The organism is Natrarchaeobius chitinivorans (genome assembly GCF_003841505.1).
Taxonomy (GTDB): Archaea; Halobacteriota; Halobacteria; order Halobacteriales; family Natrialbaceae; genus Natrarchaeobius; species Natrarchaeobius chitinivorans.
Window position 1 is genome coordinate 1 of record NZ_REGA01000048.1, and the last position, 44,423, is coordinate 44,423.

General features: G+C 56.2%; 52 protein-coding genes. 35 read left to right on the forward strand and 17 right to left on the reverse strand.

Annotated features, from left to right (window positions below):
• Both EA473_RS21770 and EA473_RS21775 read right to left on the reverse strand, forming a co-directional pair.
• On the reverse strand, positions 1-459 hold a 459-nt coding region (locus EA473_RS21770), incomplete at its 3' end, for a hypothetical protein (protein ID WP_133306932.1).
• The gene (locus EA473_RS21775) at positions 456-983 is read right to left on the reverse strand and encodes a hypothetical protein (RefSeq protein WP_124197694.1); all 528 of its coding nucleotides are present in this window, start codon (positions 981-983) and stop codon (positions 456-458) included. The genes EA473_RS21775 and EA473_RS21770, both read right to left, overlap by 4 nt.
• Before the next feature lie 76 nt (positions 984-1,059).
• Between EA473_RS21775 and EA473_RS21780 the strand changes: the two genes are divergently transcribed.
• The 6 genes from EA473_RS21780 to EA473_RS21805 are packed head-to-tail and all read left to right on the forward strand — an operon-like array spanning position 1,060 to position 3,723.
• Positions 1,060-1,518, forward strand: coding sequence for a hypothetical protein (locus tag EA473_RS21780; protein ID WP_124197695.1), 459 nt, complete (start codon positions 1,060-1,062; stop codon positions 1,516-1,518).
• 50 nt (positions 1,519-1,568) lie between these two features.
• The gene (locus EA473_RS21785) at positions 1,569-2,015 is read left to right on the forward strand and encodes a hypothetical protein (RefSeq protein WP_124197696.1); all 447 of its coding nucleotides are present in this window, start codon (positions 1,569-1,571) and stop codon (positions 2,013-2,015) included.
• 20 nt (positions 2,016-2,035) lie between these two features.
• Positions 2,036-2,284, forward strand: a complete 249-nt coding sequence (locus tag EA473_RS21790) for a hypothetical protein (protein ID WP_124197697.1) — start codon at positions 2,036-2,038, stop codon at positions 2,282-2,284.
• A complete protein-coding gene (locus tag EA473_RS21795) occupies positions 2,281-2,604 on the forward strand; it encodes a hypothetical protein (RefSeq protein ID WP_124197698.1) in 324 nt (107 codons plus the stop codon). Before EA473_RS21790 ends, EA473_RS21795 begins: the two co-directional genes overlap by 4 nt.
• Positions 2,588-3,112 carry a hypothetical protein gene (locus EA473_RS21800; RefSeq protein ID WP_124197699.1) on the forward strand — a complete coding sequence of 175 codons (525 nt, stop codon included), beginning with the start codon at positions 2,588-2,590 and terminating at the stop codon, positions 3,110-3,112. The genes EA473_RS21795 and EA473_RS21800 overlap by 17 nt, the downstream gene beginning before the upstream one ends.
• A 2-nt stretch (positions 3,113-3,114) precedes the next feature.
• Positions 3,115-3,723, forward strand: coding sequence for a hypothetical protein (locus EA473_RS21805; RefSeq protein WP_124197700.1), 609 nt, complete (start codon positions 3,115-3,117; stop codon positions 3,721-3,723).
• Between the two features lie 677 nt (positions 3,724-4,400).
• On the opposite strand, the gene EA473_RS21810 is transcribed toward EA473_RS21805, so the two are convergent.
• Positions 4,401-5,213, reverse strand: coding sequence for a hypothetical protein (locus tag EA473_RS21810; protein WP_124197701.1), 813 nt, complete (start codon positions 5,211-5,213; stop codon positions 4,401-4,403).
• A 329-nt stretch (positions 5,214-5,542) separates the two neighbouring features.
• On the opposite strand from EA473_RS21810, the gene EA473_RS21815 reads away from it, so the two are divergent.
• From EA473_RS21815 to EA473_RS21840, 6 genes are all read left to right on the forward strand, one after another.
• Complete coding sequence (locus EA473_RS21815; protein WP_124197702.1) at positions 5,543-5,815, forward strand: hypothetical protein; 273 nt, start codon at positions 5,543-5,545, stop codon at positions 5,813-5,815.
• Positions 5,812-6,057, forward strand: a complete 246-nt coding sequence (locus EA473_RS21820) for a hypothetical protein (protein WP_124197703.1) — start codon at positions 5,812-5,814, stop codon at positions 6,055-6,057. Before EA473_RS21815 ends, EA473_RS21820 begins: the two co-directional genes overlap by 4 nt.
• An 83-nt stretch (positions 6,058-6,140) precedes the next feature.
• Complete coding sequence (locus EA473_RS21825; RefSeq protein WP_165875360.1) at positions 6,141-9,155, forward strand: outer membrane protein assembly factor BamB family protein; 3,015 nt, start codon at positions 6,141-6,143, stop codon at positions 9,153-9,155.
• Entirely contained in the window at positions 9,152-9,523 is a 372-nt protein-coding gene (locus EA473_RS21830; protein ID WP_165875361.1) for a hypothetical protein, read from the forward strand. The genes EA473_RS21825 and EA473_RS21830 overlap by 4 nt, the downstream gene beginning before the upstream one ends.
• Positions 9,520-9,873, forward strand: a complete 354-nt coding sequence (locus EA473_RS21835; protein WP_124197706.1) for a hypothetical protein — start codon at positions 9,520-9,522, stop codon at positions 9,871-9,873. Before EA473_RS21830 ends, EA473_RS21835 begins: the two co-directional genes overlap by 4 nt.
• Entirely contained in the window at positions 9,870-10,238 is a 369-nt protein-coding gene (locus tag EA473_RS21840) for a hypothetical protein (RefSeq protein WP_124197707.1), read from the forward strand. Before EA473_RS21835 ends, EA473_RS21840 begins: the two co-directional genes overlap by 4 nt.
• Here EA473_RS21840 and EA473_RS23435 read toward each other — a convergent pair whose 3' ends face one another.
• The gene (locus EA473_RS23435; protein ID WP_449289224.1) at positions 10,239-10,385 is read right to left on the reverse strand and encodes a DUF7563 family protein; all 147 of its coding nucleotides are present in this window, start codon (positions 10,383-10,385) and stop codon (positions 10,239-10,241) included. It lies immediately after the preceding gene.
• A gap of 109 nt (positions 10,386-10,494) precedes the next feature.
• Here EA473_RS23435 and EA473_RS21845 point away from each other — a divergent pair, with 109 nt between their 5' ends.
• Together EA473_RS21845 and EA473_RS21850 are read left to right on the forward strand one after the other, a co-directional pair.
• Positions 10,495-10,677, forward strand: a complete 183-nt coding sequence (locus EA473_RS21845; protein ID WP_124197708.1) for an AbrB/MazE/SpoVT family DNA-binding domain-containing protein — start codon at positions 10,495-10,497, stop codon at positions 10,675-10,677.
• Between the two features lie 173 nt (positions 10,678-10,850).
• The gene (locus EA473_RS21850) at positions 10,851-11,252 is read left to right on the forward strand and encodes a hypothetical protein (protein ID WP_124197709.1); all 402 of its coding nucleotides are present in this window, start codon (positions 10,851-10,853) and stop codon (positions 11,250-11,252) included.
• Between the two features lie 14 nt (positions 11,253-11,266).
• Here EA473_RS21850 and tnpC read toward each other — a convergent pair whose 3' ends face one another.
• The 4 genes from tnpC to EA473_RS21870 all read right to left on the reverse strand — a co-directional run bounded on the left by tnpC (position 11,267) and on the right by EA473_RS21870 (position 19,057).
• Positions 11,267-12,724, reverse strand: coding sequence for an IS66 family transposase (gene tnpC / locus EA473_RS21855; protein WP_124197710.1), 1,458 nt, complete (start codon positions 12,722-12,724; stop codon positions 11,267-11,269).
• Positions 12,725-13,198: 474 nt separating this feature from the next.
• Complete coding sequence (locus EA473_RS21860) at positions 13,199-15,085, reverse strand: transposase (RefSeq protein ID WP_124197711.1); 1,887 nt, start codon at positions 15,083-15,085, stop codon at positions 13,199-13,201.
• Positions 15,086-15,273: 188 nt separating this feature from the next.
• Positions 15,274-15,615 carry a DUF7344 domain-containing protein gene (locus EA473_RS21865; RefSeq protein ID WP_243645340.1) on the reverse strand — a complete coding sequence of 114 codons (342 nt, stop codon included), beginning with the start codon at positions 15,613-15,615 and terminating at the stop codon, positions 15,274-15,276.
• A 493-nt stretch (positions 15,616-16,108) separates the two neighbouring features.
• Entirely contained in the window at positions 16,109-19,057 is a 2,949-nt protein-coding gene (locus EA473_RS21870; protein WP_124197712.1) for a bacterio-opsin activator domain-containing protein, read from the reverse strand.
• A gap of 506 nt (positions 19,058-19,563) precedes the next feature.
• On the opposite strand from EA473_RS21870, the gene EA473_RS23335 reads away from it, so the two are divergent.
• The 6 genes from EA473_RS23335 (at position 19,564) to EA473_RS21900 (ending at position 24,233) form a co-directional block, all read left to right on the forward strand.
• Positions 19,564-19,725 (forward strand): HalOD1 output domain-containing protein, encoded by a 162-nt coding sequence (locus EA473_RS23335; protein WP_394341321.1) that lies wholly within the window; start codon positions 19,564-19,566, stop codon positions 19,723-19,725.
• Positions 19,726-19,875: 150 nt separating this feature from the next.
• The gene (locus tag EA473_RS21875) at positions 19,876-20,463 is read left to right on the forward strand and encodes a tyrosine-type recombinase/integrase (RefSeq protein ID WP_124197713.1); all 588 of its coding nucleotides are present in this window, start codon (positions 19,876-19,878) and stop codon (positions 20,461-20,463) included.
• Positions 20,464-20,515: 52 nt separating this feature from the next.
• Positions 20,516-21,523 (forward strand): Cdc6/Cdc18 family protein, encoded by a 1,008-nt coding sequence (locus EA473_RS21880; RefSeq protein ID WP_124197714.1) that lies wholly within the window; start codon positions 20,516-20,518, stop codon positions 21,521-21,523.
• A gap of 430 nt (positions 21,524-21,953) precedes the next feature.
• Positions 21,954-22,469: an Lrp/AsnC family transcriptional regulator gene (locus EA473_RS21890; protein ID WP_124197716.1), complete on the forward strand. Its 516-nt coding sequence runs from the start codon at positions 21,954-21,956 to the stop codon at positions 22,467-22,469.
• Between the two features lie 258 nt (positions 22,470-22,727).
• Positions 22,728-23,408 (forward strand): IS6 family transposase, encoded by a 681-nt coding sequence (locus EA473_RS21895; protein WP_124197717.1) that lies wholly within the window; start codon positions 22,728-22,730, stop codon positions 23,406-23,408.
• Positions 23,409-23,951: 543 nt separating this feature from the next.
• Positions 23,952-24,233 carry a hypothetical protein gene (locus EA473_RS21900; protein ID WP_243645341.1) on the forward strand — a complete coding sequence of 94 codons (282 nt, stop codon included), beginning with the start codon at positions 23,952-23,954 and terminating at the stop codon, positions 24,231-24,233.
• Positions 24,234-24,235: 2 nt separating this feature from the next.
• On the opposite strand, the gene EA473_RS21905 is transcribed toward EA473_RS21900, so the two are convergent.
• From EA473_RS21905 to EA473_RS21925, 5 genes are all read right to left on the reverse strand, one after another.
• A complete protein-coding gene (locus tag EA473_RS21905; protein ID WP_124197718.1) occupies positions 24,236-24,481 on the reverse strand; it encodes a type II toxin-antitoxin system HicA family toxin in 246 nt (81 codons plus the stop codon).
• Between the two features lie 5 nt (positions 24,482-24,486).
• Entirely contained in the window at positions 24,487-24,750 is a 264-nt protein-coding gene (locus tag EA473_RS21910; protein WP_124197719.1) for a type II toxin-antitoxin system HicB family antitoxin, read from the reverse strand.
• Positions 24,751-24,828: 78 nt separating this feature from the next.
• A complete protein-coding gene (locus EA473_RS21915) occupies positions 24,829-25,227 on the reverse strand; it encodes a PIN domain-containing protein (RefSeq protein WP_124197720.1) in 399 nt (132 codons plus the stop codon).
• An 8-nt stretch (positions 25,228-25,235) separates the two neighbouring features.
• The gene (locus tag EA473_RS21920; RefSeq protein WP_124197721.1) at positions 25,236-25,508 is read right to left on the reverse strand and encodes an AbrB/MazE/SpoVT family DNA-binding domain-containing protein; all 273 of its coding nucleotides are present in this window, start codon (positions 25,506-25,508) and stop codon (positions 25,236-25,238) included.
• A 55-nt stretch (positions 25,509-25,563) separates the two neighbouring features.
• Positions 25,564-25,857, reverse strand: coding sequence for a hypothetical protein (locus tag EA473_RS21925; protein ID WP_124197722.1), 294 nt, complete (start codon positions 25,855-25,857; stop codon positions 25,564-25,566).
• A gap of 227 nt (positions 25,858-26,084) precedes the next feature.
• On the opposite strand from EA473_RS21925, the gene EA473_RS21930 reads away from it, so the two are divergent.
• The 12 genes from EA473_RS21930 (at position 26,085) to EA473_RS21980 (ending at position 35,980) form a co-directional block, all read left to right on the forward strand.
• The gene (locus EA473_RS21930) at positions 26,085-26,501 is read left to right on the forward strand and encodes a hypothetical protein (protein WP_124197723.1); all 417 of its coding nucleotides are present in this window, start codon (positions 26,085-26,087) and stop codon (positions 26,499-26,501) included.
• Positions 26,502-26,843: 342 nt separating this feature from the next.
• Positions 26,844-27,107, forward strand: a complete 264-nt coding sequence (locus EA473_RS21935; RefSeq protein ID WP_124197724.1) for a MarR family winged helix-turn-helix transcriptional regulator — start codon at positions 26,844-26,846, stop codon at positions 27,105-27,107.
• Positions 27,104-27,670 (forward strand): J domain-containing protein, encoded by a 567-nt coding sequence (locus EA473_RS21940; RefSeq protein WP_124197725.1) that lies wholly within the window; start codon positions 27,104-27,106, stop codon positions 27,668-27,670. Before EA473_RS21935 ends, EA473_RS21940 begins: the two co-directional genes overlap by 4 nt.
• The gene (locus EA473_RS21945; protein ID WP_124197726.1) at positions 27,663-27,983 is read left to right on the forward strand and encodes a hypothetical protein; all 321 of its coding nucleotides are present in this window, start codon (positions 27,663-27,665) and stop codon (positions 27,981-27,983) included. The genes EA473_RS21940 and EA473_RS21945 overlap by 8 nt, the downstream gene beginning before the upstream one ends.
• Positions 27,980-28,990 carry a tyrosine-type recombinase/integrase gene (locus EA473_RS21950; RefSeq protein WP_124197727.1) on the forward strand — a complete coding sequence of 337 codons (1,011 nt, stop codon included), beginning with the start codon at positions 27,980-27,982 and terminating at the stop codon, positions 28,988-28,990. Before EA473_RS21945 ends, EA473_RS21950 begins: the two co-directional genes overlap by 4 nt.
• Positions 28,991-29,376: 386 nt before the next feature.
• Positions 29,377-30,063 carry a DUF7563 family protein gene (locus EA473_RS23440; protein WP_449289225.1) on the forward strand — a complete coding sequence of 229 codons (687 nt, stop codon included), beginning with the start codon at positions 29,377-29,379 and terminating at the stop codon, positions 30,061-30,063.
• A gap of 112 nt (positions 30,064-30,175) precedes the next feature.
• Positions 30,176-30,700, forward strand: coding sequence for a hypothetical protein (locus EA473_RS21960; RefSeq protein ID WP_124197728.1), 525 nt, complete (start codon positions 30,176-30,178; stop codon positions 30,698-30,700).
• Positions 30,701-31,127: 427 nt separating this feature from the next.
• Positions 31,128-31,640, forward strand: coding sequence for a DUF488 family protein, N3 subclade (locus EA473_RS21965; RefSeq protein WP_124197729.1), 513 nt, complete (start codon positions 31,128-31,130; stop codon positions 31,638-31,640).
• Complete coding sequence (locus EA473_RS23140) at positions 31,640-31,771, forward strand: hypothetical protein (protein ID WP_279387682.1); 132 nt, start codon at positions 31,640-31,642, stop codon at positions 31,769-31,771. The genes EA473_RS21965 and EA473_RS23140 overlap by 1 nt, the downstream gene beginning before the upstream one ends.
• A complete protein-coding gene (locus EA473_RS21970) occupies positions 31,755-33,755 on the forward strand; it encodes a DUF7845 domain-containing protein (RefSeq protein WP_124197730.1) in 2,001 nt (666 codons plus the stop codon). The genes EA473_RS23140 and EA473_RS21970 overlap by 17 nt, the downstream gene beginning before the upstream one ends.
• Before the next feature lie 453 nt (positions 33,756-34,208).
• Positions 34,209-35,231 (forward strand): hypothetical protein, encoded by a 1,023-nt coding sequence (locus EA473_RS21975; protein WP_124197731.1) that lies wholly within the window; start codon positions 34,209-34,211, stop codon positions 35,229-35,231.
• On the forward strand, positions 35,231-35,980 hold the full coding sequence (locus EA473_RS21980; RefSeq protein WP_124197732.1) for a hypothetical protein: 750 nt from the start codon (positions 35,231-35,233) through the stop codon (positions 35,978-35,980). Before EA473_RS21975 ends, EA473_RS21980 begins: the two co-directional genes overlap by 1 nt.
• Before the next feature lie 331 nt (positions 35,981-36,311).
• Here EA473_RS21980 and EA473_RS21985 read toward each other — a convergent pair whose 3' ends face one another.
• Positions 36,312-36,656, reverse strand: a complete 345-nt coding sequence (locus tag EA473_RS21985; RefSeq protein ID WP_124197733.1) for a hypothetical protein — start codon at positions 36,654-36,656, stop codon at positions 36,312-36,314.
• A gap of 186 nt (positions 36,657-36,842) precedes the next feature.
• On the opposite strand from EA473_RS21985, the gene EA473_RS21990 reads away from it, so the two are divergent.
• The 3 genes from EA473_RS21990 to EA473_RS22000 all read left to right on the forward strand — a co-directional run bounded on the left by EA473_RS21990 (position 36,843) and on the right by EA473_RS22000 (position 39,924).
• Positions 36,843-37,871 carry a hypothetical protein gene (locus EA473_RS21990; RefSeq protein ID WP_124197734.1) on the forward strand — a complete coding sequence of 343 codons (1,029 nt, stop codon included), beginning with the start codon at positions 36,843-36,845 and terminating at the stop codon, positions 37,869-37,871.
• Positions 37,872-38,104: 233 nt separating this feature from the next.
• Complete coding sequence (locus EA473_RS21995) at positions 38,105-38,941, forward strand: hypothetical protein (RefSeq protein ID WP_124197735.1); 837 nt, start codon at positions 38,105-38,107, stop codon at positions 38,939-38,941.
• A gap of 2 nt (positions 38,942-38,943) precedes the next feature.
• The gene (locus tag EA473_RS22000) at positions 38,944-39,924 is read left to right on the forward strand and encodes a M14 family zinc carboxypeptidase (RefSeq protein WP_124197736.1); all 981 of its coding nucleotides are present in this window, start codon (positions 38,944-38,946) and stop codon (positions 39,922-39,924) included.
• 367 nt (positions 39,925-40,291) lie between these two features.
• On the opposite strand, the gene EA473_RS22005 is transcribed toward EA473_RS22000, so the two are convergent.
• The 3 genes from EA473_RS22005 to EA473_RS22520 form a co-directional block, all read right to left on the reverse strand.
• Positions 40,292-41,899 carry a thiamine pyrophosphate-dependent enzyme gene (locus EA473_RS22005; protein ID WP_124197737.1) on the reverse strand — a complete coding sequence of 536 codons (1,608 nt, stop codon included), beginning with the start codon at positions 41,897-41,899 and terminating at the stop codon, positions 40,292-40,294.
• 509 nt (positions 41,900-42,408) lie between these two features.
• Positions 42,409-43,674, reverse strand: coding sequence for a hypothetical protein (locus tag EA473_RS22625; protein ID WP_207890238.1), 1,266 nt, complete (start codon positions 43,672-43,674; stop codon positions 42,409-42,411).
• Between the two features lie 308 nt (positions 43,675-43,982).
• Positions 43,983-44,423 (reverse strand): hypothetical protein (locus tag EA473_RS22520; protein WP_165875362.1); only part of this gene is annotated, 441 nt, incomplete at its 5' end.

A 44,423-nucleotide genomic window follows, 5' to 3' on the forward strand; every position in this document is an offset into this window, starting at 1 on the left:
ACGGTACCGACACATCTGGAAGAGTTGCGTCAATTCGACGTTGGCCGTCGAGTTGCTTCGGCGATTATCTGCGATGACACCGACTTCATCCAGAATCGGCGCACTCTGGAACGGTGCCGTCCGAAGCAGATGGATGGCTGTCTTCGCGTCCATCGCGGCATGGTTCTCGGCGTCGAACGCTGGATAGTGAGCTTTGGCGACCGATATTGCCCCGCTCGTTTTCCCGAGTCCGACCCCCGCGTTTCGACCGGTCCAGATGATCCGAATGTCCCGTTCGTTCTGCCATCGGCTCTCGATGAAGTCGTGAATATCGAACGTCGATCGGTACGGCTCGAAGTCCTCGACGGGCAACTCGCGAACCTCGAGCGTGTCTTGTTGCTCGATCGATGGCGAGGACGGTGTTACCGGTCCCTCTTTTGCAGGATCGACTGTCGGATCAAACGTTGAGTCGATGCTCATTCGTCACCCACCGTTGTATCCGTATCTGGATCGTTCGTTTCGACTTGGCTCTGATCGATCCGCTGACGCTCCGGTGCTGCGCCCTGCCCTGGGGAGAACGGCGAATCACGGAACAACTGATCGAGAACCATGACCGCTCTGGCTGCAATCTCTGGCGGCATGATTCGCGAAACCTCCTCAGTTTGGATCGATTCGCCTTCAACTGCGTCTTCCGAGCGAACCTCCTGTTTCTCGACCGAGTATACCCACGGATCGAGGTTTTTGAGACCCGTGATCCAGTCGCCGTCATTACCCTTGTATAGCGGAACCTCATCCCAGTAGTAGGCCGACGTAATCGCCCACGGCCGGAGTGTAACGTAGTAGTGGGTTGTGGCGACATGAAGCGACGTTTTCGATTGGTCGACCGTGTCGTCGTCGTAGGATCCTGCCAGTACCTGATTGACTGTCCTCAACGCTTGCCGGGCTTCTCGAGATGCTTGATGAACGTCCTGTACAACCATTGCACCGCCATCGGCGCTCTGCATAGGGATTTGCTGTCAAATTCGCTGTCTTATAATCTTGGGAAAGAACTAAGCCGAGCCGATTGACCACACCGCCAGCATGGCTACAGCAAGCCAGAGAGCCACCGAGATCGACGTCAGGGTGGCAACGACGGAGGCGCAAAGTTTCAAGGAGCGGCTCGCGGATGTCGCGACGATCGGAGCGATCTTCGGTCCTGCGGAGGCGGCGATCGCGGCGAACGAACACGCTGAGGAGTTCTCCGATCAGCACTTTGACAACGTGCTGATTAACGGTATCATGACTGTCCTGATCGGCGGTATTCTCCTCACGCTGGCGGGAGTGATCATCACCGACTTCGTGGAAATTATGCCGGAAGGGACGACGGAAGAGCCGGCGCTGATCCCGCGGTCAGACATCACCGGCCCGCTCGCGACGGCGCTGGGACTCGCATCGATTTCACTCGTCGTGCCGATCGTCGCCGGTGTCGTCGCACTTCTCATGGGATCGTTCGGAGGTTTCATGGGCGGAAACGGCGGATTAGGTAGACGCGGGCGATAGCGTAGCCCCTCCGGTAATTTTAAGCCAGCCTATTTGATCACACGGCGAGCATGGCTGTATCAAGCCAAACGCCCGCCGAGATTCCCATCGAGGTGGCGCAACCCGAGGAAGCACAGAGTTTCAAAGAGCGGATCGCAGACGTCGGGACAGTCTGGCGAATCTCTGGACCGGCAGAGGCAGCGATCGCGGCAAACGAGCACGGAGAGGAGTTTGCCGATCAGCACTTCAACAACGTGCTGATCAACGGTATTATGACCGTCCTGATCGGCGGGATCCTGCTCACGCTGGCAGGGGTGATCATCACCGACTTCGTCGAGATCATGCCTGAGGAGGGCTTCATGGATCAGTCAGACCTTACGGGGCCGCTCGCGACTGCGCTCGGTCTGGCGGCGATTTCGCTCGTCGTTCCGATCGTCGCCGGTGTCGTTGCACTACTCATGGGGTCGTTCGGCGGCTTCATGGGCAACGGCGGCGGTGTCGGCGGACGGAGACGCTAACACGGTAGATCCCGCTTTTTATGAAGACCACTGGAACGCTCGCCTCGTTGATACTCGTCGCCATCCTTGGAGTGGCGACCACTGTCGCGGCGTCGGGGTTTTACGCGGGTGACGGAGAAGCAACTGACGTTGAGCAAGCAATTTTCGGGACGCTCGGGACCGTTTCGGCTCCGCTGTTCGGCGCGCTGATTCTGTTGCTATTCGCCGTTTTCGTCGTCGCGATCGCACTCAGCGCTCGAGACAGTACGTACGGAGGTGGCGGCCGGTGATTTGGCCGGTCTTCCTCTCGCTGTTCTGGGCAGGAATCGGGACGGCGTACGTCTCGGTCGTTCGTCGCGAGGCCGAGTTGCTGTTTGGCGGGTTGTCGTTTCTATGCTGGCTCGGCGTCGCGTTCTCCGCGACGTCCATCCAGATCGTGGCTGGCGACTCACTCGAGACGGTTGGCGAGCCCGGTGTGACGGCCATCGGGCTGTTCGGTGTCGTTGGGATGCTCGTCTGGATCCTGCTTGTCATCGCCGATCGCGTCCCGACGGACGGCGACCCAACTGACCGCGATCACGAACCTGACACCCATGACTACGAATACTGACCGATCCGGAACTGCATCGAACGCGAAAACGAACGGCCGAAGCCCGACGAACGGCGTTGCTCGACGTCCTCGAGCAAAGCCCGAATCGCTGGGATCCAAAGACAGCGAGTACGTCGATACGATCGTCTCGGCCGACAAGATTCACGAGCGCTGGGAATCCTGGCTCGAGACGGACTTTTCGAAGGACTATCCGCTGGCGAAGTATCCCGCCGGTCACGCTGAAGACGAGGAATTGCTGGTGCTGAACCGGATGGATCTGTTTCGGAAGTCCCACCCGCCAGACGATTCGGCGATCCAGGGGCCGGTTCGCGAAGAGCTGTTCGGCGATCAAAAAAAGCCGGTCGGCGCTGACGACCTGTACCTCTTGCAATCGTACCTGCGGCGGATCGTCTCGCGGATGACTCGCGGTGAGGGTGGCTGGCAACAGGACAAGTTCGACGGCGTGTTGTCCGTCTCGAAAAGCGAGAGTTCGGGCAGGAGATCGCTCAAAGAGAAGATTTTCGGCTAACCATGAGTTGGAGAGAGAAACTCGCACGATGGCACATGAACCGCGCGATGTCGACGATCGGGACCGCCGTCCTGGTCGAAGACGACGACAACCATTACACCCTCTACGGCGGTCAGTACGATCCCGAGGTGAACGCGATCACCTGCGAGTGGGGTGGTGACAAGCACAAATTCAAGCTCGATGGTGAGGGTGGCGTCGGCTCGTTCTGTGGCGGTGGATTGGCGCTTGCGTACCGCCGTCTCGGTGGCGTTGCGAGTGTTGCGAACGCTCGAGCGTCCAAAGAGGTACACCGCGTCACCGACGGCGGCACTGTCAAAGACGCCGATCCAGATACCGACATCGAGGTTCCCGTTGAGTCGGTCGGCGTCAAGCTCGGGAACGTGATGAAAGCCAGCCCGCACAAGTACGACCCCGAAGACCTGGTGAAAGCCGAGCAACGGGGGTATCTCTTCGCGAAAGACGAGAGTTCGATGCCCAGCTACATGCTGGTCATCGGCACCCTGTTGCTCGGTCTACTGATCGGCGCGTTGATCGTCTACTTCAGCATGGGTAGCGACGGTGGGTCGCCGATCTCGCTGATGGCTGGGCCGATCCTCACCGGGTGGTTCTGATGGCTCGAGACCGGCTCAGTGACGCGCTTCGGTCGGGATACGAGGCAGCGCTTGGTGCCGGCGGTCGCGCTCGAGATCGCGTCGACGACGTCGCCGATCGAGCCCGCTCCGAGGTCGATGAAGTGACCGAGCGCGGGCAAGATCGACTCGACGAGGCGACGGATCGTGCGAAAGATAGCGCCGATCGCATTTCCGACGTCCCGGCGACTGTTTCTGAACGGGTGAGTGAGGCTGAACTTCAGAGTGACGAAATGTCGGTTCCGGTGGCCGATGGACAGGTTCGATCCAGGTTACAATCGGCGGCCGAAAGATGGGACGAGGCCGGTGAACGTATCGCCCCACACGTCGGCGAGGAAATGTCTGAGCGACCAGAAACACTGGCTCCAGCGGCTGCCCCACACGTCGCCGCCTCGAGACCAACCGAGGAACTCGCTGATCGAACACTGGGAGAAGATCATCCGGCTGCCCAAATGCTCCCCTCGAGGGTAGCCAGTTCGGCGCTGTCGTCGGCGGAAGACGAAGTAGCCGAGAGAACGCTGTCAGAGAGCGTTGATACGGATCGAAGTGTACGAGCAGACGCCGGCGAGCGAGTGACCCGGGGATTTACCCGCGGCGTGAATCCGGCTGCCATCGCCGACGCCGCAGTCGGGACCGGAGAAGCCGCAGTGTGGGTTGGTTCAGGGGCCACCGGTGGCCCTGGAGAGTTCGTCCGCCGAGGTGAAGTCTTCGGTGAGCATGGAACTGCCCTCGCGCGCCAGGGTGCTCGAGCGGCCAGAGAACGGCCTATCGAAACTCTTGCGACAGGAGCAGGTGGTCTTCTCTTCGGGGGAGGTGTTGGAGCCGCCACACGCGCTGGACGCGGTGCCCTCTCTCAACGACCGAGTCCAGATACTCCGCAGCAACCGGCTACGGCACGGACCGACCTTCCCGACGAACGGCCAGATCCGTGGGCAGGTATCGATCCAAGTGCGCCAGCATCGACGCGTTTCGGACTTGACGATCGCGGGCAAATGGACCTGACTTTCGGTCGGCAACGTGATCGTGGCCGGCAAGAACGCCGGCCTGACCGTGAGTACGATCCCCTCGAGCGGGGTGACCGCGAAGTGCTGGAGGGATCGCCCCGGGATTTGGTTCAGGACGAACTGACGCAGATGCAGTTGGCGCAGCGGCGTGAGATCGAAGCCGACGCCCTCGAGCCGGACGTTCGCCCCGGTCACCGGTTCGACGAGCCAACGCCGGCCCCCCGCACTCGAGATCGCCGCCAGCCGGATCACGTCGAACAGCATCGACGGGACAGTAGCCAGATGCACGATCCGCTGTATGCTGGTACCGGTGCGCTTGCTGGACTCCTTGGTTCCCCACCGATCGATCACGATGCTGTCGGCCCAGGGACGGACGACGTCGTCGGTCCTGACACCGATGCTGGCACACGACCCGACCAGCCTCTTCGAACCTATACAACCCCCCAGGTTGCCGAGGGTACGCGACATGACCAGCAGAGACGTACACCACCAGTTATTCAGACACCAGTCGTCCCGAGTCAGGATCCAGCACCGCCACCAGACTGGGGACGGTCGCCGCCGCCAGGATCGCCACGGCAAACGGGGGGACGTGGTCCTCCCCGTCCACCGAGGGTCGAGTTCGAAAGCGACGAGTATGAAATGCCGTCCGTAGATACTACTGATCCCGGTTTCGGCGAGTGGCTGAATCCGATGTGGAGTCCTGCTCAGGTCGCAGGTCGCAGCGAGCCAGATTCACCCCAAGACGAATCTCAGGACGATCCTGAAGCCCGCCTATCCGAGTTGCTTGGAGGTCCACGATGAGCGAGACGGTCGAGTACGCGATCGCTTGGGCGGTAATCATGATCATTGCCGGCCTTCTGTTGATTGGCTTTGTCTGGGTCATCCTCGACGTCTTCGTCCAGCATGTGATGGCGGAAGCCGGTGATACACCCGCATACTCGGCAGATCGCGTCGAGTATACGACACACTGGTTACGGCGGTTCTGGCTGTTCATCCCAACGATGGCGCTGGGCTCGCTGATTGCCTGGGGGCTCGTCCGTGCGGTATCCCATCGGGGTGGTCCCGCGTGAGCCATCCGGCGTTGGCCTGGATTCTCGTGATGGTCGTTTTCGTGATCCTCTTCGCCGTTACTTGGATGGCCGGCCAGCTCGTCGGCGAGTTGTTCCCCGCCCTCGAGGCGATGGGGAACGACTTCGTGCCGGTCTCGCTGGTCACTGACGCAATCCTGATCTGGATGCCCCTTGGGCTCGGGTTCGGGTTCGTGCTCTGGGCGATCGCGTACACGTTTCTGCGTGAGGCGGTGGTTCGATGAGCGGTCTCGACATACCCGACCTATCCATTTCTTCCAATCAAATCCGGTCGATAGGGTTTGCGGTGTTGCTCATAGCCAGTGTCATGGCTGGACCGCTCGTCCTGACTGGCGTCGCCGCAACTAACGGGGTAGCCGCCGCTGAAGAGACCAACGAAGAAGAGATTGAGATGATCTTCGCTACCGGTGGAGAAGGATCTATTGCGGCAATCGACCGTGAAACAGGCGAGACGCTCTGGTCCGATTCGATCAGTGGTGAACCAGTTGAAGCTGGAGCCGTCTCACAAGATGGAGAGACGGTCTATGCGGGAGATCGTGCCGGCCAAATCGTAGCTTTTGACGCTGCCACCGGCGAGGAACAGTGGACGTTTGAATGGGATGGTGCAGAGTATCCGTGGATTCGCACTCTGTACCCGGCAGATGATGAATTATTCGTCGGAACTGCTGGCCTGTCAGGCCAGGGAACGATGATACTGTCGGTCGACAAAGACGAGCAGACGCTGAACTGGGTCAGCGAACCATACGATGGCGCACCTCATGAGTTTGCGATGTCTCAAGGGGAATTGTATACGATTATCGGTGGAACGCGGGGATCTCCTGCGGGACAACTCGCCCACGTTGATCAGACCTCAGGCGAACCACACTGGATCAAAGATCTCGACTCTGGCAGTGGGTTGGGCCTCCACGTCGATGGCGAAGGCATCTACACGTCTTCGAGGCACAGCAATAACGTCAGCGCGTTCGATCGGGAATCGAGAGAACTACAGTGGGCGTTCACAGACCTGGGCAGTTCCCCGAGCGCGTTGGAGCACCGGCCAGGGAGCAACGAACTGTTTGTCGGCGACGGCGACGATACGTACGTTCTGGACAAGAATAGCGGCACCCTACAAAAGACCTACTCTATCGGACCCAACGCGATGGCGTTCGATCCGACTGGAGAGGTGTTATACGCCGAGGAGCGCGGTGCAGGGAATACGATCGTCGGAGCGGATCCCGACACCGGAGAGGTGTTCTGGACCAACAGTGCGTTAGATCGAAACGTCCGTACGATCTCGACGCTACCTGCTGACGGGCCAGTTGAGGTCGAAGGCCAGGTCGTTGACGCCCCTGTCGATGAAACCGGCCCCGGTCCTATCGACCCCGAAAATCGAACGGCCGTTCCGAACGCAACCGTCGAGATCTGGAGTGAGGACGGGACAGAACTCATCGACTCGATGGAGACCAACGAACAGGGCCAGTGGGCGACCGACGAAATCACAACCGGTGACGACGCCTCGATTTACGACACGCGCGTCTACGTCGGTGGAGAACGCCGCTGGGACGAAACGTCTGCGTTACCGGCGGAAGGCGATCACGTCTGGATGACTGTTCCGATGTCGGATCCGGAGTTATCCAGTCCTACACCCTCTGACGACTTCAACATTCCAGGCGTCACGGCTGGCACCGAACTCGAGGTGACGGTAACGGATCCGGACTTCCCGAGTTCGCACGTGTACGTCGAATTCTACGACGGTGACGACCAGTTCATTGGCGACGACCTGGTGTTCGTCAACGAAAGCGGTAGCTCCGCGACGGTCTCGATGCCGTGGTTCGACGCGAACGAACAGGGCGTCTACGAGTGGTATGCGGTGGCCTCTGATCCGTACCTCTCGACGAACGATGCGGAAACCGATCTCAACACGTTCGAGATTCGGGACGACCCACCGATCATCTACGACTCTACCGCGTCGCCTGACGGCGAAACTGTCTCGGGAGACGTCGAGCTATCGATCGACGTCGACAATCCGAATTTCCCCGATGACGACGTCACCGTCGAGTTCTACGAGTACGACACGGGCGATCCCGACGTCGACGAACTGATCGGCACGGACACGCTCGAGAGCAACGGTACTGCAAAGACAGAGTGGCCTGTTACCGACGAGTCCCTCGAGTGGTACGTGGTCGCCGAGAGCGAGCTGGGTCACGTCGTCTTCTCGCGTATCTTCTCGTTCGGCGTCGCCGGCGACCTCGAGATTCGGGACGCGACGAGTGGGGAGTTGATCGACGATCGGACGGTCAAAGTCGATGTTACGGCCCCTGGGCAGAGTTACACGACGTACCTGACTGACGGCGTTTTCGACATCGGCGACCTCGAGGCCCATGACGAGACCGTTCGGTTCGACATCACCGCAATGGACTACTATCCACGGACTGTCGAACTCCGATCGACTGTCGGCGGCGTAGCTGTGTATCTCGAGCGCGGTCCCGACTGGGAACCAGATCCACCAGACGACGAAGACGATCCCGAAGACACGCCTGATTACGAGGACGACGAGAACAAAGTTCTCGTTCGGTTCGAACTCACAGACAATACGGGTGATTTCCCACCCGAAGACACGACACTACGAATAAACGACCGTGTCGACAACGAGACGCGCCTGGTCCATAGTGAGACGTTCGGTCCGATCAATCGTGTCGACGTGATCTTGAACCGGGACGAACGCTACCAGCTCGAGGCCGCAAGCGATGACGGTGGTGTGCGGGGACTCGGTGGATTCACTGCGAGCGAATCGGAGGTCGTCCCGCTCGAAATCGGTGAGTTGTCGTGGCCAATTCCGGTGGAAGAGGGTTACGAGTTCGACGCGCGGTTCGACGAAGACACCGGTGACCTGGATATCCGATGGATCGACGACGACGAACTGACCAGACCGCTTCAGATCACAGTCAGAGACTACGAGAGTGGCCAGACAGTATTCAGCGATACACACCCATCATTCCTTGGAGAGTACCGAAATCAGGTCGCACTCGAGACTGACCGCACGTACGAGGTTGAGGCGATTGCGACTCGAGACGGCGAGACAATCCACCTAACTCGAATCATTGGGCCGACGGATATGGACATCGAGCCGCTGCTTGGGCCGATGGCGATGGCAGGTATCTCTGCGTTGGCGATCGTCGTCGTCGCGGGAATCGTCGGCGGGCGGCTCTCGTCGATCGGCTCGGTGATCGTTTCGTCGTTTGGTGCGTTGCTAGTCGTCGTCGGGTGGTTACCGATCCCGTGGCCGGCGATACTCGTGGCGTTCGTCGTCTCGGTGCTGTTCTACGTAGGTGACACCACATGATGAGCACCCGCGCGCTGGCCGTGTTCATCGTCTGTCTGGCGGCCAGCACGGCGTTCGTCTCGGCCATCGGTTTCTCGGACGTCATCGGCGAGACTGAGGTCGGCGTCGAGGAGCGCGTCGGTGAGACCGAGGAGGAGTTGAGAGACGTCGCTCCTGAGGACGAAGATCGCTCTAACGACGGGTTGCTGTCGCTCACCTATGGCGCGGTGAGCATCCTTCGTGATGTGGCTGGGATGGTTTTCTTCCTCCCTCAAGTGTTGCACAACCTCGGGCTACCGATGGCCGCAGCGACGTTCATTTCTGCCCCTGTCTACGTCGTCGTTGGACTATCGCTCGTCGAGTTTGCTCGAGGTGATCGGCTTCGATGACTGACGAGTACGACGACGTCCCTGGTTCGGATCCAGACACCCTCCCTGACGGAGCCGACGGACTCGAGGGACTGGTACAGGGAGAGATTCTCGAGATGATGCTCTCGCCGTATCTGGATACGCTCGGGCCGGTGTTCGCCGTGGTGTTGGTCGCCGGCGTCTTCGCGATGTTGTGGATCTGGTCCGGCGATATCTCGCTCCCGATCGTCGTCGGGATTATCCTCTCTGGGTTGATGATCACGATCCTACCGTGGCAGCTCGTCGGGCTGCTCGAGGATCTGCTGATCATCGGCATCGCGATCGCACTGTTCTCGGCGTGGTGGATGCGATCGGCAGGTGGGATGCGGTGACGGCTGTACACCGGCCAGTTCGAATCAGCGTTGGCTGTCTCCGGATCGTTTCTGTGTTTCTGTTGTTCCCGTGGATCCTCTTACACGAGCTGGCCCATGTTGTCGCGGCGCTCCCCTGGAGTACCCAGCAGTCGATCACGGTGTTCCCGCCTCGAGCCTCAATCTCGTTCGAGCACTCGAGTCAGGGGGCAATGTTGGTGGTCGGTCTCGCCCCGACAATCGCCGGATACGTGCTCGCACTGAACGTCTTATCTACGGTCGGGTGGCCGCCCTGGTTCGGCGTGATCGATGTCTACCTACTGTTGGGGTGGATCGTTCTTTCGACGCCGAGCCCCCAGGATATCACGGCGTTCCGGCAGGTATAGCTACAATTGGGGTGGGGCCGTGTGATCGATGTGAGAGTCCGGCGATCGACTCGAGCACGACGGACACTCGTAGACGTTGCCTTGGTCTCCAAAAACCCGGACGTACTGTCGTGAGACGTGTGATCCACAGGATCGGCAGGTTCCCATACTGAAAACCCACCAAGCGGTCGCATTACCTTCAGGATTCTATGACTGTTCTCTATGATAGCTACATAGATCCGTAGATTTATCACATAGAGACGAAACGGCCCGTTCGATGCCGATCTACGAACGTTATATCGGAACGACAACTGCACAGGGACGGGAAGCGGATGAAACCGTGACGACGACGATCCCGAAACCGGTCGCCGAAGAACTTGGGATCGAAGCGGGGACGCCCGTACTCTGGGATTGCGAGGAGGGGAGTGAGACAGCCCAAATCAAAAATCCAGTGGAATAGTATTTTTGGTGTCCGATTTCCGCCAAAGTCGAGCAACGTTCACTACAGGTGGAGTACATACCATTCGGCAAAAGCCATACGCATATTGATTGGTTTCGTTATTCGATCTGTTACCCGTTTTGTCACACCTACCACGATATAAGTGTCTACGAGTGGAAATTTATTTGTTAACAATGGGGGAGAAACATCAGAAGAACGGTCAACAAGTTAGCGAGAGATGGAACATGGTTTTCAAAGCCCTCTCGTCCGAGCCACGTCGCCAAATCATCGTTTCTCTTTTGGATACTGGACCAGATCAATCAGTTCCATTGCCCGAGAGTGCAATGATGCCTAACGTTATACCCGACTCGGAAGTTCTTCGTCAAGAGTTACACCACCACCATCTGCCGATGTTAGTAGATTTGGGATTCATCACATGGGAAACAGAGCCATTGGTCGCCTCTCGTGGTTCAGAGTTTGATGAAGTAGCGGTGATTTTCGAAGCACTCCACGCGGAAGCAACCAGCATTCCCGATTCATTAATAATTGGCTGCCGCCGACTTGAGGAGGAACAGCAGAAGAACATCAACTTATAGTTACTTGTATGAGTTTACCCCGAAGTCTCGACAGCCGGTACAGCGTGAGCCCGTGAGATCATCTCATTGTTGCTGACGACTCGGCGAAGTTCTTCGTAGGGATTGCGTCCCTGCTGGCGCCATGTCGCCAGCAGGGACAAGATCGTCTCGTGAACGAACATACCTCGATCGTTCCGGAGTGTCCCGATGATTTTCCGGAGAACGACTGGTTCACGAAGTGCATTCTCAGCTGCGTTGTTCGTCGGGGAGACCGCTGGCTCACCGACGAAGGTGAGCCAGTGGTCAATCCCTCCTTCGATCTTCCCGAGTAGTGTTGCCACTGCCTCGTCGGTTACTGACCGCTCAACGAGCGATCTAAGCCCGTTCTGGCATGATCGGTGCATCTGTGCTCTCTCACGAGGACTCGGGTCGGTCTCCAGCCACGACTGGAGACCGACAAACATCTGTTTGAGATACCGGTGAACCGGCTCTGCCTCCTCGTGGTCATTAGCAGCGTCTTCGGCTTCCCGGAGAAGATGTGCCCAGCACCGCTGTAAATTACTGCTGAACGCTGGATACGCCGTCCACCCATCGCAGATGACCGTTCCCGCGAAGTCCTCGCCGAGGACTTCCGCGGGAACATCACTCCCACGACTCTCTCTAACGGCGTATAGCGTGTGTTCGCTCGTTCGAAACGTCCAGATCCACGCTTGCTCACCCTCACGTTTGATACCGGTTTCGTCGACGTGAACGATCTCTGCTTGCTGAATCTGTCTTCGAATCTGTTCGTATTCGCAGCGACCGGCGCGCGCAGCGCGCTCGGTCGCGTGCCACGCGGACGCACCCGAGAGTTCTAATCCATGCAGTTGCTCGAAGCGATCAGCTATTTTCCGGTAGGGAAGGCGGTGATCGTACCGAGAAAGTGCTGCTTGAGAGATGACGTTCACCCCGAACTGCCCCTCATCGGGGCAGTCGGGGTGTGTAGCAACGGTTTCTGTTCCACAAGAGTCGCACTGGTAGCAGTGGCGGTTGTACTGGGTGACTTCAGGAGGCTGCGGATCAGGAACCTCCTCGACGAGTCGGGGGCTGACGCCCACCGACTCGTCGAAGTGGTCGCCACACTCGGGACAACAGTCACGGGTGACTTCGATCTCTTTGTCGGGGTCAGCTGTTACACGCCACTCTGGATCATGACCGTCCTTCCGTCCGGGAGTGCCGCCGTCGGTTCGAACATTCTCGTCTTCGTGGTCCTGCGATGTCGGGGACTCGTCAGTCCCCGACCGTCGCTTACTGGGCGGTGTATGCGGATTTTCGTATTTGCGAAGACGTGTTTCGAGTTCTTCTATCCGCTCGTCCTTCTGGTCAAGTTGCTCTTGCAACTGATCGATCTTCTTGTCCTTCCGCTTGTTTTCTTGCTCAAGTTCTTCGACCCGCTGCTCAAGCTGAAGCAACCGAGAAAAGAGCTCTTCTTTGGTGAAATCGTCTGCGTTCACAGACTCCACCAACCAGGTATGACAGCAGAGGCAACGGGATGGACTCCGCTGCGGAGCCCATCCCTGAGAGTCGTATCCGATGTCTGCTGCCTGTTCATATCGCGTCCGTTGAACGCTTCCTACGAGACAGTACCGAAATCAGCTCGGGCTAAACACATACAGTTACTTCAAAAGAAAATCTGCAGAGATCGTTACCGCTTAGTACTGGTGGAAGATGGTTCACCAACCGTGTTTCTCAGATTATCACAGCCAATAATATTGGGAAGAAACCCAAAAAGCTCTGACCTAATTTAGGAACATATGACTTTTCAAAATCAACAGAAGGTAGTCGCGGATGGCGGGTCCGCGATTGTTGTAGAAAGACAACCAAGTGAATCCGCGGTACAGGCTGTAGTTCGAGGAGTCGCTGCTGCACAAGGAACTCCCGAATGTGACCTTGACCCGTTATACAATACAGTCCTCGGTAATTGGGCCTCAATTCTCAAATTCAGGATGACCGTCCAAGAGGAACGGATAGCCGTCACCGAACACCTCTCGAACGATGTTACTTCGAACTGATAGATCACGAACTTCTCCGATGTCGATTTCCTCCATGTCGAGCAGCATAGCGACCATGAACTGATTGGCTGTAAACCGGTATCGGCCCTGGTCGTCTTTTACTGGGCGGTCGTTCTCAACGGCGTACTTCACGTTCGACGCCATCCACATCGCGTTGTAGATGAACGCCATGTTGGCGATAAACTCCCGCTGACTCCGTAGTTCGCTCGCAGACTTTGCGGTAAAATCGTGCTTCATCAGCCGATAGGAGGTCTCCACAGCCCATCTTTGCCGATATCGCCGCCCGATTTCCAACCCGTCGAATTTCTCAGGATCGAGGTTCGTGTAGTAGACTTCCCAATTGCCCTTGTCCTCGGTTCCGGTTTCTGCTCGGGAGATTCGCTTCTTGGAGGGCATCGTTATGAGCCACGACTTAGCCTCACTTTCCGGCACAACCTCACCGAGTCGGACGTCGTACCCGGTCGCGTTGTAGTCCATGTCATAGAGGACGCCAGCCTCTTTCAGGTCATCGACGATGGATGGCATCCGGCCGCGCAGCCGGCTGATGAAGCTCAGGCCGTGGTCTTCCAGACACTCATGCATTCCGCGCCCGTAGAACCCGCCGTCCATACAGACGATGTTGGGCTCGACGTAGTGCTTCGCGTACGTGAGCATCTCGTCTATCTGGTGTTCGATGCTCCTGCGGCGCTGGATACTCTTCGCGGCCAGTGTGACAGGAATCTCTACGTTGGCGAGACTCACAGACGCAATCTGGAACGCAAAGGTGCTCCCCGCCTTTTGATCAACTCCTTCGACGCCGATAGGCTGGTCCTCGTGCGGGATGTCGTCGCGGTCGAGCCGCTTCCCATTTTTCTCCTTTTCCGTCGAGTGTCGCCCGTACCACATCAGGTTAGTCAGGTCCATAGCGAGGTCGGACCTATTCGGGAGATACCCGTACTCGTCGAGGACCATGATCAGTCGCTCCAGAGCGGCGAGGTACATCTTCCGCAATTCGAAAATGTCGTACTCGCGGATTTGGTTCCAGAGCGCTTTGAACCCTGGTGAGTCCCGGTAGTAGAAGTACGGGAGGAACCGGAGCGAGGCCTCGGCATCGTTCGGATGGATGTTGCACAGTCCGGCGATTTCCATCAGCTTAAACAACTGCCACTTCGGGTACGTGATCCTGGACTCGTCCCGGTCCAACTGGATGAACTGGTACGCGAGTTTTCGCATCTCCCGAGAGATGAGTACCAGATCCGGTTCGCCCCGACCGTCTGCGGTCGCCTCGGAGAGTGTGATGATCTCCTCGTTGTCATCCAGCTGCTCAACGATCTCCCGGAGGGGATGGCTGACGTCAGCGCCGATCTGCGCTTCCACCTTCTCGCTGATTCTCTCGATTGTGTTCTCGGTGATGGTATCATTGAGCCCAAGGTGTTCCGCAGCGCCGTCTTTGAGTTCGTCCTCGATGACGTAGTCTTTCGAGGAACTGAGCGCGCGGTACAAGAACAGTCGGGCGGCATCTTCTTCGTCGAGCTTGTACCACTTCCTTTCGAGGTTCCAGAACGGCACGTTCCCCGTGTAGAGGTCGAGTTTTCCGACCGCCTCCTCGGGAGAGAGGCCTTGATCGAAGTAACGAAGGAGTTGTGTCTCTAGGTCGAGGTTGCCCTCTATCTGTGTGATGAGAGACGGTCCAGAACTGGATTCGGAAGTATCGAAGTCATCGATAGAGAGGTCGTCAAGGTCGTTGTCGTTCTCGTTTGAGCCGTCCGGTGGCTCCAGAAAGCGGCGAGGTGTTCGCCCGTCGATGTCGGGTTCCCGCGACACGTTTCCAGACAATACAGAAGATTGGTACTTAAATTACCCGTAGGATAGCACTCAGGACCGTCGGCGCTTGGCCATCTCTACGACATAAGACCACGACGAGAGTCCACCCGGGGGACTTATTCCCTAGATCACCACGAAGAGTGCAGCGGGTCGGAAGCTTAGCTTTCAACCGTCGTTACTCACGACAGTCACAGCCAGTCGTCGGGTAGCTCATCGGCGTGGTTCTGCATTAACTCCAGCAGTGGTCGAATCTCGTCGAATTTGGGACCCTTCCGTATCGAGTTTGTGTCCCGATCCCACTCGATGAATCCTGATTCTTCGAGCTTTGGAAGGTGCGTATGCGTCATGTGAATCCGAAGCGTTTCCAGGTCCTCATCTGCGAGTTTAATGTCCGAAGGAATTTTTGGGTCATCGGCATCCTGCGGATTGTGTTCTAGCAGCGCGACGAGCACGCGGCGACGATACTGGTTTTCTAAGACGTTTAAAATGGTGTCCATCGACAGGGGTGAAGGTCTCATTTGGGCCGTCATTGTCTGGAGGCCTCCTTGTTGCGTCCCTCAGCTCTAACGGTACCGGCGGTCGCAAGCGGTGAGCGATCCGATGCGACCCGTGCTGTAAGTGCATCGACCGAGATCGGTTCGTCCTGCTTCAGGAGCTGGAATAATATTCGTCGGTTGTTCCGGTGACTCAGAACGTTGAGTACTCCCGATAGTCCAGCTGGCACGTCCGTGTGGGGAGAAAGCTCTCCTGATTCGTGTTCGCCAGTACTGCGCTCCTCTTGGTTGCAGACCATGCCCTCACTCAGGGGGATACCAAGGAAAGAATAGTCCCGAAAAACTGCGCCAGCACCCAACACCGAGTCGCACTATTGCGAACGCCAACATGTCGTAATCATGTGCTCTGCTTCCTAAGTGCTCCTTCAACTCCTCTATAACCAATTTAAAAGGAATTCGTCGAGATAATACGTGAATAGGAAAGAAGGTACAAGACGTAATAATGAGATGAATAGCGACTGGTATTCAACTACGCTTCTGGGTCGTGATCGAATACCATCGCCAGGAGTTTGCGTTCGCCACCTCTGAGATGATAGTTGAACGTCGATTGCGAGAGGTCCAGCGCGTCGGAAAGTTCTTTGCCCGTTTGAACGCGAGGTGACTCGAAGTACCCACTTCGGTAGGCCAGTTGGAGAATCTCTTGTTGACGGGGGGTGAGGCGCTGCTTGAATGTGGTTTGGAGCCGCAGTTCCTTGTCGGGTGGCCTGGTTTGAGACTGGCGAGCGAGCAGGTCGAGATCGGGAACGTCACGCTTCACACCTTCAACGAACTCGCGGACGTCGGCTGCCTCCGGCAACTCTACGACGGCAGTAGCGGTCCCCGCATCAATGTTTAGTGAGCGGATCGTCGCACCCTGTTCGAGGAGATTGCTGGCTAGCGTCGAGGTAGCCAACCGTGCTTTGAACTTGGAACCGGTATCCTGTTGAGCCAACTGAGACAATTCCTTGATAACGAGCGATTGCTCGCCGGCAGCCATCACCTCGTTGGGAGACACGTCCTTCGCAGTGAAGAACACAGTCATGTCCCCGTCGTCTCTCGGAACCGCTCCCTCAAACTCGATCACACAGTCGGTCTCCAGGGAGAGCCGAACGAGTGGCATTTCTGCCGTCGTTTGGAGTGTGAGTTCGACGACGCTGTCGGTTCGCTGAGTTACTCTGGTTTCGACCGCATGAATCGCATGGGCGATCGTCTCCCCGAGTTCCGAGAGGACGTCCACGTTCCGTTCGTCGGGTTGTGGCGTCCTGCCGTACACAACTAAGACACCGTAGATAGACTCGTCATACACGAGTGGAATACAAATACACGACCGCGCGCCAGATTCCAGCGCGGCTTCGCGCCACGACGATGCCCGTGGATCTGTTGCGGTGTCAGCGACGACTTGAACCTCATCTGTCCGGACTGCGGCGATGACTTGGCTCTCACACCATACAGACTCCTCGCTTGTAATGAGTTGTTCCAGAGATGTTCCATCAATCCCCGCCCACTCCCGAGCGGCAACCGTGTCGCCGGCGGCGTCGAACTCGCCGATCCAGGCGAACTCGAACAGGGCGGACTCGGCCAGGTGCTCGCAAACGGCCTCATCGATAGATTCGACCGTCTCCGCTCGGATGAGTGCCTGATCAATCTTCCTGATCAATATGTTGAGCCGATCAACCCTGGCTAACTCCGCGTTCTGCTGTTTCAACTTCGCTTCGCCATCGGCACGGTTCCAGGCGGTCTCGACCGTGGTGGCAACCGTCTCTACGAGGTCAACTAACCTATCGTCGAACGTGTCGGACTGCGTCGAGCCGACACAAATGACGCCTTGTCTCCCCAATGGGGCTAACACACGACTCCGCAGTGGTGCCGCCCCCGTCTCGCGCCCACTACCCTCGACGTCGTTTTCGATGTCCACATCATCACTGATAAACGTCTGCCAGACCCGCTCGGGAAGGTTAGTGGGTAGCTGAACTGTATCAGGGTCGATTTCGGGGCTCGTTCGACTGGCGTACTCGTCAAGTTCGCCGATCGTCTCGTCGTAGAGCCAAAGTCCGGCGTATTCGACATCGAGGACCGACTGGGCGATGTCGGCGGTCCGGAGTCGCATCTCCTCGGGAGCAGCGTCGATCAGTTCCTGGGTTGCGACGTTGAGCCGTTCGAGTGCCGCCTCGGTCTCACGAATGCGTTCTTCGGCGCGCTTGCGCTCGGTGACGTCGCGCGAGAGCGCGAGGACGTACCCCCGTTCTAGCTGATCCAGTTCGATGTACGACACGTTGACTTCAACCGGGAACGTGGAGCCGTCTTTCCGCCGGTGCGTCCCGTCAAAGGTCGTGTGCCCATCGTCTTTTAGGTTCGTCACGAATGCCTGGTAGTCCTCCATCGTGGGAAGTTCGGTGTCGATGTCGGCTACCGTGAGATCCAGTAGTTCCTCACGAGAGTAGCCGAGCTGTCGGGTGGCGGTATCGTTGACGTCGAGGATTTCTCCGGTCCTGGGGTCTTCGACGAAGACGGCATCGGTGGAATAATCAAATAACGTGCGGAACAGTGCGTGATCACGTTCACGCTTCCGGTCCTCGGTTATGTCGCGGAAGTAGATTGATAGACCTGACGCGGACGGATAGACGTGAACCTCGAACCAACCGTCGAACGGCGGGTAGTACTCCTCAAATGAGGTGGGTTCTTGAGTGGCGAACACTTCACGGTATTGCTCCTCGAACGTCGTTCCGAGTGCTGGCTCGAACACATCCCAGAAGTTCCTGCCGACCAGTCCCTCGCCGTCGAGGTCAATCAGCTCCTTCCCGCGGTCGTTGATGTATGCGATGGTCCAGTCCGCGTTAATCCCGATGAAGCCGTCCGTGATGCGGTCGAACGTCTCTTTGAGGTCCTTCTCCCTTTCGTGGAGCTGTTTCTCCGAATTCACTTCCTTGATCGCAGCTGCAAGCACGTTAGCGATGCTCTGGACGAAGTTCACGTCGTGGTCGGTGAACTCGCGGCGCTCGGTTGTATGTGCTCCGAGTACGCCCCATGGCTCTTCGACAGAGCCAATGATAACGCTGATGCCGCTGACGACATCGTGGCTCGTGAGCAGCTCAGGTCCGGAAAATCGTTCATCGGTTCGAAGGTCGTCTACGATGATCGGTTCTTCAGATATCAGCGTATAGCCCGCTTGAGAGTCCAAATCCGCTGGCACCGTTGCTTCGCCGACGAGCCCATTTCGCCAGCCGATACCCTGTTGAAGGAACATTTTGTCTCCATCGGGAAGCAATTTCAACACTTTGACGTAGTCAGTATCAAGTGTCTCGGCGATGGCAACCGCAGCGTCGTGCATCAACTGTTCAAGATCATCGGTTTCGAACGCTTGCTGGCCGAGTTCAGCGGCAACTTCCTGCTGCCGGACTCTGGTTTGCAATTCGGAATTCTGTCCGACAGTTGAATCCATGCTGAAGTCTGTAAGGCAGGAAGAAGCGTAAAGGCCCCGATGCTCACACGTATTATAATAAAGTAGGACTAACAGAATATTCCTAACGAACGTCACTGTGACTGCCAATGGGTGAATTCACTGGCCAGTCGAACCACTACTAAAGCAGTGAAACGAACGATATTATCGTGCTGAACTTATCCTCTGTCTTATTATTCAATAGTCACAATTAGATATTGTATTTATTTGATACTATTTCGGTTGAAAGACTCGTGCTCTGTTCCCTCAAACATCTATCAACCTCTGGGAATTTTTGGAGGAAATCTATGAATCGTTCAAGAAAATTAATTCAGAGAGTGAACTGTGGCGGAAACTGTTATCTCAGGGAGCAGGTTGAAGATAGTCGTGAATCAGACACATTCGCTGGAAACGAAGACTGAATTACTTGCGGAGAGCGAACAAAATAAAGGGCTAGCTCACGAATCTGAATTTGAGAATTTACATCCAATTACCGAGGACTGAATAGTATTGAACCAGAGGCACTAAACAAACTGATTCGACATTCACAGCGTGCCATAACAGATGTGTCTGTTGTATTCACCTATGAGGGGTTTACCGTTCAGGTAGAAGACGGAGGTTCAATAAAAATCATGGATTCTCCACCCGATGAAAGTTGGTGGCTGATGTAGAACCAGATATTAGACCGATAAGTGCGCACGTGTAGTGTGCGTCCGAGAACTCCCCCAAAGTCGGACGAAATTAGACCGGAAACCCGGTGCGTACCACCGTAACAACTACTATTCCCCCTCGAAACTGGCCGGGTTGCGAGGAAACCGGACATGAATCTTCAACAGCACGAGAACCGAGACGACATGAAGGTCTGGCTCAGCCAGTCCGAGGTCGAGCAGTTACTTGAGGCCGCGGAGAACGCTCAACAGCGGATTGCGTTCGCGCTCGGGGTGCGCTGCGGGCTCCGATCACACGAAGTCCTCGACGTCGCTCCTGAGGACGTCGTCGATACCGATTCCGGCACGGTACTACGCGTGTGGCACGGGAAAGGCGACAAGTTCCGCGAGACGCCCGTCCCGCGCGATCTCGCGACGACAATCCGGACGGTCGACGACGTGCGTCCCGAGTCCTCGAGCACGTCGCTCGTCGAGATCTCGAGCACGCGCTCGCTTCGGCGGTGGTTGCGATCTACCGCTGACGAGCTGGCCGACGAGACTGAGGATGTTGGCTGGGAGCACCTGGCGTTTCACGATTTGAGACGAACGTGGGCGACTGCTCTCGCGTCGGCCGACGTCGACCCGTTGCTCGTCTGTGAGTACGGGGGTTGGAACGACCTCGAGACGTTCCTCGACCACTATCGCGGCACATTCAGCCCGGAAGCGCGCAAACGGGAGCGGCAGAAAGTCTCCTGGTTGTAATATTCGTCCCCAAAAGGTTATATTTATGAATACTATTCCTCATTGATCTGTTGTGATAGACAACGCTCGAGCGCTCGAGACAACTCATGTTCCGCAGGACCTCGAGCATCGCGAGGGACAGATTGACCAACTCGTTACTGACTTGAGCCCGATCGCTCACGGTCTATCCGGCGAACACACCATGATTTTCGGGCCGAGTGGAACTGGGAAGACGACGCTGGCAAAGTTCGTCGTCCGGAAGCTACAAGAAGAAGCCTTCGGCGTCAGGCGAGCGTACCATAATTGTATGTCTGGTTCGGCAGAAACAGCGGTTTTGCACGGACTGGTTGATGATTCTGGACTTGGGAGGCATCTTCCACAGGAAGGTGTCGCTGCAAATCGATACATCGAATGCCTGCGCGAGTCAGACGACCACATTGTTGCGGTCGTCGACGAGGTCGACGTGATCGACGACGAAACGACTCTGATTGGTCTCTCGGATCTGCCGAACGTCACGCTCATTCTGATTACGATCAACGAAAACGACTTTTTCAGCGATCCACGGTTCGATGGTCGCGTCAGGTCGCGGTTTAACCACTGCGAGAAGGTTTGTCTCCACAAATACGAGCAGAACGAACTCGAAGACATCCTTTGGGCGCGGATCGAAGCGGGACTCAAGCCTGGCGTGATCGACAGTTACGTCGTCGAATATATCGCGAATATGGCTGCAGGCGATGCTCGAGAGGGGATTATACTGCTTCGACGTGCAACGATGCGAGCGATCGATGCCGATCGAACAGAGATCACGGTTGCCGACGTCGACGCGGTCGAAACCAGCGCAAGAGAGGAGAAACGTCAGGTCCACGTCGATTCGTTAGGAACACACAAGCGAACCCTGTACGATATTATCGAACGATCTGGAACGATCTCTTCGGCCGAATTGAAGGAAACATACAAACAACGAGTCTCCAGCCCAAAATCGCGGAGTACCCGGAACCGATACCTCGATGCACTCGAGAATAAATACGGACTGATTACGTCGACTGGAGTCACGAAGGGGACTGTTTATCAGTCGACGTGAATACGGTACTTCAATTCACAAAGCGTAGCCACTGCCCGGACAATACAGGTGACCAAGTGAACGGGTTTGAAGAATTTAATCAGAGTTCACAGACAATATTATGGTATCAGTGGGTGAAGCGACTCTATGCCAGATGGCGAGCACAAAAGAGGGGTTGCTAAGTGCCGCTCTTGCAGTTCTGTATTTGCCGTTGACATATGGGGAGACGGGACGGTTCGTCCCATCGGAAGACAGGACTGTGATTGCGGAGCAAACGAATTTCAACTCATTGGGAATCTGGATGAAGCCATCATTCAAGATAGCGAAACACCTGATCATTCTTGACCGCTCAATAAAGTATCTACATGTACCGCTACAGTTTCCGTCCCCGAACGCTCCGAGTTCTGGTTCAGGCACTCGATTCAACTGGCTCGACAGTGAATTAGACGCTATGGTCGATGATCCACTCGACAACCTCGACCGCCGTATCCTGCACTTGCTCCAGATAGACGCCCGTGGTGCCAGCGACACGTCCATTGCCGACGAAACTGACGTTACCGGGACGACCGTCCACAATCGAATCCAGCAACTGGAAGACCAAGGGGTCATTCTCGGATACAACCCGGAAATCAGTTACGAGCGGGCAGGCTATCCGATGCGCGTTCTGTTTATTTGCTCAATCGATCTCTCCAAGCGATCAGAAATGGCGGTGAAAGCCCTCGATGTACGGGGTGTCGTTAACGTCCGGGAGATGCTGGCCGGTGAGGAGAACCTCCACGTCGAAGTCGTAGCCGAAGGGACATCCGATGTCAAGGAAAGCACCGAACAGTTAGACGAACTGGGTCTACAGATCATGAGCAGCAATATCTTAGCGGAGGAACACATCCAGCCATGGAATCACTTCCACCAAGAAATGGCCGGCGAAGACGCCGAGACTCCCTCGGAGATCGGCTCCGACGAAGAATAGTCGCTCAGCGAAACTACGACGACGATTTGACTATTGAATCCTTACCGCCGACGCCTTGATCGACACACACTATTGGTTGGATTATTGGAATATGGCTCGGGTTCCGTCTCATTTTACTTGAGAAAGTCAATCAACTGTCCGTCTCTACGTGGAATTATAAAATACTTAGGTGGATCGCAAAAAAGACGTTAAGAGGCTCACAACGGCACTGTCTAGATGAGGGTTTGAGAAGCGAGCAGGTGGTGGCGAGAAGTGCTCATGCAACTCGCCGACCTGCTCAGAGAAACCTTGAACGTGGATTGTGATGAGGTTTGGGAGAACGAGCGCACCCCGACACCCGTCAGGGTGTTCGGGGTGCGCCTGCATTCGATGGGATTGTCGGTTCGAGAAGTCGTCGCGGTCCTCGAATTACTCGGTATTGAGCGTTCTCACGGTGCAATCTGGAACTGGACGCACAAGCTGTCGGAGACCCAGAGCGACCCGCCGACGGCGACGCCGTCGCGGGTCGCGGTCGATGAGAAACAGATCGAGGTTGACGGTGAGAAAAAGTGGCTGTACGCCGCGATCGACACGGAATCGAAGCTACTGCTCGAAATCGACGTCTTCAGCCGCCGCGGGACTGACCCCGCGGCGGCGTTCCTGCATCGGCTCACCGAGAAACACGATCTCGACGAGACAGAGTTTCTCGTCGATGGTGGCGGCTATCTGACTGCCCTCGCGCGCCACGAATTGAGCGGTCACCTCAACTACAGCGACCGAAACCACGTCGAAAAGTGGTTTCAGACCGTCTCAATGCGGATCGACCGCTTTCACTCCTTCTGGCGGGGCAGTCCGGCCAGCGCAAGACGCTGGCTCAGACGCTTCAGACACCACTATAACCACGATCGACCGAATCAAGCGCTCAATGGCCGAACGCCAGCTGAGGAGGTCCTGAACTAGACAGTGCCATGCGAACGAAACGATATCGTCAGTGACGATTATGACTGAAACGGATACTGTAACGTTCCCCCATGAATCAACGGAAACAGATGCCGTCGTCGTTCATATCGACGATACGAACACGCGAATCTCGGAACTGAATCGGACTCGGCTGTTAGGAAACGAAGAGTCCCCGGTACATCATGGCTCTGGCCTTGGTATGTGGTTGGTCAACTGGCTCGTGACGATGTCGGGCGGGCTCATCGAACACACAACACGATCCAACGGCGGGAATCGGATCTCGATTACGCTTCTCCAACCAACTGAATAGGAAATCAACAGGTATCGAATCATACTCGAAAGTAGTGGTCTACCCCCTGTCTCGTCAACTTCTTCGTTTCACTTTCGGCATCGTATATAAACTCTCGGATTGTCCCATTGTCCCACTTTTGTCCCACGCGGTACAGGCACTGAACCAGGTAATTTCGATCCCGAGAACGATTTTCGTCGTTTTTGTCCCATCGCCGGTATACTCTTATTCTATTTTCAGACCGTCATCCAATCATGTCCGTCAGGATTGGAAATACGAGCCCGGACGAACCGCGACTGAAGACGACCCTCAATGACGGCCGCGACGTCGAGATCGAGATCACCGGTAGGCCCGAGAACAAACGGCGGATCGACGTCACTGTCGATCACGGCCGGAAGTGGGTGTTTGGTGTTCAGGGAGGGGTTGCCGCGTTGATCATGACGCTGAACAGTCAGGGCCAGCGGATCGACGACGAGCTGCCGGCGTGGATCGAACCGATGCTTCAGCGGCTTGGGCTCGAGGGTGTTGACGCGTGAGATTAGCGGTTCTCGTCGATCCACTCGCACCAAGCTTCAAAATCGCGTGCAGCACACTGATCGGCGATGTTCCTCAGCGTTCCTTCACGGATCCGGTCGTGCATGGGAACAGAAACGAGACGGACCTCGTCGGTTTCCGGAACTTCGTACCGCAGTCGAACGTGGCTCCCTGTTCGTCCGACTGGTCGGTAATTGTACCGTCGGAGCACTTTGATGACGTCTTGCCCAGAGAAGTCGCGCGTCGCCATACGGGTTACTGCATGAACTCCGGCAGTTCCCGATCTTCCGCACCAGCAACATCCTCAGGATCGATTCCGATCTCTCGGAGGAACTCCTCTTCGTCCTCGATCGGCTCTCCAGCTTCTCCTGTGTGGAGCGCGACCACTTCATCGAGGTTATCTAATGCTTCCTCCCGTGTTTCGCCTTGGCTGGCGACGCCGACTTCCTCGTCGATCGCGGACCACCAGCCGTCGTCTTCCTCGATCAGGCGGATCTCCCGACGGACCTGTGTGCTCATGGGGATACGTACGGAAGATCCACGCATAAGGGTTCGGTCGCGTCCTATCTGGCTCGAGGGGGTCGAGAAGTGAACGGGTTAACTGCCGTTGTCTTCCGGCTCGAGCGGGACTCGCGTCACATCCAGATCGTCGTACGAGAGATCAGACGAGAGTATTCGCTCGTTTTGGCTTGCCGCAATCCCGGCGTGAAGCGCGTCGAACGGAGTCATTTCGTATTCCTCGAGATATGTCGCCGCCGCAAGCAGGGCGTCTTCGTGTGCCTGTGGTCGAACCGGGACGAGTTCGAGGAGATTGACGACGAGTCGGGGAGCGTCCGTCTCAAACCCCTCCCCCCTGTCGTACGTTCGAACAAGGAATTCGGCGTAGGCAAGAATCGACGTATGGACGTCTTCGCGTTCGAGTGCCGCCTTCGCTTCGTCCTGCAGCCAATCATCACGCTTTGCGAGGGCGAACAGAAAGTCGGTTTCGACGTACATCCGCGGCGTTACTCCTCACCGCGCTGGCGGGCTTCGCGATCGCGGACTTCGTCATCGACGTCAGCTCGCACAGCCTCGCGAGCTTCCTGCTTGAGGTCTTCGATCGAGGTGTCTCCGAGCACGTCGCCGGCTTCCTCCTGGATGGCCTCGAGCGGATCTTCGTCGACGGGGACGAGCATGATCCGCGTGGGGAGATTGACGACCCGGAACCGCTCTCCGTGCCGCTTGCGGAGCTTTTTCGGGAGGTACACACGCCCCCGATCGTCGGTTTCAATCGCCATGTGTCATAAGTCGGTTGGGAAAGTCAAGAGTCTTTCCCACACCTCCGACAAGCTGTTACTCGTCGCTCGACGGCTCGAGGGTATCTGCGTTGACTTCCCCTTTGAGATATGCTTCGCCTCGCCAAGTGATCGAATAGTATCCTGGTTCTTCTTTTTCCACCAGCTCCACATCTTCGAGTTCCCTACAGACAACACCGATGTAATTGCTGTCTTTGTAGCCTGTGCTATGAGCAATACACTTTGGCGACAACCGCAATCGGTCGGTTCTCGAGCTATCTGGGACATCGATTTCCAGCAGTTCGAGGACGGCCAAATGAGCACCTGTAGGTCCGCCCTCTTCAAGCGGCATACTGCGATTTCTCGTCTAACGCTCTTTAATTCGTTCGGAAAGGGTGTCCAACCATCCATCTGCATTACTAACCATTCATATACTGGGAAAGATTTAATATTATATACTATAGAGTGTTGCTCAGCGCGAGTTCCACGCGAACCTGACTGTCATGGTTCGTATCAGAAATGCGGTCCGGTGCTGGGACACCGGGTCCGCGCGGCTCGCGTAGATACGGTACGCAAGCCATGCCCGAAGACACAACGCGGGGTCTTGAATCCCCCGAACGATCACACGAAGCGACTGTCAACTGCAAGTCGGCGAGCGACCCAATCGACGGGTTCGGCGTCCGCTTCTCGCCATCCGATCGCCAGCCACGGAAAATCACGTTCGACTCGAGCCCGCGAGACGGCTTTTACCGCGCCGATTACGAGTGGAACGGCTGCACCTGGCGCGAAACCGGTTACGAGCACTGCGAAAGCGTTTCCCTCGAGTTCGGCGAGCAACTGCCGCCCGAACTCGTCGCGGCCGTCCTCGATCGACTGTTCTACGAAGCGTTCGAGTCGGGATCGCTCACCGACGTCGACGTTCTCAACGCGATCGCTCGTCGGGCGTTCCCCGAGGAGATGGTTTCCGAAACGCTCACGCAGGGAGGTGAGCGCTGATATGGTCCGCGGCGGCTGTCGCATGTGCGGCCAGCGCACGACGAACAACCGACTGTGCAACCGGTGCCAGAAACTCCGTCGACACGGGTTTTTCGTCGAGAATCGAGAGCAGAAACAGGATCCGTCTACGGTCCTGTACGAATGTGTCGAATGCGGTACCGAATACGAGGGGACGGTCTCGACTCCGTGTCCGGACTGTGGCGAAACCCGTTGCCGAGCGGCCAAGTCGGAAGTCGCAACCGATGGCGGTCAACCGGAGTGGGTTAGCGAACCGGAGACGACCTGGTGTTCCGACTGTCAACGGTACCGCGTATCCTGCGCACATCTCACAGGTGATTCACTATGAGCTACACAGATTCATCCCCACGACCAGACGCACCGGCTATTTCACAAGCACGCGGACCGACGCAGATCGCGGTTCTCGAGGTACTCGAGGATCGAAACGAGGTCTCTGCTCGAGAGGTTAGCGAGGAGATCGACAAAAGTAGGGGATCGGTGGTGTCGGCGCTGTATCGACTCTACCACCGCGGTATCCTCAAACGGCGTCCTGATCCGACGTATCCCGTTCAAAATCTCTACTGGCTACCAGACGGTGACCAGCAATGATCGACTGGCCCGCCGAGATTGAGCGAACACCGGAGGGTGAGCGGACGCGAAACAAGAATTTCAAAGCGTCACTCGGTTCGACGACGATCGATCTGTCGACTGAGATGGGCCGCCTCGAACCGGACAACTGGCGCGCGTCGATCGGGAATCAGCACACGAAATCGAACGGTCTTCCGAGGCACAACGCGAAACCCGACGATCCCGGGTTCGTCCTCCGATGGACGAAAGACGGCGAACAGTACGCGGTCGCCTGCGATGCGTACGATCGGCTTCGAGATAACGTCCGGGCGGTCTATCTGTGGGTTCGCGAAACCCGTCTCCGTGGGAATCGTCCGGTTCGAACCGCAGAGAGCGAGTTCGCTGCGGCCCGTCTCCCCAGCGCGGACGACGTCGCTGCAACCGATCAACCGCACGAGGTTCTCGACGTTGATCCGGATGCAACGGAGTCGGAGGTAAGGAACGCATTCCGGGAGAGGGCGAAACACTCCCATCCAGACCTTGGCGGAAGCGTAGCCGAATTCAAGCGCATCACCGGCGCAAAGGAGGCGATGATCGATGAGTGACGAGTTCCTCGCACTCGAGGCGCAACGAGAAGCCCTCGAGCGACAGACCGAGGCACTCGAGGCGATCGCGACGGAGATGCGCTATCAGAACGCCGTCCTCGTCGAGATGGTTTCGTGTCTCGATGACCTGTCCGCTCGAGTCGACGAGAATCACTTTCCGGAGACCGAGCCAGTCGATCGGTCCGGGCCGGCACTTCAGACTTGGATCCAGGATCGGTTGTACGAGCGCGACCAGCTCGAAGGCGACCAGCCGTCGTTTCGGTGGGGCCAGCCGGAGAACTGGCAGGATGCAAATCAGCGGGGTGAACGATGAGCGAGGACCTCGAGCCGCTCTCGCCCGCCGAAGCGGTGAACCTCTATTTGAACCACCGTGAGCCGGAACTCTCCGAGAAAAGCATTCAAAACCAGCGATACCGACTGAACTCCTTCATCGACTGGTGTCAGGAAACAGGATTCGAGAACATGAACGACCTCTCAGGTCGCGATCTCCATCGGTTCCGATCTTGGCGACAGAAAGAGGACGTCGCGACGATCACTCTCCGGTCGCAACTCGCGACACTGCGCGTGTTCCTCGAGTTCTGCGCGAACATCGACGCTGTCGAACCAGGATTGCGTGAGCGCGTTCTGCTCCCGGAGGTCGATTCGGTCGACGAATCGCGCGACATTAAACTCGAGGAGGACCACGCGAACAGGCTTCTCGATTACCTCGAGAAGTTCGATTACGCCTCACGAGACCACGTTATCGTCGCGATCCTCTGGCATACGGGGATTCGGTTAGGATCGCTTCGCGCGTTCGATCTGAACGATTTCGATCCAGACGACCAGTGTCTCGAGCTTCGGCACCGGCCGGAAACCGGGACACGTCTGAAAAACGGCTCGAAGGCAAAGCGGGCGATCGCCGTCGGCGAAACGTACTGCCGAACGATTCAGGACTACATCGACACCCACCGCGACTCGGTGACCGACGATTACGGCCGCCACCCACTGATCACCAGTACTCACGGCCGTCTCTCGAGTGGGGCGATTCGCGCCACCGTCTACAAGGTGACGCGCCCGTGTTTGCACGACCCCTGTCCGCACAATCGCGACCCGACGACGTGCGAGTATATGGATTATCAGAGCGCGAGTGGTTGCCCCAGCTCTCGATCACCACACGGGATTCGCCGCGGATCCATTACGAACCATCTCCGCGACGGGACGCCAGAGGAGATTGTCGGTGATCGCATGAACGTCTCGAGCGACGTCCTCGAACAGCACTACGATCGGCGCACTGAACGCGAGAAAATGGAGCTTCGACGCCAGTTCATCAAAGAATCATGATCCGACCAATTACGAACGAAACCAGTACTGCATCGACGAATATCCGTCGCTTGGGAGACCAGCGTTCGCCGAATTATGTCTCCCCCGGCGAGTCCACTCGGAATTATCCGTTTTACACGGGGAAATTAAATCTACGAGAGGTAGCCTCTCGTAGCGGTTTTCCGGCGAATTACCGTTGCAGAATCTTCCATCTCAAAGAGAGTCCACTTGGGGGCGTGACGGACCCCGACGCTGTCTTGCGGTCGTTTGAGGGAGGTGATGCACGTGAGTTCGCCTGAACAGCGGGTTCGAGCGTTTACGCCGCCCGTCTGTCGGTTCTGCGGTCTCGAGATAGCGACAGTCGACGAGCAGTGCCCAGCACTCGACGACGGGGTGTGCCAGCCATGATGCGCTGGAAACCCAGCGCATCGGCTCGAAACCAGTGTCAGAAATGTGGCAGTCACGTCACTGGCGAGTTCCGACGTGGCTACGGCGACCAAGACGACGTCGCGCACCGCTGCCCGACGTGCGACACCTACGAGCGGCTGTCTGACGGGAGTGCGTCCGGCCAGTTCGTCGCACTTCCCGATCCGCTCGACGATCCGACGCGGTTCAACTGCTCCCGTGCGGACCTTCCCGAGCGAATCTTGACTCTTGTCGAGTCTCGAGCTGCCACGACCGACGGCGGCGAGGACGACGATCATAAGATTCGGACCGATGGAGGCCACTGTACAGACGGTACTGGTCGCGAGAAGGTAGGGTACAGTCGACGAGAAAACGAGGTGGTTTCGCAATTCGAGCACGAGCCAGTTCAGCGACGTGGCCGGAACAGTTTGGATCCACAAGAACAGGAATTGACTCCTATTGGGCGGATCCGTCCGTCCGAGATCTCTTTCGCCGCGTATGCCGACTTACACTCTGTACAAACGGCCACAAGTCGATTGTGGTCGCCCATTGCGAGCACCTCCTCTATTCGAAGAGCTTCTAACAACTTCAATCCCTATTTTAAACATAGAGTAACTCACCGGAGTGTAACTGTCTTCTTCAACCGGTCACTATGCACGGATAGTGGACAGGACGGTGATTCTCGATGAGCCACCTCGTCGAGTCCGACGAGTGCGAACGGTGTGACGCATCTGTCCCGGCAACGCGCCGTCTCTGTCCGAAATGCGCTCGAGAGGTTCGGCTGGCTCGAGGTGGTCCGCTGTGAGTTCACGTACGTCGGCTCTCGAGAGTCCGAAAGCCAGCGGTGACGCGCTCGAGGCGCACCTGATCCAGTCGATAGAGGAACTCGAGTACGTCGGCGATCGGACGGCGACCTGGCACGACGCGCGGACGACGACGCTGCTCGAGCCGACGTCGTCGCTGCCGTTCTTCGGAATCGTCCTCGTCGAGCCGGACGTCCCGGTCGAGATCAAGGGCTGCCAGATCGAGACGAGTAACGGGAGCAGTTCGACGCGCGGCCGGTTCTACGTCAAACGTGACGCGCACGAGCGACTGCTCAAGGCCGGCGGGATGTACCTGCTCGTCGTCTATCTGCCCCGTCCGGGGCTCCCTCAGGTCGCCCGCGCGATCGTCCCAGCGACGATCGTCGACGAGCTGCTCGCCGATCGGTGGTACGAGGTCAGTGGGTCGCGCTCGGAGAACGAGGTCGCGAAGCTCGCCTGGTCGCACGTGATCGATCCAGCGACGATTGATCCGACGGATACAGTGGGTGGTCAGTATGTCTGAACGCGAGACCGAACGAGTCGAGTGCTTAAAATGTGGCTACAATCGCCTCACTTGGGAGGCTTGCCCAGAGTGCGGAGCCTACGGAGGTGATCGAAATGACGAGTGACGGTGCTGATCACTCACTCGAGAGGCTAAAGAGAAATCAGGTGGGTTTAGATTACAGTTGGTTCGACCACTCGTGGCCGCAATCTGGACATGCAAAGTCTACTATAGTCAGCCCTTCAGAGGCGTATTTAGCAATTCGTTCCCCCAACCCGTCGTCGCATTCTGGACATCGAGCTCTCATTCCTGTATTCGAGAATAATAACCCCTCCCTGATTAGTCCAGTACCAAATCATGTGTGTAGTACATTCCTCGAAAACAACCTATCCATCCTCAAAGAATGCTCACTACACACGGTAGCTGACCGGTGGGAGGGCGATTCTCGATGACCGTTCACACGACCTACTTCGGCGGGTTGAACTCGAGTTTCGAACCTGGCGAGGAAGATGCTGTGTTCGGCGTCGTCCGCTTCCCGCAGGATTTCGTGGATCGACTCACGGATCGAAACATACCGGCTGTCGCGCCGCCTGCGGACCTACTCGAGGCATACAAGACCGTCGAGGAGGCCGCCGAAGAGAACGGCGAGCCGAACCCCGCCGCGATCGCATGGGACTCGGTCGAGTACGAAGGCCGGTATCTGGCTCACCTCGAGCAAGCAGGGCCGCAAACAGTCGTTGGTGAGCTGGCCGACCGCACTCGAGAGCGGGACATCTGGCTCGTCTGCTGGGAGAACGACGCCCGTTGGTGTCATCGACGGTTGCTCGCGAACGCCGTTGTCGCCGAACTCGAGGACGTCGAGGTCGTTCACCATCCCGATCCCTCGACGATCCCGATCGACGATGAATCCGAGGAGCAGCCGGAAGCGACGCTTGCGGACTTCGCCCCTGGTGGTGCCTGATGAGCGCCGATTTCGTCCGCGCGAGTCGCCTCTACGACGTCGGGAGTCGGACGGCACTCGTTCATCCAGCCGCACAGGCCAACGACTCAGACGTTCGACGCGCTCTCGAGGACCATGAGTCGCGAGCCTGACTCTGACGAACTCGAGGAGGCAACCGACAACGCGTTCGACCTCCTCGAGTCTGCGCGGCCTGTCACGAACAGTGACGATGAAATCGAGAGTTTGGTCGAGCAGGAGATCCCGACCGCTGGTGGCGACGACGTCACGCTCGAGTTCGACGAAGACAGCGATGTCGGCGATCCCGAACCTCGAGCAGCGTGTCGGTTCTGCCAGGAAGAGTTCCACACGGTCACGGCAGAGCGGTCGCACCACTCCGAAGATCGGTGTGATCAGGAGTCGCCGGTGTTCCGGCCGGACGGACGGCCGCTGATCGATCCCCAGTTGCACAAGTTCGGCGGGCACTTCCTGTTTGTGCCCGGACTCGGCGATCTCCGTGGGTCACAGGACGGGATGGCTCCGTACTTCGGGATCGTCTCGCAGTTCGATCGCTGTCTGCAAGAGGACGGCGAGGACTACGTCGGATCGTTCGAGAGTGCTGGCGACTCCTGGGTTCTCAACCACGACGAAGACAAGGTCAAGTATTGGCAGGGGCAGATCGAGACGCGTCCAGGCGACGTTGGCGATGCGTACTACGAGTATCAGATCGGCGTCGTCGCTGAGGATGCGGTCGGTCGGAAACGGATTAATTTCCAGTTCAGACCGTCGCTGCCGGAAGCAACGAACGCTGAGACTGGTGAGCGAATCCAGTCGATGCCGGCTGATCTTCCCGAGGGCATTCGTGTCCAGGTCGAGAGTGCGAACGTCGAGCCCGAGGAGATGTTCGGGGTGTTACGGGATTTGATGAGAGAGATCGACGTCGATCCGGCGTACTTCGACGTCGAGAATCTCCACGAGCATTCGAGAGTGACCGGGCTCGAGCTATACGTACGCGCCGTCCGCGAGATCGTCGAGAAGCAGGTCGTCGAAACCGGTGCCTTGTTCGATCGACTGGCTCAGTTCTCGAGCGTTCGGCGAGGCCGCGGCGAATACGTGTGGGACAACGAGGAGATCATCGGCCACCGTCACGCCGTCGCGATGAACGAGACGTCACTCGGGAAACTCTATCGGCAGGGCGAGCACGAGGTCGGCAAACTGCTGAAGAGCTATCTGATGAAGAATCCCGAGAAGCAGGGCGGTCCGACCGCTGAACCGAAGATCGAAGTTCAGTGGAACAAGGAGTACAGCGACTATCTCGGCGGCAACGCCGTTCCATGGATCGATCCGGACGGCTACGATTTCGAGGATCTTCGTGATGAACTTGACGAACACCTGATGTTCGCGCTGAACGCGGCCGAACTACCGCTTCGGGCCGATCCGACGGTGTACGTCGCCGACGAGTACTGGGATGTCGAAGAGTCCGAGCGTGACGTGGCGGTCCACTCAGATCCGACCGAGGAACTGAAAGAAGCGGAGGAAGATCTCACTCGAGCCCAGCTCGCTCGCGAGGACTTGACGCCGACCGACCGCGCCGTGATCAAGGCGCTGGCCGACGGCGGTCAACAGCACTACGAGCAAATCGTCGAGAAGACTGATACCTCGAGCAGTTCGGTGTACCGCTCGATCGATAAGTTCGGAACGCTCGTCGAGAAGGTGGGTCGCGGGACGTACGATCTGGCCGACGACGTCGTCCGCGAGAAGATCGAGGACGTGTTCCATGCGCTCGAAGACGTTACCGAGTGGGTCGAGCGCGGGATCGAGGCGGTCGTCGAGGGGAGTGGCGAGATCGCCGACGACTCGGCACTCGCGAAGTGGGCACGACGGCACGGTGCGATCCTCGATGGCCACCACGACAATCTCGAGGTCGAGCTGACCGGCAGCTTCGCCTCGAAGTACGAAATCCGGAAGTTGCTTCGGTTCGGTCTCCAGGCCGCCCAGGAGACCGGTGCGAAGACTCGAGCACGGTTCGTTGACGGTTCGTTCACGTTCCGGTTGAACGGAGAGCGACGTCCTCACCAGGAGCCGTTCCATCACGTCGGCGATCGCCTGTTCTGTCTCGGCGCTCGCACTGAGCGATAACCGAGTAGTTACATCTTTTTCGACCGACTTTATTTCTGCAAGTTTACTTTCTCCATATCTGGCCTACACAAGTCAGCTTGAATTATTCTGCCGAAAGGGGGAAGAGTGTCGCACTCGACCCATATCACAAAAGTATCACTTCCCGGCGTTTGGGCAACACCCCTTAGGGCGTGTGCCTAAGGGCACAACCTCAAAAAAACCACTGCGGCTGGTCAGTCGGCTGTTTCAGTTGATCCACACGAAACGTACCCCCTGTCCGAAGGACAGCACGGAACAATTTCGTCGTACCGCTTCTCTGTCCCCAAGGGGCCAGCGCAAAAAATTACAGAGCCCCCGCCCCACCTCCGTACGAAAATCTCCAGTTGAAGCACATGAAACGGGGGTTATACCAGATACATCGGGTTATCCTTTCTAGGGGAAGGTTCAAATAGATCCCATATAATAGATGGACCAATGTCAGTTGATAAGGACAAGATTAGAAATATCTTGGAAAGTGATTCTATCAAGGCTTCTCACCTGAAAGACTTGGTCGATGAAAGGGGGTTGGATGTCGAACCACGAACAATCGATAATATGATTACAGCCCTTCTTTCAGAAAAATGGACTACTGACGAGTTTGATGAATTGAAGAAGAAGCTCGTTATGATTCAGAAAGAATCATCTCCACATGGATATTATGTCGGAACAATTGAGGATTTGCCGGATGCCACTCCACAGAAAGATCACGAAGAACTCCAAGAGGCTCTCCGTATCAATGAGGCCAGTTTTGATGGAGACGACTTAGTTGACTCGGGTTTCAAGGTGAATAAATCACTTCCTGATCTGGTCACTGGTATCTATTGGACCCAGACCACTACCTATGAATCGGACCCATTCGATAACTTAAGGACAAGGACTAAATTATATGATTTCGGGTTCGAATTCCACCTTGATGAGGGTATCGTGCATATAATTGGAGATAATTTTGGGAAATTAGGGGAGGTGATGTCGGCCCTTGAAGAAGTTGGTGTCGATATCGAAGGAGTAGGCCATGACGGCGTTCATCCAGACGATGCTCAAACATATGTGAAAGGCTTTATAAACGACCTGTCTGATGGATTGCAAGACAAGCGTGCTCAACAAAGCCTTACGAACTTCGGTTCAGGAAGCCACAATCCCCTAATAAGCGTCCATACGGTGCATATCCGTCTATCAGGAGGAGCCCTTCAAAAAGCCGATCTCGAAGGGAACCAAGATATCTTCGATAATGATACTGTGGAGGATCTAACAGAAAACAAGAACGGAAAAATTGCGCAAATGAAGGGCGATCTAACCTACAAAGACACGAGCTTTGGATTTAATATCGGATACAATGAAAGACTTGGCAGAATCAGAATTAAAAAGAAAACAGGGAAAGATGGCGACGTAGATATTGTAGAAGAGGCTTTTGAATTTGTATACTCATATTATATAGAATACTATATTGAGAAGCCATAATGGGGAGACAATTCCAATTTGAGGTTCAATATACCCTCTCACTCATTGTCGGTGTGTTAGGTTTGATCGGAACAGAGGCCCTTAGCGGCTATATCCGCTTGGAAGTAGGATTAGGGTTCCTAATTATGGGTGGATTCCATTTAATATTGCTATCTATAGTATATAGCTTTGAAAAGACTGTATCGATACCAATACCGTTAGTTGAGCGGATAGAGGGAGCTAGCGTATGGACATTACGATTAGCAACACTGTTCTTCGTATATTTGCTATTCCATGGCCTGAGTAGGAGTCTCTTACCCACTGCAGTCTCTGAAACAAACCGAGGTCTTATTGTGTTTGGGTTACCACTTCTACCTGTTGTGATCATCGTGATGGCATACATCCTCAGCATCTTACCTTTCAAGAGGTTCTCTGATGATGTCTCCATCACGATTGTCCCGGATGGTCTCACGATCTTTGAGAACTATGAGGATGGAAGGCCGGGACATATTGAAGTAGTAAATGATGGTGAAAGAACTCACGAGTTTGAGATAGTCATTGACCTTCCAGAGAATGTATACGCCCGTTACAAGGGAGAAGAATATGCTGACGAGATTAGAGAGACTCTCTCATTTTCAGGGAAAGGTCTCCAAACTATGGATTTGCAACTTCGTCATGACTCTTCAACACAAAAAATGGCACTGACCAAAGTGAATGTTGACTATAAAACGTCTACGAGAGAGATCGAATGGGAAACTCTGTTAGCTTGATTTGAATTCCACTATTAATTTTCCTTCCCCCAGGGATTGTACGTCGACAGAATCGGTTTCGCGAATATGCACACGAGAATCGAGATACCGTGTGTATATCTCGAGTTGCTCATTCGATTGTCTCACTATTCGTCTGTGACTGACCAACAGTTTCGGACCGATTGAGTCCGCTATGGGGTGTTCAGTGAGTCGAAAAAACTAGGATATCGGGGTCGTGTGTACGAATATGTGGATCCGAACCGTCAACACTGACTGAAACCGGCCCGATTTATTGAGTGAATATGGCCGACACAGGTGACCAGGAGCCTACTCTCACAAACTGACCCAGTTATCAGTCTACGCGGAAGGCTGGGTGGATCCACTCGAGGTAGGGCCGGTGGTGTCGAATCCACTGGTCGAGGTCACGGCCTTTCCAGACGGTACCGACGCACGGGAGATGACCGTCAATCCCGATCTCGTGGATGCGTAGAACATCGCTCTCGTCTTGTCCACCCTCTTCGTACAAGAAGACTTCACGGCCCCGACGTCGAAAGCCAACCACGTACGAGCCGACGCTGTGCTTTCGCGTGAGTCTTTGTGCGAGTCGGTCCGGATCTCCAGCCCTATCGACCTTCTTGAGGTACTCTTGGAGTTCGACCTGGAGCGATTCAAGTTCGCTCGTCATTGCGTATGCCATATAGACGCCCACGGAGTTGCGATAAATAGTCTCGAGGGACCGGTTTCCGTTTCCAAAAGTTTCCGATAACCCTCGCGTCCACCGTATCCGGACGAAAGTCGTTGGGCGATCAATTCCTCTGGACAGCATACCGGCGTATGTGTGATAGAAACGTTTAACCCAGTTAATTTGACACCCGGTGGGTGAATGAACCGACCCGAGGCCGGATCCCAGTTCGTTGCTCAGGTCGCGGTGATGTCGATCCTTGCAGTCGCGACAATCGTCATCATTACACTGCTCATCGGCGCTCCAGGAGCTTCGGTCGAAGGGTTTGAACCAGATGCAAGCGGTACAACACTCGAGACCGACGTGGACGAGGTCACGATCGTCGACTCAACGGGGACGGCGATCGAAATGGGTCCGTCACACTCACGCGTCGCGACGGACCTATCCGACGGTGAATCAGGCGAAGCAGCGTTGTCGACATGGGTGCAACTCGATAGTGAGGCTGCACTCTGGCGGGACTACTACGTCGCCCAGTATGGCGATGCCCAGCTCGTCCTGCTTCTCATTGACGGTGAATGGACGGGGATTCATACGGATCAGCAGTCGGCTATCGTTTCCACCGACGTAACCAACCACGATACACTTCGGCAGGTTGGCCTCGAGCACGACTCTGAAGAGTTGCGGTTGTACGTTGACGGTGAATTAGTCGATTCGGAACCGTTGACCGATGGAGACACCGATATCCCAGCAACCGACTCATTCTTTGGAACGGTCGAAGAGGTCCGAACGTTCGACAGTACGCTGGAGGCAGACGACTGGCACACGCTGCACGACGATCCAGTCGCACCGGTCGAACCAGGTTCAGAAACTGCTCGGCTCATGTTCGACGAGTCTGGCGGTGATGAAACGTACGTCGTCTACCACGGCGAGTGGACCGAACTCGAAGGAAACATCGAGTGGACAGACGGGCTCGAGGGAACGACCCTTTCCGAGGGTGACGATTACGAGATCGACGCACCCGACAACACCATTCAGCCAACGCAAGAAGGAGAATTAGCAGAGCTACCCCGGGCGTACATCTACACGTCGGATTCCAACCAGTTCATCGCAGCCGATACACTCTCGCGAGTGTTTTCCATCCTTCTGGTTTCACTCGTGGTGCTGGTCGTAGTTGCAGTGATCACCATGCTTCCTACCTTGTCGGGCGGATCGCGGTCTCGAGGACGATGACAGATCAAACCATGACGAACGACACAATGCAGACCAGTGAAACGACGAACCTCTCACGACGAGCAGTCTTGGCGATAACCGGGTCCCTGGGGGTTGCTACTGCAACCCAGACAGTCAGTGGCGATGTCTCAGTAGGATCTTCCAGTGGCACACAAGAGGCAACGCCGATCCGAAACTGGCAAGTCGGGCACGAAGACAACGTGCCGGACGATTCGCAGGGGGTTGAGGGTGATATGTTCTTCACGACCAACGCCGCCCCGGACTACTGGCATGATGGATCCGAGTGGGTTTCGGTCCCCGGAAACGGTGACGGCAGTTGGTCACTGACTGCCGATGGCGCTCTCGAGCCGACTGACGGCCAGCCAGTCACTGTCGAAAAGGCATACACGGAAACTGTTCCTGACGAAGCGTCGGCGATCCCGAACCGAAATTGGGTCGATAGGCAAATAGCCAGCACTCCCGACGTGATCGATGGCTTCGAGAGTGGAACTGTTGCGGAATACGACGGTGATCTCGGCTCGTTCGACGTCAACAGCGATGACCCTGTTTCGGGAGGGCACTTCAGCCTCAAACTCTTGCCAGACGCTGATGTGGCCGATAGAATCGTCTCGACCACCGGGTTGAACGCGTATCCGCCGCGTGGGAGTACCATTCTGGCAGACGTCGAAATGGTGAACGTTGATCAAAACGTTCGGCCTGGATTGATTTTCGGCGCAGAAGGGCTCGAGAATCACTATACGGCGAGGTACCAGGGGCAAGCCAGTGAAATCCAGATCGGCATCCGTGAAGGCGGGACCTGGGACGTTCTCGATTCGGCATCTATCGATCTCTCTTCTGGCCGTCACACGTGGCGAGTTGACTTCGACGATCCAACGATCCGATTCGAACTCAGAAACCTCGTCGGCGACGTCGAAGGGATCGTCGAGGTCGATGACGAGACGTTCGAGGGCCACGGTGTTGGGTACTACATCGGTTCCTCGATATCGTATACAAACGCGGTTTTCCACCGCATCCGACGCCTCTCACAGAAGTTAGATACGGACTATGACGGTGGCGGAGGAGCCAGATAGCGATGAGTGACGAGCATATTGCAGTAGAGTTAGCGGATCCGTGGTGGGGTCCAAACGGCTACTGGAACTTTCGACTGAACGGCGTCAAGGACAAGCAAATCTCGTTTCACATCCGAAATATCGAAGAGTCACACCAGGACTTGGATTACCGGCCTGCGATAACGGCAGATCCGATGACTGACGAATGGGATCGAGTAGACGAATGGGTTGAGGATGGCTGGACCCACTCGTTCGATATCGACACGGCCTATATTGGATTCGTCCCGTATCCCTACCGCAAAACAGTTGACTTCGTTTCCGAGGTCTCCGACAGCGAGTTCGTCGAGACTGCGGTCATCGGCCAGAGCGTCCAGGGCCGTGATATGCATTGTATCCGCATTGGGGATCCTACCGAGAACGGCGAGATGCTCGATATCGTACTCACTACGCGGCTACATCCGGGGGAGACGCTCTCGAGCTATCAAATCGAAGGGGCGGTGAACTATATCCTCGATACGTTCAGAGAGAGTGGGTTCGATCGAGCTTACCGCTTTCACATCTATCCGAACGGGAACCCTGACGGCATGGTCAACGGATGGCAGCGTCACAACGTCAACGGCGTCAATCTCAACCGACAGTGGGACAAAACAGATCCATCCGTCGAGGTCGAAAACATCCAACATGACCTCGAATCACACGTCGACAACTATCATTGGGGAATCGACTGGCATACGCAACCGGCGGACTATCCCACTGTATTCTACGATGCTACCGAGCATTCTGACGATGAAATCGATACCATCGAGGAAATCGAACGTGCGATAGAAGGCACGTCCGGGTTGAATAGCGTTGACGGTGCAGGACGGGCTCGAGGCTACTTTACCGATGAATTCGGTGGTCCAGGGATCACCATCGAGACGAAAGATTATCACCCGTACGATGCGGCTACGCTCCGATCCGAGGGGCGTCAAGTAATTCAGGCGATCACGGATACGGCAGCGTAAGAACCACTCTGAATTAAGAATTCTATAGAACGATTACTAAACCAAAAAGCAGGGTGAGTGCTGAGGTGGCATACAGTCAGCGACCTTAATCTTAAATTTCCAAAGATGATACGGGAGTTCTCTACTGACTCGATCAAACGCTGCTACGTCATCACTGGACTTGTTGTAGGTTATCCGCAAGTGTCCTCCGTTATCAGAGTTCGAAAACTCCACCGTTCCGCTAGCGTTCTCCACAATCCTCTTGATAAGACACAATCCCAAACTGTTTCAATTGTCTAACTTAGTTTCGCCCCCTGCAAAACTGCTCGGCGGTCGGCGTCTGGAATTGAATATCCTGGATTCCGTGGGTTGTTCTCATAAGAGCGTATTAGGATTGAATACGAGGGAGTGACGTAATATCGTATAGATCGTCAGAAAGGTATTCAGAAACGCCAATCTCGATAATAGCGGTTACATCTCGAGAGGTTGCCGTCTCGAATGCCGCTTTGACCTCCTCGGGCGTTTCAGTAGAGTAGGATTCGACGCCGTCGAAGCAGCGGCCCAATTCGTCATACTTGATCGGAGAGGGGTCTTTCGGCGTAATTCGTTGGCCAAATTCGGCTTCCTGACGTTCAGTGACCAATCCGAGACGAGAGTTGTTGACGACACAAATAATGGGATTTGACTCCTGATATTGTGCTTCTGTTATCAGGGAGAGATCCATTTCGAATTCACCATCGCCAAGCACTAAAATCGGTGATTCACCCCATTCAAGCCCTGAAACCACTTCACCCATCGATCCACTGCGAGAAACCTCCTTTCGAACCGTCGGTCCGAGGGCATAGGTCATCCACAGCATTGAATTTCCTACCCCAAGCGTAACAACTGATTCCGGACTCTGTACCCGGATAGCGGATCCTAACGCCTGGAGCTGGTCCGGAACCAATTCATATTTCGACCCGCAGTCGTAGCGACAGTCGAACCAGACGTCACTGGCTTGATCGTCAAGAACGTCAAGCGCTGTTTCGACACCGGAAGAGAACCAGGAATCGGTGAATACACTTCGTCGTCGGGGATTGTCTTCGACCTGGATAGTCTTCGCCTGAAATTCCTTGATCGTCTCTGGATCATAGGACGTCACGAGATTATTCACCGATGTACCGAGAGCAATCACCAAATCCGACCGGAAAAACGCCTCATTGGCCGATGGCGTCCCAAGCGTCCCGATACGGCCCACGTGGCTTGTATCGAAATAGCCGTCCGTCTGCAACGTCGTCGCGATCGGGATCCCGGCATCAGCAGCAATAGCTGAAACTCGCTGTCGCGTTTCGGGATGTCGGATACCACGTCCGACGATCAACAGTGGTCGATCGGCATCCGAAACGCGCGACGTGAACGCCGATTGTGACACGACAGTAGGAGAATACGACTCGAGGAATTCAAACTGAGATCCAAGGTCGGCTTCGGTATAGAGGGGGAGATGGACGAATCCAACGTCTTTCGTTTCTGCAACAGTCTCCACGAGCTGGTCAACTCGATCAATATCGCTTTCGTCACTGACCAAAAGGCGCTCAGCAATGCCCTCGTGCTGTTGAAGAGCCTCGGTTTGGGAAATTGTTTCGTAGGTCGTCGCCCGCGGAGATTGATGAGCGGTGTTCACTGCGTTTCCAACATGAGGGAACTGCTCCTCTGCAACCACGACGATGCAGGGACAGGTGATTGACCCAGCCAGTAACGGCTGAGAAAGCATCGCCTCTCCCAGATCAGCTGACGCAACAACGATTGGAATTTGCTTTTTTCCCTCTTCCAACGTCCTGAAATACTGGCTCTGCGCTAAATGAAGGAGATGTTGTTCACGAACAGTAGAGACAATATCTTTCCCGTGTTCCTCAACAGCTTCGTAGACATACCGTGGTGGACTCCCAGGGTACGTATATACTCGTTCAGAGCCGGTTAGTGTTAAAATCCGATCGATAACGCGCCCAGTAGTGGACATGTTATAACATCATCTATATAACTTTTGGATTATTATTGTTCCGTTATACATAGGACTGTAATGTTAACACAACCGGGCGAATATTCGAATACTTCCAACCGTAGAAGTTCCAATCACACTTCCAGATCAAAGGGCAGTGGTGCAGAAGTCCCCACAAGGAAGCGGTAGGACGGTATTTGATGTGTTCAGCACTAAGTCCGTCCTACCGGATAACGCTACGGTCGAACAGGTGTTCAAAACACTGGAGACAAAGACTACCCCGAAGATTGTGCCAGTTTCCATATAACGGTCGTATTCAGCATGCGTCGATCAACACCTGCATTACTTGATGGAATCGGTCGCGTTCAGTCCGCACGTGTCGTGGCCGGGTGGTTCACCGCTGTCGGCGCAAAACAAACAAAATCGGCATGCGGAACTAATGCTCTATATCCAGCACGCCGATGCCGACATGTCCGTAACATGCCACACTGGATGTGTGAGGTGCTGGGGTAACTCCCACAAGTTTTCGGTCACCACGTCCAAAATCGACCAGTCTCAGTTCCTCTTCCAACCCCAGCCGGGACACGATCCTGTGTGACGAAGAGGCCAGTATCAGCCGATCGATCGACACCGAGCACAGGATCAGGTTGCGGATTCGGCGGTGTAAACCATCCAGTTCGGGCGTCGCGTTCAAAGCGGACTGGATCGAGAGGTTCGGGAGCGGGCCGCCGCTCACGGTGACACTCTTCGGCGGCGCGCTCGACGAACTCGTGACCGAACTCGGCCCGGATATCCTCGATCGTCTCTTTCGCTCGTCGAATTCGCGCGTTCGAGACACCTGGATCCTCGCCGGCCAGAATCGCGCGGAACACCTCGGGATCGTGTTCGTCGCTGATCTCCATGCAGTGTTCGATCACTGCATCCGACGCATGTTGTCGTTGCTGAACCGGCGCACCGACGGCTCCTGCGGCCATCGCGTCGAACGCACCTTCTCGAGCATGTTCGTCCATCCGCGCACCACGTTCGTCGCGACGGGCCTGCTCGGCGATCGAGCGGTGTTCGTCGACGGTAAGTTGGGGATCGTAGTAGGCGATCCAGTCGTCGACTCCGGAGCCCTGGAGGACAGCCTTCGCCGACTGTGCGTGAAAGAGCATCCGACCGTCCCAGTCGCGGCGATCCTCGAGCTGGGCTCGTTCGGCTCGAGTGAGTTCTACCTGGCCGAACTGGTCGGCAAGGTGTGCTCGACTCTCGGTGGCCTCGAGCGCGATCGCGTCGACGACGTCGTCCGGAGCGTTCCCCCAAATGCGAACCGTCTTCGTTCGACGGGAGTCGGAATCGTCGAGCGCATCCGGATAGCGGTCTCGAGCCGCGTTTGCGCCGTCGAGCGAGTGAAACTCGATTTCGATCGGGTCCGGTTCGAAGACGTCCGGCGGCGCGTGCTCGGCGTCGCCGTTCGGACCGATCGGCTCGAGGACACCCGCTTGCTCGGCCGCTGCGATGTTCTCCTCGAGGGGAACCGGTTCGACGGTCGGTCCCGACCAGTCTGGCGTATCGGTGACTGTCGCTTCGCCACCGAGTAGATCCGCCTGTCCCTCGATCGTCTCGGAGGTCTCGACGAGTGGTGTCTGTTCGCCGGGATCGATCGTTGGCTCATCGACGTCGACGAACGCTTCGGATCCGACGATCTCGCCACCGCGTTCAGCTCGTCTCGCTGTTCGTTGAGCGGCATCGCCGACGTCGAGTGTTGCCTGCTGTGGCCGATCGTCGAACCAGCCGCCGTTATTGTCTTGTGGCATCGGTAGCGGTGTGTCAAACACGGTGTGAAAACTGTTGTTCTCGTCCAAGTGGGCAGGCGCGACACGGGGGCGGCACACGTGCGGAAACGTCCGTTCGCGGGGAGGTCTCGGTCTCGCAAATCGATCGGCGATTTTCCACCGGCCCTACTCCATGATATATTATTCTGGCCTACTTTCTTCTTGCAGGTTCCATCCCTTCGGTCCCTTCGCTGTCTTGCGTTTTTCTTCGATCGATTCCAAAATATAGTGCCTAATTCCTATGTTAAGAGTGTCGAAATTAGTTTCCAGTCTTGCGGTTTGCTTCGTTTTTATTCGTCTCGGATAATCTGGCCGACTCGAGAACCGCTCAGGTCGATCGCCTCGCCGATGTTACTCTGGGTCAGTTCTGTGTTCTCATAGATTCCCTTCAAAATCTCGTGTTTCACCGTCTTCTCGGCGTCTTCAACCTCTCGCTCGACGATCTGCTCGTGTTCGTCTCGCCAGAGCAGATTCGACTCCTCGAGTCCGTCGTACCGGTCGTCCTTCAGATCCGAAAGGTACTGATAGTCCGGATCGTTGTCGATCGGATCCCACTCGAGATACTGGAGAATCTTGGGCTGAAGCTGTCGCTGGGTGGCGGAGTCGGGTTGATCGTAGCGATAGACTTTCGCCTCTCCTTGATCGGTGACGTGGATCCGCAGGTCTGACATCTCGATCAGTCGGACGTCGAGCGCGGAGATCGACGGAAGCGTCGCCTGCAAGAGGTACTG

Excerpts from the sequence above, each read along its gene's own strand:
- EA473_RS21775 (WP_124197694.1), bottom strand. The coding sequence starts at position 983 with ATGCAGAGCGCCGATGGCGGTGCAATGGTTGTACAGGACGTTCATCAA.
- EA473_RS21780 (WP_124197695.1), top strand. The coding sequence starts at position 1,060 with ATGGCTACAGCAAGCCAGAGAGCCACCGAGATCGACGTCAGGGTGGCA.
- EA473_RS21785 (WP_124197696.1), top strand. The coding sequence starts at position 1,569 with ATGGCTGTATCAAGCCAAACGCCCGCCGAGATTCCCATCGAGGTGGCG.
- EA473_RS21790 (WP_124197697.1), top strand. The coding sequence starts at position 2,036 with ATGAAGACCACTGGAACGCTCGCCTCGTTGATACTCGTCGCCATCCTT.
- EA473_RS21800 (WP_124197699.1), top strand. The coding sequence starts at position 2,588 with ATGACTACGAATACTGACCGATCCGGAACTGCATCGAACGCGAAAACG.
- EA473_RS21805 (WP_124197700.1), top strand. The coding sequence starts at position 3,115 with ATGAGTTGGAGAGAGAAACTCGCACGATGGCACATGAACCGCGCGATG.
- EA473_RS21810 (WP_124197701.1), bottom strand. The coding sequence starts at position 5,213 with ATGTCGCGTACCCTCGGCAACCTGGGGGGTTGTATAGGTTCGAAGAGG.
- EA473_RS21815 (WP_124197702.1), top strand. The coding sequence starts at position 5,543 with ATGAGCGAGACGGTCGAGTACGCGATCGCTTGGGCGGTAATCATGATC.
- EA473_RS21825 (WP_165875360.1), top strand. The coding sequence starts at position 6,141 with ATGGCTGGACCGCTCGTCCTGACTGGCGTCGCCGCAACTAACGGGGTA.
- EA473_RS21830 (WP_165875361.1), top strand. The coding sequence starts at position 9,152 with ATGATGAGCACCCGCGCGCTGGCCGTGTTCATCGTCTGTCTGGCGGCC.
- EA473_RS21835 (WP_124197706.1), top strand. The coding sequence starts at position 9,520 with ATGACTGACGAGTACGACGACGTCCCTGGTTCGGATCCAGACACCCTC.
- EA473_RS23435 (WP_449289224.1), bottom strand. The coding sequence starts at position 10,385 with ATGGGAACCTGCCGATCCTGTGGATCACACGTCTCACGACAGTACGTC.
- EA473_RS21845 (WP_124197708.1), top strand. The coding sequence starts at position 10,495 with ATGCCGATCTACGAACGTTATATCGGAACGACAACTGCACAGGGACGG.
- EA473_RS21850 (WP_124197709.1), top strand. The coding sequence starts at position 10,851 with ATGGGGGAGAAACATCAGAAGAACGGTCAACAAGTTAGCGAGAGATGG.
- EA473_RS21865 (WP_243645340.1), bottom strand. The coding sequence starts at position 15,615 with ATGACGGCCCAAATGAGACCTTCACCCCTGTCGATGGACACCATTTTA.
- EA473_RS21870 (WP_124197712.1), bottom strand. The coding sequence starts at position 19,057 with ATGGATTCAACTGTCGGACAGAATTCCGAATTGCAAACCAGAGTCCGG.
- EA473_RS21875 (WP_124197713.1), top strand. The coding sequence starts at position 19,876 with ATGAATCTTCAACAGCACGAGAACCGAGACGACATGAAGGTCTGGCTC.
- EA473_RS21890 (WP_124197716.1), top strand. The coding sequence starts at position 21,954 with ATGGTCGATGATCCACTCGACAACCTCGACCGCCGTATCCTGCACTTG.
- EA473_RS21895 (WP_124197717.1), top strand. The coding sequence starts at position 22,728 with ATGCAACTCGCCGACCTGCTCAGAGAAACCTTGAACGTGGATTGTGAT.
- EA473_RS21900 (WP_243645341.1), top strand. The coding sequence starts at position 23,952 with ATGTCCGTCAGGATTGGAAATACGAGCCCGGACGAACCGCGACTGAAG.
- EA473_RS21905 (WP_124197718.1), bottom strand. The coding sequence starts at position 24,481 with ATGGCGACGCGCGACTTCTCTGGGCAAGACGTCATCAAAGTGCTCCGA.
- EA473_RS21910 (WP_124197719.1), bottom strand. The coding sequence starts at position 24,750 with ATGAGCACACAGGTCCGTCGGGAGATCCGCCTGATCGAGGAAGACGAC.
- EA473_RS21915 (WP_124197720.1), bottom strand. The coding sequence starts at position 25,227 with ATGTACGTCGAAACCGACTTTCTGTTCGCCCTCGCAAAGCGTGATGAT.
- EA473_RS21920 (WP_124197721.1), bottom strand. The coding sequence starts at position 25,508 with ATGGCGATTGAAACCGACGATCGGGGGCGTGTGTACCTCCCGAAAAAG.
- EA473_RS21925 (WP_124197722.1), bottom strand. The coding sequence starts at position 25,857 with ATGCCGCTTGAAGAGGGCGGACCTACAGGTGCTCATTTGGCCGTCCTC.
- EA473_RS21930 (WP_124197723.1), top strand. The coding sequence starts at position 26,085 with ATGCCCGAAGACACAACGCGGGGTCTTGAATCCCCCGAACGATCACAC.
- EA473_RS21935 (WP_124197724.1), top strand. The coding sequence starts at position 26,844 with ATGAGCTACACAGATTCATCCCCACGACCAGACGCACCGGCTATTTCA.
- EA473_RS21940 (WP_124197725.1), top strand. The coding sequence starts at position 27,104 with ATGATCGACTGGCCCGCCGAGATTGAGCGAACACCGGAGGGTGAGCGG.
- EA473_RS21945 (WP_124197726.1), top strand. The coding sequence starts at position 27,663 with ATGAGTGACGAGTTCCTCGCACTCGAGGCGCAACGAGAAGCCCTCGAG.
- EA473_RS21950 (WP_124197727.1), top strand. The coding sequence starts at position 27,980 with ATGAGCGAGGACCTCGAGCCGCTCTCGCCCGCCGAAGCGGTGAACCTC.
- EA473_RS23440 (WP_449289225.1), top strand. The coding sequence starts at position 29,377 with ATGCGCTGGAAACCCAGCGCATCGGCTCGAAACCAGTGTCAGAAATGT.
- EA473_RS21965 (WP_124197729.1), top strand. The coding sequence starts at position 31,128 with ATGACCGTTCACACGACCTACTTCGGCGGGTTGAACTCGAGTTTCGAA.
- EA473_RS23140 (WP_279387682.1), top strand. The coding sequence starts at position 31,640 with ATGAGCGCCGATTTCGTCCGCGCGAGTCGCCTCTACGACGTCGGGAGT.
- EA473_RS21970 (WP_124197730.1), top strand. The coding sequence starts at position 31,755 with ATGAGTCGCGAGCCTGACTCTGACGAACTCGAGGAGGCAACCGACAAC.
- EA473_RS21975 (WP_124197731.1), top strand. The coding sequence starts at position 34,209 with ATGTCAGTTGATAAGGACAAGATTAGAAATATCTTGGAAAGTGATTCT.
- EA473_RS21980 (WP_124197732.1), top strand. The coding sequence starts at position 35,231 with ATGGGGAGACAATTCCAATTTGAGGTTCAATATACCCTCTCACTCATT.
- EA473_RS21985 (WP_124197733.1), bottom strand. The coding sequence starts at position 36,656 with ATGGCATACGCAATGACGAGCGAACTTGAATCGCTCCAGGTCGAACTC.
- EA473_RS21990 (WP_124197734.1), top strand. The coding sequence starts at position 36,843 with ATGAACCGACCCGAGGCCGGATCCCAGTTCGTTGCTCAGGTCGCGGTG.
- EA473_RS21995 (WP_124197735.1), top strand. The coding sequence starts at position 38,105 with ATGTTCTTCACGACCAACGCCGCCCCGGACTACTGGCATGATGGATCC.
- EA473_RS22000 (WP_124197736.1), top strand. The coding sequence starts at position 38,944 with ATGAGTGACGAGCATATTGCAGTAGAGTTAGCGGATCCGTGGTGGGGT.
- EA473_RS22005 (WP_124197737.1), bottom strand. The coding sequence starts at position 41,899 with ATGTCCACTACTGGGCGCGTTATCGATCGGATTTTAACACTAACCGGC.
- EA473_RS22625 (WP_207890238.1), bottom strand. The coding sequence starts at position 43,674 with ATGCCACAAGACAATAACGGCGGCTGGTTCGACGATCGGCCACAGCAG.